Consider the following 57671-nt stretch of genomic DNA (forward strand, 5'->3'; position numbering starts at 1 on the left):
GGTGATCGGCGGGACCACCTTCACGCTGGCCCAGGTCCAGGCATTTGATGGCTCGCAGACAGTAAGCACCGGCGAAGGCACACTGACGCTGGATGGCTACACCGGTGATAGCTTTGGCGGCACCATCGATTACACCTACACGCTGGACGCCACGATCGACAACGACAGCAAGTCGGCGACTGGTAACGACGCCGTCACACTGGATCACTTCGATGACAGCCTCGCGATTCAGGTCAATGGCGTGGGTGGCACCACGGCCAGTGACAACCTGGTGATTCGTGCCATCGACGACGTGCCCGAGTTCACCAACATCGCAGATTCCAACAATGATGGCATCGTAGAGCTTTCAGCGCCCAACGTTAGTGCTACATACAGCCAGCAGTTTGCTGATTGGAACTATGGCGCCGATGGCCCGAGTGATAATCTAAACTTTGACATTGGCGTCACTGTTGGCAATGCCATTGTAACCACCTCGAGCTCAAGTCAGGTCGTGATCGATCTTAAGGACCCTGATGGAAACAGCGCCGGCGTGCTCACGCTCAATGCCAATGGTGATGATTCGCTGGTGGTCTCTGCTCGCGATCCTGACCTCACCACCGATAAGTTGCTCACTGGCGATGTCACGGTGGGGGGGCCGTCGTTAACCAAGACCATCAACAGTTCCATCTCCGATTTGGAGGTTACCGTCACGGCGAGCGATGGAGACAGCACGCTCGGCGAGAGCAAAGACGATGAGGTCAATCCCAGCAATCAGGGGTGGGGGGTTTCCGACAACCAGGTAGACCCTGGCGAGAGCCTGACCTTCAGCTTCAGTAACTCGGTCGATACGTTTGAGTTCAAAACCACCGGCTTCACCGGCGGGAACCAAGCAAATAACGTGGCTTCCCTCGCCATTACCGTCAACTATGACGACGGCAGCTTTGGCACTTTAACCACTAGCTCTATCAGCGGTCAGCTGACGGCGGTTCATGAACTGGCCGGTTTCGACAGCGGGAAAGGCATTAACAGCGTGACTGTCGAGAGTAACGAACCTTCCGGCGGCGATGGCTTCCGCCTGAACGACGTCACTGTCGGCCAGTTCGTCTCTCATGATCCAGATTCCTTGGACTATAGCTTCACCCTCGGCTCACTCGCAGTGCAGGACGGTGACGGTGATACTGCGGAGCAAGCATTTAGTGTTCACCTCGACGGTTCTGCTACCGGTAGTTTCAGTGTTTCCCCCATTGCCCTCGATCTCGATGGCGACGGCGCCGAATACCTCTCCCGCGACGCAGGTGTGGTGTTCACCGACGAGAACTCTGGTGAGTCGGTGAGCACGGCCTGGGTCGGTGCCGACGATGGCCTGCTGGTCATCGATGCCAACAACTCCGGTACTGTGGATGAATCCCGCGAATACGTCTTTACCGAGTGGTCCGATACGGCCGAGACCGACATGGAAGCGGTCAGAGAGGTCTTCGACACTAACAACAATGGTATGCTCGATGCTGGTGATGAAGCCTGGAGTCAGTTCGCGGTATGGCAGGATGCCAACTCGGATGGCAAGACCGATGAGGGTGAGCTGTCGTCTCTGTACCAACTGGGTGTGGAGAGCATCGCACTCGACTACGCTGCGGTAAGTGAAAGTCGGACCGATGCAGACGGCGATGTCTTGGTGCATGGTCAATCACAGGTGAACTGGATGGATGGCAGTGTGACCCTCGCCGAGGATACCAGCTTCGCGATCAGTGCCGGGGAGGTATTGTTGGAAGACGAAGAAGCGCTGTTCCAGGAGGATGGCTCCGATTCTCACACAACACCTGAGACTTCATTCTCAACCGTGCAGGTCGATGTTCCAGTCAATGGAACACAGCCCTTCGAGGATTTAGACACCTCGACTAACTCTATCGAGTGATGGTGAAGTTTTAAGGCACCTGCATTGCCCCCGCCCGGTACGCCCGGGCGGGGCATTTTGCGAAGCTGCCAGTACCAGTTTTTGGAGAGGCCCCATGTACATCAAGCGTGACAGTGACGGTCGCATCGAACTGGTCAGCCGGGAGGAGACGCCGGCGTGCAGCGAGTACCTGCCGGCGGACTCGCCGGAGCTGCTGGCCTTCCTGACGGAGGGCGAGGTAGGCAAGGGCGCGGCGCGCTTCCAGGCCTCGGACCTGGCCTTCGTGCGGGTGCTGGAGGACGTGATCGAGGTGCTGATGGACAAGGGGGTGATCAGCTTCACCGACCTGCCGGCACCGGCCCAGGAGAAGGTGATGGAGCGTCAGTCGTTGCGTCGCCGGCTCAATGGCCTGCAGCTGGTGTCCAGTAGCGACGAGGAGAGCGGGGTGATCTAGCCCAGGCAAGACGGGTAGTGCCCATGACGACACGGGCCGGCATTCTCCAGAGTGCCGGCCCGTTTCACGGTCAGCCCGTGGGCTTGTCGTGTTGACGAATCCCGGGGCCGGTGGCGCCATCCAGGCCCAGCTCGAAGAGCATCCGGGCCTCTTCGAGGTTCTCGACCCCCTCGCCGATGGCCAATATCCCCAGAGAATGGCAGAGCGTGGCCATGCCGCGCAGGATGGTCTGCTGCTCGGCGACCTTGTCGATGTCCTTGATCAGCGTCCTGTCGATCTTGAGGTAGGCGAGCCCCAGGTCCTGCAGGTCGGCGATTCGGTTGAATTCGGCGCCGACATGTTCCAGGCCGATCCGGCAGCCCAGCGGCTGCAGGGCGTGGCACAGGCTGCGGAAGCTGGCCAGGTCATGAATCGCCAGGGATTCGGGGATCTCCAGCCAGAGTCGCGCGGCGACGTCAGGCCGGGCCCTGAGGCGGGCCTGGAGCTCCATGACGAAGCGGGCATCCTGGATCGAGGCGGCCGACAGGTTGATGCCTAGCGGCTTGCCGCGCTGGGTGATGTCGCGCACGGCCTCGTCGATCACCGCCAGGTCGAGCCGGCTGTCGAGCTCGAGCCGCGAGATCCAGGGCATGAAGACCCCGGCGGGCTGCCACTCGCTGTTCAGGCGCAGCCGCGAGGGGCTTTCGAAGTGAAGGAGTTTGCCCTTGCCATCCAGCACCGGGTAGTGGGCCAGGTAGACCCCCTTGGTCATGGCTTCCTGGAGGGCGCGACGCCATTCGCCATGGCTGGTGAACAGGCTGCGGCGCTGGGGGCCCTCGGCGATGACCAGGCTCTGGTCACCGCGGGTCTCGGCGGCCGAAAGGGCGCCGTCCAGGCTCGCCAACAGCACGCTACGCTGGTCGTCCTGGGCATAGTCGATCAGTGCTGCCGGCAGGCCGAGTGGCACGGGGTTCTGCTGTCGTAGCTCTGCGAACCGCTTGCCGAGCTCATCACGCAATGTTTCCAGGTCATGGCTACCGGGCAGCAGCAGAGCGAAGTCGCTGCCGTTCAGGCGTCCCACGACCCCGCCACCGCGGACCTTGCCGAACTGGTCCAGGCTGCTGGCGAGCGCATGCAGCAGGGCATCGGTGTCGCCGTGGCCCAGTCGCTCGTTGACCTCGGCCAGCCGGGCCAGGCGCACCAAGGCCAGGGTACCGCTGGCTCGGCCATCCTGGCTCTCCAGAAGGATCTGCAGCTGGGCGAGGAAGGCCTCGCGCTTGAGCGCGCCGGTCACGCTGTCGTGCTGCAGGCGTCGGCGCAGCAGGTCGAGCTTCTGGCTCTCTTCGCCGAGCATGTCCCGTACGGCGGCGGAGAGCTGGTTCATGGCCACCACCACCTCGCGCAACTCGCGGGTGCGCGGGGCGGGAAGGGTGGTGAAGCGCCGTTCACCGATCTGCCGGGCCTGTTGGACGACATGACGCAACGGCCGGCGGATGGTTCGCACTATCCACCCGGCCAGCAGCAGGCTGAGGGCGGCGGCCAGGGCGAACCAGCCGACCAGTTCCAGGCTGCTGCGCCACAACGAGCGATAGGCGAAGCTGTGCTGGCTCTCGAGCGTAAGAGTGCCGAATTGTCGCCAGCCGTCCTGGACCACGGCCTGTCCTGGGGGGACCTCGAAGCGCACCAGATCGACGAACCAGGCCGGCACGTCCTCGATGGCCTCGCCGGCGCGGCGCTGCTCGATGATCTCGCCCAGTGGGTCGCGCAGCTCGACCCGCCGGTAGTGGCCGGTATCGAACTGGGCGGCTACCAGCAGTTCCAGGGTCACCGGGTCCTTGGGCATTTGGCTCATGGTCAGCGCCAGGGCATTGGCATTGTCCGCATTCTTGATGCGCACTTCCTGCTCGATGTAGGCCCGGCTGGAGCTGATACCGATGAACAGGCTGCCGCCGAAGGCGAGCAGCAGCAGTACCACGATGGTCAGCCAGAGCTGCTTGATGAGCGACATCTTGTTATCCCCCTTGAATGAATCCTTGCGCCTGCATGCGATCGATCGCGCGTCGCCAGCGCGAGAGGCGTGCTATTGGGTCGGCACGCGATCGGGTGGAGCCGCCGGCCCAGAGGCCGCTGCTGTTGAAGCTGAACAGCGGATCGAGATCGGTGCGCCGGGAGCCGCGGGTGATCGAGGACACCAGGTTGTCGAGCACTAGCGGGTCCGCCGCAGGGGTCTCGTAGTAGCCCAGCACCATGTGCGCCTGGGTGATGCCGCTGCGGCCGATGCGTGCGCGGACATAGATCATGCGCAACTCGTCGCCCGGTACCCCCAGCTCCTTGAGGGTGATGTACTTGGCGATGGAGAAATCCTCGCAGTCCCCCTGGCCGCGGCCCAGGGTCTCCAGCGGCGTGGCCCAGTAGTCTTCCTGGCCCCAGATGTCGATATCGTCGAGCCAGCGGACCCGCCGGTTGAAGAAGGCGTTGACCTCGCGCAGGCGGGTCTGCAGGTCGGCAGGACGCAGCCGTTCGACCAGCGCGAACCACGCCTCGAGGCTCGATAGCCCTTGCTGGCCATAGAGTCGCTGCATGCTTTGGCGCAGGCGCTCGGGCGAGAGGTTGGCCTCACCCGAGGAGGGATGCAGCCCCAGGCCGATGGCCAGCGACAGGCTGCCGAGCCCCGCCAGGAAACGGCGACGTCCGGGCGAATCGAGTGTCCGGGGGGGAGGCGGCATGCGGCGGGCCTGGCTGAGCGTTTGCTCAAGTCTAGGGGGCGTAGAGTCCTAATGCGAGGGGAGTGATCGGCGTGATGTCGAGCGGCTCAACCCTTGCCGGGCCCCAGCCAGATCCGCAGCCGGCCTACCCAGTTGAGGTCCTGGGCGGCGCGGCGCAGCTCACCGACCGCGCCCTCGAGGGTCTGGCCGTCGGGCAGCGCATTGATGTAGAGAGAGACATCCACCTGGTTGTCCAGGTAATGAAGGTCCAGCGCGACTCGGGCATGCCAGACCGGCAGCCCCTGCCAGGCGTCATCGAGGAGCTCCACCACGTCGCTGCGCAGCGGCAGGCCGGGGCGCAGGCTGTGCTCGAGCTCGCCCGAATCGTCCTCGGGGTCGATGTGGAAGGTGACGTCGGCGAGCTCCGGAAAGGCCTCGCGAAGGCGGCGACTCACTTCGTTGCCGATCTCGTGGGCCTCGGAGACGGTGACCCGCGGCGGCACCACGATGTGCAGGTCGAGGATCACATCGCTGCCCAGCTTGCGGGTCCGCAGGTCGTGCACTCCGTTGACATGGGGGACGCGCTCGGCGATGTCCCGCATGTGGTCGCGCTGCGCGCGGGGCAACGCCGTGTCGATGAGCTCCTGGCTGGACTCCCACAGCAGCCGCCCGCCGACCTGCCCGACCATCATGCCGACCACGATGGCGGCCACGGCATCCATCCAACCGACCCCGAACTGTGCGGCCACCAGGCCCACCAGCACCACCACGGTGGAGAGCGCATCGGAGCGCGAGTGCCAGGCGTTGGCCTCGAGCAGTCGTGAATTGACCCGCCTGGCCACCCGCAAGGTGTAGCGATAGATCCACTCCTTGGCGATCAGGCCCAGCACGGCGATGCCGATCGCCCACAGGCCTGGGGCGGGCACCGGTTCCCCGCCTACCAGCCGGGTGATGCTCGCCCAGGCGATGCCCCCGGCGACGAAGATCAGTACGCTGCCCAGCCACAAGGTGGCCAGGGTCTCGATGCGGCCGTGGCCGTAGGGGTGGTTGCTGTCGGGCTCCTGGCGGCCGTAGTGGGTGGCGGCGACGACGAACAGGTCCGTCAGGATGTCCGAGAAGGAGTGGATGCCGTCGGCCACCAGGGCCGCCGAGCCTACGGCGAAGCCGGCGAGCATCTTGGCCACGCCGACCACGAAGTCGATGACGGCGCCGATCAGCGTGACCTTGTGGGCCTCGCGGGTCTGGGCGGCGCGATCTGCAGTCGAGCTTTGTCGGTTTGTCGCCTGCGCACTCACGCCCGGGTACTCGTTCATCTTATCTCGCCTCTCAACGGTGGCGCCCCGCCTTGTTGAGCACCGGGTTGGCGTACTGGGTCAGCCACCAGTGGCGAAGTTCGTCGGGCACCTCCTGCAGGCGCGCCTGGAAGCGGGCGCGATCGGCGTCGCTGACCTCGCTCAGGTCGATCAGGTCCGGGGCCTCGCCAAGGGCCTCCAGGGCCAGGAAGTGGCTGGGAAAGAGGTGGTAGCCGGCGAGCACCTGGCAGTCGATCTCGGCGGCCACGGCTTCGGGGGTGTCGAACTGTGCCGTGAGCGGGGTGCCGAAGGTAAGCTGTACCCGCCCCTTGTGGCCGGTGATGCCGGCGACAATGGAGCTGATGTCCTCGAACTCGCTCTTCTCGTAGTTGCCGCTGGTCTGCATGGCGTGCAGTTCCCTGGCCTTCTGCAGGTCGCAGGGGTCGTACTCGTAGCTGATCGACACCGGCACCAGGCGCAATTCGGCAATGGCCTCGCCGATGCTCACCTGGCGTTCCCGGCCACGGCGGGCCATGGTCAGCATCTTGATGATTGCCGGGTCGGTGCGGTCGATGCCGTCCTTGGCGCGGCCCTCGCGCTGGGCCATCCAGATGGGATGGTTGTCCTCGAGGATGGAGTGGCGAATGTAGGCGGAAAGGTTCTGGTAGGCGGCCAGCATGGCACGCTTGCCGCGGGCGCTGCGCGGTACGATGAAGCTCTTGTTGAGGCGCATCAGGTCGTTGACGTAGGGCTTCTTGAGCAGGTTGTCGCCGATGGCGATGCGCACGGTGTCACGCCCGGCCAGGTAAAGCGCGTAGTTGACGAAGGCCGGGTCCAGCGAGATGTCGCGATGGTTGCCGATGAACAGGTAGGCACTGTTGGGGTCCAGCGCCTCGAGCCCCTCCACCCGGAAGATGTCGGTGGAGGTCCGGATCATGCGCTGCATGTAGCGGGCGATGCGCATCTGGAAGTCATGCACGCCGCTCACGCCGCGCACCTCGCGGCGGATGGCGAAGCTGGCCAGGACGCGCGAGAGACGCGGCATGAAGTGGCTGAGCCGCGGCAGTCGATAGCGGGTCAGGGCATCGAGCAGTTCGGCATCATGGGCCAGGCGCGCGAGGACCTCGGCCACCTCGTCGTCCTGGTAGGGACGGATCGCGGCCCAGGGATCGGATGCGGGGGTGTGGTGAGTCTCGGTCATGGGGTCCAGGCTTTGGTCGGAGGCGATCAGGCGCTGCGGGCGTCACCGGCGGTGCCGGCCTCGCCACCCAGCCACTCGATCAGGCGCTCGATGTTCTCGGCCAGCGCCTGGGTCATCAGGATGAAGTCGGTCTCCAGGCGCACCAGGGCGTCATCGCCATCGTCGGCCTGGGAGGCCTCGTCGATCAGGGCGTCGTCGAAGCGCAGCGACTTGATCGCCAGGTCGTCATGCAGCACAAAGCTTAGCCGTCCCTCGATCGACAGTGCCAGCTTGCTGGCCTGGCGGCCGCTCTCCAGCAGCTGTTGGATCTCGTCGCTGTCGAGGTCGACCTGGCGGGCACGCAGCACGCCGTCGTCGCCCTTGGCCTTGAGCTCCACCTGGTCGCCGAGCACCAGGTCGGCCGGGCGCGCGCCCGGATCGCCCAGCCAGCTGGTCATGGCCCGCATGGGCAGCGTCTGGCTGGCCAGCGGGGTCACCTTGAGGCTGCCCAGGGTCTCGCGCAGCAGGTCGAGGAGTTCCTCGGCGCGCTTGCGGGAGCTGGCATTGACGGCGATCAGCTGGCGGCGGCTGTCCCACCACAGGTCGACCTTCTGGCTGCGCACGAAGGCCCGGGGCAAAAGCTCCTCGTAGACCTCTTCCTTGATCGCCAGCTTCTCCTGGCGGCGCAGCTTGCGGCCCTCGTTAGCCTCGATGGCCTCGCTGCGCTCCTCGACCTCCTCGCGGACTACCGAGGCGGGCAGGATGCGTTCCTGGCGCAGGGCGGTCATCAGGCGCTGGCCCTGCAGCTCGTGCAGCAGCTGCGTCCCGGCCCGGCCGGCCGGTGCGGACCAGCCCAGGCGACGCGCCTCGCTGCCCCCCAGGGGGCGGAAGGCCTGCTCGTCCAGGGCGGTTTCCAGGCTGGCGGCATCCAGCTCAGGGGCGTCGTGCAGGCGGTAGAGGTGCAAGTGCTTGAACCACATGGAGCATTTCCCGAGAGAAAGGGGGCACATTATGGCCAAAGGGAGGCGCCGGTGCCAGTGCCGACATCACCTTCGTGCTGTTCGACCTGGCGGCCAGTCGAGCCATCGAGATCGGCGGCGAGATCCGCGAGGCCATGGCGGCACTGGTCCTGCCTTAGCCCCCTTGCACAGCTCCCTTTGCACCGTCCGGGATGGTATGATGCCAGGCTGATATTGCGCGCCATGTCACGGCCACGTGACGCGCCAACCTGTTGCAGTGCAAAGGATTCGACGACCCATGGGTGACATCGCCAGAGAGATTCTGCCAGTCAACATCGAGGACGAGCTCAAGCAGTCATACCTCGATTACGCGATGAGCGTGATCATCGGCCGTGCGCTGCCCGACGTGCGCGATGGTCTCAAGCCGGTGCATCGGCGTGTGCTATTCGCCATGCACGAGCTTAGTAACGACTGGAACAAGCCGTACAAGAAGTCCGCCCGTGTAGTGGGCGATGTCATCGGTAAGTACCACCCCCACGGCGACAGCGCCGTCTACGACACCATCGTGCGCATGGCCCAGGACTTCTCGATGCGCCACGTGCTGGTCGACGGCCAGGGCAACTTCGGCTCCATCGATGGCGACAACGCCGCCGCCATGCGTTACACCGAGGTGCGCATGGCCCGGCTGGCCCATGAGCTGCTGGCCGACCTGGAGAAGGATACCGTCGACTGGGTCGATAACTACGACGGTACCGAGCGCATTCCCGAGGTGCTGCCCACCAAGGTCCCCAACCTGCTGATCAATGGCTCCTCGGGCATCGCCGTGGGCATGGCGACCAACATCCCGCCCCACAACATGGGCGAGATCATCAACGCCTGCCTGGCGCTGATCGACGACTACACCCTTAGCGTCGACGACCTGATGGAGCATGTGCCCGGCCCGGATTTCCCCACCGCCGGCATCATCAACGGTCGCGCCGGCATCCTCGAGGCTTACCGCACCGGCCGCGGGCGCATCTATGTGCGTGCTTGCCACACCATCGAGCATGACGACAAGACCGGCCGTGACCACATCATCGTCAACGAGCTTCCCTACCAGGTGAACAAGGCGCGGCTGATCGAGAAGATCGCCGAGCTGGTCAAGGAAAAGAAGATCGAGGGCATCGCCGAGCTGCGCGACGAGTCCGACAAGGACGGCCTGCGGGTGGTGATCGAGGTCAAGCGCGGCGAGTCCGGCGAGGTGGTGGTCAACAACCTCTTCGCCCAGACCCAGCTACAGACCGTCTTCGGCATCAACATGGTGGCCATCGACAATGGCCAGCCGAAGATCCTCAATCTCAAGGAGATCCTCGAGGCCTTCATCCGCCACCGCCGCGAGGTGGTGACCCGTCGCACCCTCTTTGAGCTGAAGAAGGCCCGCGAGCGCGGCCACATCCTCGAGGGCTTGGCCGTCGCCATCTCCAATATCGACGAGGTGATCGAGCTGATCAAGGCGTCGCCGAACGCGTCCGAGGCCAAGGAGAAGCTGCTGGCGAAGTCCTGGCAGCCGGGGCAGGTCACCGGCATGCTCGAGCGTGCCGGGGCGACCTCCTGCAAGCCCGAGGACCTGGAGGAGGGCTTCGGCCTCAGCCAGGCCGGCAGCGAGTACCGCCTGTCGCCGGCCCAGGCCCAGGCCATCCTCGAGCTGCGCCTGCATCGCCTGACGGGGCTCGAGACCGAGAAGCTCCTCGACGAGTACCTGTCGATCCTCGAGAGGATCGCCGAGCTCACCGCCATCCTGGCCTCCGCCGAGCGGCTGCTCGAGGTGATCCGCGAGGAGCTGATCGGTGTGCGCGACCAGTTCGGCAACCCGCGCAAGACCGAGATCCAGGCCAGCCACCTCGACCTGCGCCTCGAGGACCTGATCGCCGAGGAGGACATGGTGGTCACCGTGTCGCGCACCGGCTACGCCAAGACCCAGCCGCTCTCCGACTACCAGGCCCAGCGCCGCGGTGGGCGCGGCAAGTCGGCCACGGCGATGAAGGACGAGGACGTCATCGAGCACCTGCTGGTGGCCTCGACCCACGACACCGTGCTGCTGTTCTCCAATCGCGGCAAGGTCTACTGGCTCAAGGTCTACGAGATGCCCGTCGCCAGCCGTGGCTCGCGGGGCAAGCCGCTGGTCAACCTGCTGCCGCTGGACGAGGGCGAGGCGATCAACGCCATTCTGCCGGTGCGCGATTACGACCCGCAGAGCTACATCTTCTTTGCGACCGAGCGCGGCACCGTCAAGCGCACCAGCCTCGAGCAGTTCTCGCGGCCACGCAGCGTGGGCCTGATCGCCATCGACCTCGAGGAGGGCGACCGCCTGGTGGGCGCCGCCATCACCACGGGCAGCGACCACGTCATGCTGCTCTCCTCCAACGGCAAGGCGATCCGCTTCGAGGAGTCCAACGTCCGCGCCATGGGCCGCACCGCTCGTGGCGTGCGCGGCATGCGCCTGCTCGGCGATGCCGAGGTGATCAGCCTGATTATCCCGCAGAGCCAGCAGATCGACGCCGAGGCCGACGTTGAGGCCGAGACCGAGGCCGAGGAGGGCGCGAGCGTCGAGGCCGGCAACGGCGGCCAGATCTACATCCTCACCGCCAGTGAGAACGGCTACGGCAAGCGCACCCGCCTCGAGGAGTTCCCGCTTCGCGGGCGCGGCGGCCAGGGCGTGATCGCCATGCAGACCAGCGAGCGCAACGGCGCCCTGGTGGCGGCCATGCAGGTCTACGCCACCGACGAGATGATGCTGATCACCGATCGCGGCACCCTGGTGCGCACCCGGGTCGACGAGGTCTCGATCACCTCGCGCAACACCCAGGGCGTGATGCTGATCCGCCTGGGCAACGACGAGAAGCTGGTCAAGACCGTGCGGATCGATGAGCTAGAGGAATCGGGGACAGACCCCCATTTCGAAGGTGAAGGTGAAGAAGGAGAGCGAGATGGGGAGTAATGGAAATGGGGGTCTGTCCCCCATTCGCCGTCACTACAACTTCTGTGCCGGCCCTGCCGCGCTGCCCGCTGCCGTGCTGGAGCGAGCCCGGGACGAACTGCTGGACTACCAGGGCCGCGGCCTCTCGGTAATGGAGATGAGCCATCGCGGCGAGGACTTCGTGGCCATCGCCGAGCAGGCCGAGGCCGATCTGCGCGAGCTGCTGGCCATTCCTGACAACTACCGCGTGCTCTTCACCCAGGGCGGGGCCAGCCTGCAGTTCGCCGCGCTGCCCTACAACCTGCTGGGGGCCGGCGGACGGGCCAACTTCCTGCACACCGGCATCTGGGGCAAGAAGGCGATCAGCGAGGCGCGCCACCTGTTCGGCGATGTCCATGTGGCCGCCAGCAGCGAGGAGAACGGCCATAGTGCCGTGCCGCGCCAGGAGGACACCGTCCTCTCCGCGGACGCCGCCTACCTGCACTACACCGCCAACGAGACCATCGGCGGGCTCGAATTCGACTATATTCCCGGCAGTGAAGGGGGAGGGCCGCGCCGGCCGGATGGCAGCGAGGTACCGCTGGTCTGCGACATGTCCTCGAGCCTGCTCTCCGGCCCGCTCGATGTCTCGAGGTTCGGGGTGATCTATGCCGGTGCCCAGAAGAACATCGGGCCGGCTGGCCTGGTGGTGGTGATCGTGCGCGACGACCTGCTGGACCAGGCCCGTAGTGACATGCCGACGCTGTTCGGCTACAAGGCGCTCGCCGAGGCGGGCTCGATGGTCAACACCCCGGCGACCTACAGCTGGTACCTGGCGGGACTGGTCTTCGACTGGCTGAAAAGCGATATCGGCGGCCTGGCGGCCATGGACGCCATCAATACGCGCAAGGCGGCCAGGCTCTATGCGGCCATCGACGGCAGCGGGCTCTATGCCAACCCGATCACGCTGCGCAACCGCTCGCGGATGAACGTGCCCTTCGTGCTGGCCGACCCGCGCCTGGACCGCCCCTTCCTGGACGAGGCCGAGGCAGCGGGGCTGCTCAACCTCAAGGGGCATCGCAGCGTGGGGGGCATGCGGGCCAGCCTCTACAACGCCGTGCCCGAGGCCGCCGTCGAGGCATTGATCGACTTCATGGCCGATTTCGAGAAACGCAGGGGATAACCCATGACTGAGCCTACCCTCAGCCTCGAGGCGCTCCGCCAGCGCATCGACGCCCTGGACAACGACATCCTGCGCCTGATCAGCGAGCGGGCGGCCTGTGCCCAGCAGGTGGCCGAGATCAAGGCCGAGCATGAGCCCGGCGCGGTCTTCTACCGGCCCGAACGCGAGGCCCAGGTGCTGCGCCGGATCATGGAGCTCAACACGGGCCCCCTGGACAGCGAAGAGATGGCGCGGCTGTTCCGCGAGATCATGTCGGCCTGCCTGGCCCTGGAGCAGCCGGTCAAGGTCGCCTACCTGGGGCCGGAGGGCACTTTCACCCAACAGGCCGCCATCAAGCACTTCGGCGAGAGCGCGATCAGCCTGCCGATGGCCGCCATCGACGAGGTGTTCCGCGAGGTGGAGGCCGGTGCCGTCAACTATGGCGTGGTGCCGGTGGAGAACTCCACCGAGGGGGTGATCAACCACACCCTCGACTCCTTCATGGACTCCGGGCTTCGCATCTGCGGCGAGGTGGTGCTGCGCATCCACCATCACCTGCTGGTGGCCGAGACGACCCGTCGCGACAAGGTCTCGCGGATCTATTCCCACCCCCAGTCCTTCGCCCAGTGCCGCAAGTGGCTCGACGCCCACTTTCCCCAGGCCGAGCGAGTGCCGGTCTCCTCCAATGCCGAGGCGGCGCGCCTGGTCAAGACCGAGTGGCACAGTGCGGCCATCGCCGGTGACATGGCCGCCAAGCTTTATGGGCTCGCCAAGCTGGCCGAGAAGATCGAGGACCGGCCGGACAACTCCACGCGCTTTCTGATCATCGGCAACCAGGACGTGCCCATCTCCGGCGAGGACAAGACCTCACTGGTGGTGGCGATGCGTAACCAGCCGGGGGCCCTGCACGACCTGCTAGAGCCCTTCCATCGCCACCAGATCGACATGACGCGCCTCGAGACCCGCCCGTCGCGCACCGGCGTATGGAACTACGTGTTCTTCATCGACTTCAAGGGGCATCGCGAGGAGCCGCGTGTCGCGGCCATGCTGGAGGAGGTCCAGCTGCGCGCCGCCGAGGTGAAGGTGCTGGGCTCCTATCCCGTCGGCGTGCTCTGAGGGATGGCGGGCATCGTGAAGCCGCCGCCCGATGAGCGGCGCATCCTGATCGTCGGCCTGGGGCTGATCGGCGGCTCTCTTGCCGCCGCGCTGCGCGCCGCCGGCTTCGGGGCGGCCAAAGAGAGCGCCGCCGGCTTTCGGGACACCATCCTCGCCTGCGACCCCGATGCGTCCGAGATCGCCCGCGGCGTGGAGATGGGCCTGATCGACCGCGGCGACACCGAACTCGAGGCGGTGGTCGAGGGCGCGTCGCTGGTGGTGCTGGCGGTGCCCGTACTGGCCATGGAGTCGGTGATGGCCCAGCTGGCCGGGTTGATCGATCGCGCCGCACCGGATGTCGTCGTCACCGATGTGGGCAGCACCAAGGCGGCGATCCGCGAGGCGGCCGTGGCCGCCTTCGGTCGCATGCCGGCCAACCTGGTGCTCGGCCACCCCATCGCCGGCTCGGAGAAGAGCGGGGTCGCCGCCGCCGATGCCGAGCTCTATGCGCGCCATAAGGTGATCCTCACCCCCGAATCCGCTACCGATCCGGCCGCGACGGCCAGGGTGCGCGTGCTCTGGGAAGCCACCGGGGCCGAGGTGCTGGAGATGAACGTGGCCCGCCACGACCAAGTGCTGGCGCGGACCAGTCACCTGCCGCACCTGCTGGCCTTCTCGCTGGTGGACACCCTGGCCCGCCAGGACGAGCGCCTGGAGATCTTTCGCTATGCCGCCGGCGGGTTTCGCGACTTCACTCGCATCGCCGGGAGCGACCCGGTGATGTGGCGCGACATCTTCATCGCCAACCGCGATGCCGTGCTCGCCTCGCTGGACGACTTCGAGGTCGGCGTGGCTCGGCTGCGGTGCGCGGTGGAGCGCGGTGACGGTGATGCCATGCTGGCCACCTTCGACCGGGCCAGTCACGCCCGACACTATTTCGAATCCCTGCTCAACCAAACCAGTTATCAGGCGGAGTACCAGATGCAACAACACGGTAAGCTGCGCTACCGGGTCAGCCCCGGCGGTGGCGTCACCGGGCGGATCCGCGTGCCCGGCGACAAGTCGATCTCCCACCGTTCCATCATGCTCGGGGCGCTGGCCGAGGGCGTCACCGAGGTGAAGGGCTTCCTCGAGGGCGAGGACAGCCTGGCCACCCTGCAGGCCTTCCGCGAGATGGGCGTGGCCATCGAGGGGCCTCACCAGGGGCGGGTCACCGTCCATGGCGTCGGCATGCACGGTCTCAAACCGCCCTCCGGGCCGCTCTATGTGGGCAATGCCGGCACCGCCATGCGCCTGTTCGCCGGGCTGCTGGCCGGCCAGGCCTTCGATACCGAGCTGACCGGCGATGTCTCGCTGACCAAGCGGCCCATGGGGCGGGTGGCCGATCCCTTGCGAGCGATGGGCGCCGAGATCGATACCGCCGAGGGCGGGCGTCCGCCGCTGCAACTCCACGGTGGCAAGGCGCTCAAGGGCATTACCTACGACATGCCCATGGCCAGCGCGCAGGTGAAGTCCTGCCTGCTGCTCGCCGGCCTCTACGCCGAGGGCGAGACCCGCGTGCGCGAGCCGGCGCCGACCCGTGACCACACCGAGCGCATGCTCCAGGGCTTCGGCTACGAGGTGCACCGCGAGGGCGACACCTGCTGGCTCCGGGGCGGCGGCAGGCTAACCGCGGCCCCCATCGACGTGCCCAGCGACATCTCGTCGGCGACCTTCTTTCTGGTGGCGGCGGCGATCACGCCTGGCGCCGACCTGGTACTTGAGCACGTCGGCATCAACCCGACCCGCATCGGCGTGATCAACATCCTCCAGCTGATGGGCGCCGACCTGCGCCTGGAGAACGAGCACGAGGTGGGCGGCGAGCCGGTGGCCGACCTGCATATCCGTTATGCCCCGCTGAAGGGCATCGAGATTCCCGTGGCGCAGGTGCCGCTGGCCATCGACGAGTTCCCGGCGCTGTTCATCGCCGCGGCCAATGCCGAGGGCACGACCCGGCTTCGGGGTGCCGAGGAGCTGCGCGTCAAGGAGTCCGATCGGCTGCAGGCCATGGCGAACGGCCTGGCCGTCCTCGGCGTCGAGCATGTGCTGCTCGAGGATGGCATCGATATCGTCGGCCGTCATGAAGGAGAGGGCGGCGAGGGGGCCAGCTACGGCGGCGGCCGCATCGACAGCCTGGGGGATCATCGCATCGCCATGGCCTTCACCATCGCCGCGCTGCGAGCAAGCGAGGAGATCGTCATCGACGACTGTGCCAACGTGGCCACCTCCTTCCCCGGCTTCATCGACCTGGCGCGCCGGGTCGGGCTGACCCTCGAGGAACAGCAGGAGGCGTCATGAGTGATCCGGCACCGGTACTGACCATTGATGGCCCGGGCGGGGCAGGCAAGGGCACCATCAGCCGCCTGGTTGCTGAACGCCTGGGCTGGCGCCTGCTGGACAGCGGGGCGCTGTATCGCCTGACCGCGCTGGCTGCGGTGAAGCACGAGGTGCCCCTGGATGACGAGGCCAGCTTGGCCGAAGTGGCGCGCGACCTCGACGTGGTGTTCCTCGCCGACAATGATGCCACTACCGTGCTGCTGGAGGGGCAGGACGCCACGACCACGATCCGCACCGAGCAGGTGGGCGATGCCGCCTCGCGGGTCGCCGCGCTGCCCGCGGTGCGCGAGGCGCTGCTGCAGCGTCAGCGCGACTTCCGGCAGGCCCCGGGCCTGGTGGCCGACGGCCGCGACATGGGGTCCGTGGTGTTCACCGATGCGCCGCTGAAGATCTTCCTCACCGCCTCGGCCTCCGAACGGGCGAGACGGCGCCACCTCCAGTTGCGGGAGGCCGGGGTGGATGCTAGTCTATCGAGTCTTCTAAAGGAGATTCAGGCGCGCGATGCCCGCGACATGCAGCGCAGCGTGGCCCCGCTCAAGCCGGCCATCGATGCCATCACGCTTGACACCACGCGCCTGACGATACCGGAAGTGGTGGATCGGCTGACGGAGCTGCTGACCGAACGCGGTCTGGCACCCGCCACCTGAACTCCCTTGCGGCGCCTCCGGCAGGATGTGATGACGTGGTCCGGCACTTCTTGGTTTGATAAAGCAGCGCCGTGAGCTGGGCCAGGTCGAACCAGCGCTAACATCCCCGGGGGTTTGGTAAATAAGGCCCGCACTCGCTGGTGGTGCGGAGAAGGCGGCAACGCCGTACTCAACGTTGATCACGTAGGAACATCATGAGCGAAAGCTTTGCTGAACTGTTTGAACAGTCTCTCCAGGACATCAACATGGAGCCGGGCGCCATCGTCGCGGCTACCATCGTCGACATCGACGGCGACTGGGTCACCGTCAATGCCGGACTGAAGTCAGAAGGTCAGATCCCCGCGGCTCAGTTCCGCGACGAGAATGGCGAGCTGAACATCGCCATCGGTGATGAGGTGCACGTCGCCCTGGAAGCCGTCGAGGACGGGTTCGGCGAGACACGCCTGTCCCGCGAGAAGGCCAAGCGCGCCGAAGCGTGGAAAGTGCTGGAAGCCGCCTTCGAGAAGGAAGAGATCGTCAAGGGCGTGATCAACGGCAAAGTCAAGGGTGGCTTCACCGTCGACGTCGACTCCATCCGTGCCTTCCTGCCGGGTTCCCTGGTGGATGTCCGCCCCGTGCGCGACACCACCCACCTCGAGAACAAGGAACTCGACTTCAAGGTCATCAAGCTCGACGCCAAGCGCAACAACGTGGTTGTGTCCCGTCGCGCCGTGCTCGAGGCCGAGAACAGCGCCGAGCGTGAAGCCCTCCTGGCGACCCTGCAGGAAGGCCAGCAGATCATCGGTATCGTCAAGAACCTCACCGACTACGGTGCCTTCGTCGACCTGGGTGGCGTCGATGGCCTGCTGCACATCACCGACATGGCCTGGAAGCGCATCAAGCATCCCAGCGAGATCGTGGCCGTGGGTGACGAGATCACTGTCAAGGTGCTCAAGTTCGACCGCGAGCGCAACCGGGTCTCCTTGGGCCTGAAGCAGCTGGGCGAGGATCCGTGGGTCAACATCAAGGATCGTTACCCGGAAGGTACCAAGGTCCACGCTACCGTGACCAACCTCACCGACTACGGCTGCTTTGCCGAGCTGGAAGAGGGCGTCGAGGGCCTGGTCCACGTCTCCGAAATGGACTGGACCAACAAGAACATCCATCCGTCCAAGGTCGTGCAGGTCGGCGACGATGTGGACGTCATGGTGCTGGACATCGATGAGGAGCGTCGTCGTATCTCCCTGGGTATCAAGCAGTGCACCACCAATCCCTGGGAAGACTTCAACGCGCGCTACAACAAGGGTGACCGCGTCACCGGCACCATCAAGTCGATCACCGACTTCGGCATCTTCATCGGCCTGGAAGGCGGTATCGACGGACTGGTGCACCTGTCCGACATCTCCTGGACCGACACCGGCGAGGAAGCCGTTCGCCAGTTCAAGAAGGGCGACGAGGCGGAAGCTGTCATCCTCTCCATCGATCCGGAGCGTGAGCGCATCTCACTGGGCATCAAGCAGCTCGATACCGATCCGGTGTCCGAGTTCCTGGCCGTCAACGACAAGGGCACCATCGTCACCGGTCGCGTGGTCGAGGTCGATGCCAAGGAAGCCCAGGTCGAGCTGGCCACCGATGTCGTCGCCGTGCTGAAGGCCTCCGAGATCAGCGCCGACCGCGTCGAGGATGCCCGCAACGTGCTGAACGAGGGCGACAGCGTCGAGGCCCGCATCATCGGTGTCGATCGCAAGAATCGCCAGATCGCCCTGTCCATCAAGGCCAAGGACCAGGACGACACTCGCCAGAACCTCAAGAAGCTGCGTGAGGATTCTCCCGAGAGTAGTGGTGCAACTACCATCGGGGATCTCATCAAGCAGCAGATGGGTCAGGACTGATAGCGGCAGGGGCTCCGGTCCCTTATCGCTTGGCTTGGCAAGACAAGGCGCCGCCCCTCGGGCGGCGCCTTTGTCATGGGCCGATGTTTTTCATGGCTCGAGACAACTCTCGGCGAATGAATTGATATTGTTGAGTGCCCCACTGGTTTTTCGGGACGAGTTATTTGCAACGTGTGCCGCTAAACCTCACGGGTGTTGTTTGCCGAACTTCGGATCCATGTTCATACTGTTGCCAAGGAAGTTTTAAAAGGCAATAATGCCGCTGCATCCTGTCATCCCCGAGAAGGAACTATTTATATGTCATCACTGCTCAGCAACTACATGCAGATGGAGCAGCAGCTCAAGCAGCTCCAGTCAGATATGGACAAGCTGCAGAACGACGACCGCCTCAAGGCCGAACTCGAGTTCAAGGAAAAGCTCGAAGCGCTGATGCGCGAGTTCGACAAGAGTGCCGCCGACGTCATCGCCCTGCTCGATCCGACGCCGGCCGCGGTGTCTCGAAGCAGTGCCGCCGCCCCGGCGACCGGCGGTGTCCGCCGCAAGCGCAAGTTGAAGATTTACAAGAACCCCAATACCGGGGAAGTCGTGGAAACCCGCGGCGGCAACCAGAAGACCCTCAAGGCCTGGAAGGATGAGCACGGCTCCGATACCGTCGAGTCCTGGCTGGTGCGTGTCGAGGAGTGAGTCTCGACACCAATGGAATCGAATGAAACCACACAGTCCCCGACAGCCCATGGACGAACGAGAGAAGTTGCGCAAGTTCCGCGAACTCGATGAAGCCTTCGCCGATGCACTGCGCGAACTCGAGCGTCCCGACAGCGAACTCGATATTCCCACCGGGCCGCCGGTCCGTTCACTGGCGCGCGTGGAACAGGAGGCCGGAGCCGAGCCGCAGGACGAGCAGGCCCTCCAGCGCGCCTTCGAACAGCGCCTCAAAGACCTGATGGCCGAGTACGCCCAGCCGGCCGCGAGTGTCAGCCGCCTACTGCGGACCCTCAGGTCCCTCGAGCGGATCGCCTGACTCCCCGCCTGCCCTGTACCCTCGGCGTCCGCCACCGGTAGCGCCCGTCATCTGTATCGATAGGCGCGCAGGCTCGGCAGGAAGGCCGTGTCCTCCAGCCGTTCGTCGCGGCGCCGAGCCCGGGTGCGGGTGGCCGGCGGGTGAGAAGGGGGCAAGTTGTGATCGGGCAGTCGGCCGTCGGGGCTGGGCACGAACAACGGCAGGGCGATGTTCATGGCGCGCCGGCTCCGGCCATCCTCGAGCGGTTCGCGATAGAAGAGGTTGGCGCGCATCAGCGGGGCCTGGTTCTGCACCTGGGCCAGCGGCTCGCCATCGGGGATGCCGGCCAGGCGGCGCAGCTGGATGCGCACGTGGGGGGCCTCGCTGTCCAGGGCCCGCAGCTTCTGCTCGGCTTCGCGCACCGTCAGCCGCTTGATCGAGCGCCCGCTGGCATACCAGGCCAGCCGTACGCGGGCCACAGGGGCTTCGGCCAGGGGGATCGCCCGCCAGCACTGCTTGAGGTGCAGCCTGGCGAGCCCCGTGCCGCGCAGGTGGTCATGCAGTGCAGGATGCCGGAAGGGCAGCACTGCCTTGATCTCCGGGATCAGCGTCGGGACTTCGCTGCGGATCTCCGCCAGCAGCGCGGCGAAGGCCTTCTTGGTGGCATTCACCCGGGCGACCGCCTCCATCACCGTCTCGTCGGCGGCCACCAGGCCCACATGGCTGCGGGTCGCGCGGCCGTCCTGGCCATCCTGGTACCAGACGTCGAGCAGCGCATGGCGCAGCCAGGCGGCATCGGCCGAGTCGTGCGCGAAGGACCAGGCCGCGGCGCCCGAGGCCTGCCAGGTCGCCACCAGGGCGTCGCTCTCTTCTAACAGATGATCGAAGAGGGCCTCCAACTCGGCCAGCAGGCGGTATTCCGGGCGCTGCCCCTCACCGCTCACGACGGTTCGCCGTCCCGGTCCGCGCGCGCCAGCAGGGCGTCGAGGTCGGTCTCGTCCATGGCGGGTTCGCCGGCGATGCGATGGGACTCGTCGGCCCAGGCGCCCAGGTCGAGCAGGCGGCAGCGCTTGCTGCAGAAGGGGCGGTAGGGGTTGGCCTCGTGCCACAGCACCTTCTTGCGGCACTGCGGGCAGGCGACTTCCAGGGGGCGCGTGGTGTCTTGCGAGTTCATGGGATGTCGTCTTCGGCAGGGTGTCGGGGAAGGATGACGAATCAGGGCCCGGGAGGCAAACCGACGGCGGCTCGATACTGACGGTCGAGTTCTGTCACCTGCGCGTCCAGGCCTGCCGCGTCGGCGGAGTTGTCGATCACGTCATCGGCGCGCGCCAGGCGCTCCTCCCGTGACATCTGGGCCGCGATGATGGCCCGGGCCTGGGCCTCGTCCACCCCGTCGCGCGCCGCCGTGCGCGCAATCTGGGTCTCCTTGGGGACATCGATGACCAGGCAGCGGTCGACCATTGCGTCCTGGCCGGACTCGAACAGCAGCGGGGAGACCAGCAGCACATAGGGAGCCCCCTGGGCCTGGAGCCGCTCGAGGTAAGCCTCCAGGCGCCGGTGTATCCGCGGGTGGGTGATCCGCTCCAGCTGCCGCCGTGCCTCGGCATCGGCGAAGACGATCTCGCGCAGTGCCCGCCTGTCCAGGCCGCCGTCGGACGCAAGGACCTCGCGCCCGAAGTGCTCGGCGATCTCGGCGAGGGCCGGCTCCCCCGGGGCCACGATCTCCCGGGCGACCTCGTCGGCATCCACCCAGGGGATGCCCCGCGCGGCGAAGGCCCGCGCCACCGTGGACTTGCCCGAGGCGATGCCGCCCGTCACGCCGATGATCATCCTCGTCTCCCTCGTTGGTGCATGGTTCGCGTCATGGTGATCTCAATACAGCAGTCCGGTATAGAGCGCCATCAGCGGCTCGCCGGCCAGCAGGGCGATCCAGCCGGCCATCACCAGCCAGGGACCGAAGGGCAGCGGGGCACCGCGCAGGCGGGGGATGGCCAGCTGGATGAGGATGCCCACCACCGCCCCCGCCCCGGCGGAGAGGATCAGCACCAGCGGCAGGTATTGCCAGCCCAGCCAGGCGCCCAGGGCGGCCAGCAGCTTGAAGTCGCCGTAGCCCATGCCCTCCTTGCCGGTGACCAGCTTGAACAGCCAGTAGAAGCTCCACAGCACGAGGTAGCCGGCCATGGCACCGATGACGGCCGAGGGCAGCAGCAACGGCTGGAAGAGCAGCTGGTAGAGCAGCCCTGTCCACAGCAGGGGCAGGGTGAGCAGGTCCGGGAGCAGCTGGGTGCGCAGGTCGATCACCGCCATGGCCAGCAGGGCCAGGCAGGCGCCGAGGATGAACAGCGCCTCCAGGGTCGGCCCGAAGAGCGCCAGCACCGCCACGGCCAGCACGCCTCCGGCGAACTCCACCAGGGGGTACTGGGGACTGATGCGCGTCTGGCAGCTGGCACAGCGCCCGCGGCGCTTGAACCAGCCCAGCAGCGGGATGTTGTCGTGCCAGGCGATGGGGGCCTCGCAGCGCGGGCACAGCGAGCGGGGGGTCACCAGGTTGAAGGGCGGTGCCTCTTCCGGTTCCAGTTCCAGGGCCTCGCGGGCCTCGGCGCGCCAGCCGCGCATCAGCATTACCGGCAGTCGGGTGATCACCACATTGAGGAAGCTGCCCAGGCACAGACCCAGGACGACTGCCAGGGGACAGAGCAGGAAGGGGGGGAGGTCGGCGAGCAAGGGGTGACTCCTGTCCAGTCGGTTCCGGTCCTCTATTGTATCGGGGGATGGCGTCGATTGCCTGGATACTGGCGTGTCGCTCGCGGGCTGTCCTGCGCTGCGGCTTTGGTCTAGAATCGGTTGCCTTTCATCTTCCAGGGGCACGCTCATGACCCAGATGCTCGGACCGGTGATGCTGGATCTGGAGGGCCTCAGTCTGACCCCCGAGGAGCAGGAACTGCTGGTGCGTCCCGAGGTCGGGGGCGTGATCCTGTTCGCCCGCAATATCGCCTCGGCCGACCAGGTCCGCACCCTGTGCAATGAGGTTCGTCGCATACGCCCCGACCTGCTGCTGGCGGTCGACCAGGAAGGGGGGCGGGTCCAGCGACTGCGCGAGGGCGTCACCCGCCTGCCGGCCATGGGCCGCCTGGGGCGTGACTTCGCCCTGCAGCCCGAGGTGACGGTGCGTCTCTGCCAGGATGCCGGCTGGCTGCTGGGCATGGAGCTGGCGGCCTGCGGCCTCGACCTCTCCTTCGCGCCGGTGCTGGATGTGGACGGGGGCAGTTCCAGCGTGATCGGCGATCGCAGCTTTTCCGCGGACCCCCGGGCGGTGGCCCGCCTCGGGCGTGCCTTCCTCGATGGCCTGCACGAGGCGGGCATGGTGGCCGTGGGCAAGCACTTTCCGGGCCATGGTGGCGTGGCGGCCGACTCCCATCATGAGCTGCCAGTGGATGGGCGCCCCCTGGAGGCGCTGCGCCGCCACGACCTCCTGCCCTTCGCCGAGCTGGCGTCCCGGCTCGATGCGGTGATGCCCGCGCATGTCGTCTATTCCGACTTCGACCCGCGTCCGGCGGGCTTCTCCCCGGCCTGGCTGGGCATGCTGCGCCAGAGCCTGGGTTTCAAGGGCGTGATCTTCTCCGACGACCTGAGCATGGCCGGTGCGGCCGCTGCCGGCACGCCCGCGGAGCGGGCCCGGCTGGCGCTGGCCGCGGGGTGCGACATGCTGCTGGTCTGCAACGACCGCAGCGCGGCCCGCGAGGTGCTGGACGCCTGCCAGGGTCGCCAGGTGCGTCGCGCCACGCGGCTGCGCTACGCCAGGGCGCGTCCCGACCTCAAGGCGCTGGGGGCCCTGTCGCGCTGGCGTCGCGTCCATGCGCGGCTCGAGGCAATGGCCGCCGGCTGAACCGACCTTCCTTCCTCCGATTCCCATCAAGAGCCGACCGACGATGTCCCGACTCGATGCCGATTCCCTGCCGTCCCTGACCGATATGCGCGATGTCATGGACAATGCCGACTGCCTGATCTCCCAGCCCGAGGTCGAGCGTGCGCTGGACCGCATGGCCGACGAGATCACCCGCGACCTGGGTGACCGCCTGCCGGTCTTCTACTGCGTGATGAACGGCGGGCTGATCACCACCGGGCACCTGCTGACCCGGCTCGGGTTCCCGCTGGAGGTCGACTACCTCCATGCCACCCGCTATCGGGGGGGCCTGCGGGGTGGCGAGCTGTTCTGGCGGGTCTCCCCGGAGGTGCCCATGGCCGGTCGTCACGTGGTGATCGTCGATGACATCCTCGACGAGGGCGCCACCCTGGCCGCGATTCTCGACTACTGCCGGCAGGCGGGGGCGGCAAGCATCTCCACCGCGGTGCTGGTCGACAAGCAGCACGACCGCAAGGCGGTGCCCGGCCTCAGGGCCGACTACTGCAGCCTGGAAGTCGCCGACCGCTATGTCTTCGGTTTCGGCATGGACTACAAGGGCTACTGGCGCAATGCCCCGGGCATCTACGCGCCCAGGGGGCTCTGAGCGCCAAGCCGCCAAGCCGCCAAGCCATAAGAAAACCCCGCGGGCCTTTGGGGCTGCGGGGTGTTCTCTTCCAGCTTCAAGCTTACGGCTTACAGCTCCCGGGCGCAGCCCGGGTCACAGCCCCAGCTCGTGGGTGGCTTCCTCGCGCATCTTGAACTTCTGGATCTTGCCGGTGACGGTCATCGGGAAGTCGTCGACGAACTTCACGTAGCGTGGCACCTTGTAGTGGGCGATCTGGCCCTTGCAGAAGGCCTTGAGTTCCTCCTCGCTGAGCGACTCGCCCTCGGTCAGCTTGATCCAGGCCATCACCTCCTCGCCGTACTTCTCGTCGGGGACGCCGATCACCTGCACGTCCGAGATGGCCGGGTGGGTGTAGAGAAAGTCTTCGACCTCGCGCGGATAGATGTTCTCGCCGCCGCGAATGATCATGTCCTTGATGCGCCCGACGATCGCCACATAGCCCTCTTCATCCATGGTGGCGAGGTCGCCAGTGTGCATCCAGCCGGCCTCGTCGATGGCCTTGTCGGTCGCCTCCGGGTTATTCCAGTAGCCGAGCATCACGCTGTAGCCGCGGGTGCACAGCTCGCCGGTCTCGCCGCGGGGCACTGCGGCGCCGGTATCGGGGCTGACCAGCTTGACCTCCAGGTGGGGATGGATGGTGCCCACCGTGGTGACGCGTTTTTCCAGCGGGGCGTCGGTCTGGGTCTGGATGCTCACCGGGCTGGTCTCGGTCATGCCGTAGCTGATGGTGACGTCCTGCATGTTCATGCGGTCGATGACATTGCGCATCACCTCGATGGGGCAGATGGAGCCGGCCATGATGCCGGTGCGGAGGCTGGAGAGATCAAAGCTCTCGAACTCCGGATGCTCCAGCTCGGCGATGAACATGGTCGGCACTCCGTAGAGCGTGGTGGCCTTCTCCTCGGAGACGGCGCGCAGCGTCTGCTCGGGGTCGAAGCCGTCGCCCGGGTAGATCATGGTAGCGCCGTGGGTCACGCAGCCCAGGTTGCCCATCACCATGCCGAAGCAGTGGTAGAGCGGGACCGGGATCACCATGCGGTCGGCTTCGCTGAGGTCTATGGTGCGGCCCACGAAGAAGCCATTGTTGAGGATGTTGTGGTGGGAGAGGGTGGCCCCCTTGGGTGCCCCCGTGGTCCCCGAGGTGTACTGGATGTTGATCGGGTCGTCGAACTGCAGGCTGGCCTGGACATCGGCCAGGTGCTCGGCGGAGACCTCGTCGGCATGGGCCAGCATCTGCGGCCAGGTCAGCATGCCGGTCAGGGCGCGGTCGGCATCGAGGCAGATTACCCGCTTGAGCTCGGGCAGGCGCTGGCAGGAGAAGGTGCCTGGGGCGCCGTCACGCAGCTCCGGGGCCAGCTCGGCCAGGGTGGCAACATAGTCGGAGGCCTTGAAGGCGCCCTGCAGGATCAGTGTCGAAGCGCCCGACTGCTTGAGGGCGTATTCGAGCTCATGGGTGCGATAGCTGGGATTGATGTTGACCAGGATGGCGCCGATCTTCGCCGTGGCAAACTGGGTGATGGTCCATTCGGCACAGTTGGGCGACCAGATGGCGACCCGGTCACCCTTGTCCACTCCCAGGGCGAGCAGGGCGCGAGCCGCCTCGTCCACGGCCTGCTGAAGTGCCTTCCAGCTGTAACGCAGCCCCTGGTGGCGGCTGATCAGGGCGTCGCGCTCGGCGAAGCGTGACACGGTGTCGTCGAAACAGTCACCGATGGTCTGGCCCTTGAGGGGAGTATCACTGATGCCGCTGACGTAGCTGATCGATTGATGTTGGCGTGTCATGGTGTTTCTCGTCTTGTTGTTGCCTGTGGCGGTGTGCGTGAAACGGGTGATGATGTCGTGGTTCGCTTAGGCGGCGCCGGGTCGCCTGTTCGATGCTCAGGCCTCGTGGCCGAGGCCGCGCAGCACCTCCCGGGCACGGTGGTCCACGTCGTCGAGCTCCATGCGCATCAGGCGGATGTCCTCCAGCTGCCGCTCGAGGTTGGCGCGCTTGTCGGCCAGTATCTCCAGCAGTCGCCACAGTTGGCGCGCGTTGCCGTCGGGCATGGCGTCGTACATCATCACCACTTCGCGGATCTCGGCCAGCGAGAATCCCAGCCGCTTGCCGCGTAGGGTGAGCTTCAGGCGCACCCGGTCCTTCTCGCGGTAGATACGCTTCTGTCCCTCGCGGCGGGGCGCCAGCAGCCCCTCCTGCTCGTAGAAGCGGATGGTGCGTGGCGTGACCTCGAACATCCTCGCCAGCTCGCCGATGCTGTAGTGTCGGTGCTGGCGGGGCAGGGCTTCCTGGCTGGCCTCATGGGCCGGGGCAGTTGACTGTGTCATGACGTCGATCCTGTGGCCGGGTGGTGAACCGGCGGTTTCCCACCTCGTCTGGCAACACTAGACGAGGTTTACGTTAACGTAAAGTGCTTGTTCGACCATGGGGTGATATGGGATAAACCTAGCAAGTGCTAGGTTGGTGTCCAGCCGTACGGGCGAGACGGTGATGCTGCCGGGGTGTCCTCGAGAACTGCCCGGGGCTGCAGCGGCCCGGACAACAACCACAAAGACGTCACCCATCCATTGCTGAACGAGAGGGATTCCCCATGGACTTCTCCCTGACCGATGATCAGAAGGCGCTGACTGCGGCCGCCGCTGATTTCTCCCGGGCCGAACTGGCCGACCACGCCGCACGTTGGGATGCCGAGTCACATTTCCCGGTGGACGTGATCCGTCGCGCCGGCGAGGCCGGTTTCCTGGGGATCTATATCCCCGAGGAGCGGGGAGGTCTCGGGCTTTCCCGCCTGGATGCCTCGCTGATCTTCGAGCAGCTCTCTCAAGGCTGCATCTCCACGACCGCCTATCTTACCATCCACAACATGGTGGCCTGGATGGTCGCCAGTTGGGGCGACGATGCGCTGCGCGAGACCTGGGTGGATCGCCTGGTCAGCGGGGAATGCCTGGGCTGCTACTGCCTCACCGAGCCCGGTGCCGGCTCCGATGCCGCCAGCCTTCGCACCCGGGCGGTGCGTGACGGTGATGACTATGTGATCAGCGGTTCCAAGATGTTTATCTCCGGTGCCGGCGCCAACGACGTGCTGGTGGTGATGGCCCGCACCGGCGCACCCGACAGCGGAGCAGCCGGCATTTCGGCAATCCTGGTGCCGGCCGATGCCGCGGGCATCGAGTATGGCAAGAACGAGGAGAAGATGGGCTGGAAGAGCCAGCCGACGCGCCTGGTCAGCTTCGACGGGGTGAAGGTACCGGTTACCAACCGGCTGGGTGCTGAGGGCGAGGGCTTCAAGTTGGCCATGAAGGGGCTGGACGGTGGACGCCTGAACATTGCCAGCTGCTCCCTGGGGGCGGCCCAGCAGGCATTGACCCTGGCCCGTGACTACATGAGTGATCGCAAGCAGTTCGGCCGCGAGCTCTCGAGCTTCCAGGCGCTGCAGTTCAAGCTCGCCGACATGGCCAGCGAGTTGACCGCTGCGCGGCTGATGGTGCGTCATGCCGCCTGGCGGCTAGACCAGGGCGATCCCGAGGCTACGGCCCACTGCGCCATGGCCAAGCGCTTCGCCACCGACATGGGCTTCACGGTCTGCAACGAGGCATTGCAGATCCATGGAGGGTACGGTTACCTCAGGGAATTTCCCCTGGAGCGCATGGTGCGTGATACCCGGGTGCATCAGATCCTCGAGGGCACCAACGAGATCATGCGCCTGATCGTCGCCCGTCGCCTGCTGGCCGACGGCGTCATCGAATCGTTGCAATAGGAGACCCCAGATGTCGGATCTTGCAGTGCTCTTCGACGAGCTGCCCACCCGCGATGGCGGCCGCATCGGCGTAGCCACCCTCAACGCCGCGAAGTCGCTCAACGCCCTGTCGCTGGAGATGATCCGCCAGCTCGAGGCCAAGCTCGAGGCCTGGGCGGTGGACCGCAACGTGGTGGCGGTGTGGCTCGAGGGCAGTGGCGAAAAGGCCTTCTGTGCCGGTGGTGACGTGGTGGCCCTCTACCGCTCGCTGACCGAGGAGGGCGATAATCGCGGTGCCGGCCGCGACGGTATCTTCGCCGAGACCTACTTTACCGCGGAGTATCGCCTCGACTACCGCATCCACACCTACCCCAAGCCGCTGATGGTGTGGGGCGACGGCATCGTCATGGGCGGTGGCCTGGGGCTGATGGCCGGCGGCTTCCAGCGCCTGGCCACTGAGACCACGCGCATCGCCATGCCGGAGATCACCATCGGCCTCTATCCCGACATCGGTGCCAGCTGGTTCCTGGGCCGCATGCCCCCCGGGGTGGGGGCCTACCTGGGCCTGACCGGGGCCCAGCTCAATGCCCGTGACGCCCTGGACCTGGGGCTGGCCGACCGCCTTATCCCGCGCGAGCGCCGCGAGGCGCTGCTCGGCGCCCTGGAAGAGGCCGACTACGGCGATCGCAGCCTGCCGGCGCTGCGTGCCGGGGTGCAGGCGGTGCTCGATGACCACGAGGACCGCCGCACCGTGCCGGCCGGCCAGGTGTGGCCGCATCTCGACCATATCCAGGCGCTGGTGGGCCGGGTGGATGCCGCCACGGCCGTCAAGCGTATCCTGCGCGACACCACCGACGACGGCTGGCTCGCCGCCAACCGCGCGCGTCTCGAGGCCGGCTGCCCGATGAGTGCCCAGCTGGTGTGGCGCATGATCGAGCGTCACGCCCACACCAGCCTCGCCGACGCTTTCCGTGACGAACTCGGCCTGTCGGTGCAGTGTTGTCGCCAGGGGGACTTCGTGGAGGGGGTGCGCGCGCTGCTGGTCGACAAGGACAAGGCGCCACGCTGGCAGCATGCCAGCGTCGCTGGGGTGGCCCAGGCCGATATCCAGGCCCTGATGACCCCGCTCTGGTCCAGCGAGTCACATCCTCTGCGCGACCTCGGCGTCGGTCATCGGATCGGATGAGGAACGCAAGTCGTCCCTGAATAACTCACAATGCATCAGGAGTCATGCCAATGAATATCGCCTTTATCGGCCTCGGCAACATGGGTGCGCCCATGGCCATCAACCTGGTCAAGGCCGGCCATGACGTCACCGTCTTCGACCTGGTCGAAAGCGCCATCCAGTCACTGGAAGCCGAGGGCGCGCGGCGCGCCGCCAGCGCCGAGGCGGCCGCCACCGGCGCCGACGTGGTCGTCTCCATGCTGCCGGCCGGGGCGCACGTCAAGGGGCTCTATCTGGGCCGCGACGGCGCGCCGGGGCTACTCGATGCCCTCGACGGCAAGCCGCTGCTCGTCGACTCCTCGACCATCGCGCCGGACGATGCCCGCCTGGTGGGGGCCGCCGCCGCCGAACGCGGCTTCACCTATCTGGATGCCCCGGTCTCCGGCGGGGTGGGCGGTGCCAAGGCCGGCAGCCTGACCTTCATCGTCGGCGGCGAGGCGGCCGGTTTCGACCAGGCGAAGCCGCTGCTCGAGGCCATGGGCAAGAACATCTTCCACGCCGGCGAGGCGGGCGCCGGCCAGGTGGCCAAGATCTGCAACAACATGCTGCTGGGCATCCTGATGTCGGGCACCGCCGAGGCCCTGGCGCTGGGCGTGAAGAACGGCATGGACCCGGCCGTGCTCTCCGAGATCATGAAGCAGAGCAGCGGCGGCAACTGGGCGCTCAACGGCTACAACCCCTGGCCCGGGGTGATGGAGGGCGCCGCCGCCTCCCGGGACTACCAGGGCGGCTTCCTGACCGACCTGATGGCCAAGGATCTGGGGCTGGCCTGGGAGCTGGCGCTGGGCTCGAAGTCCACCGTGCCGATGGGCTCCCAGGCTCGCAATCTCTTCGCGCTGCATAGCGCCCAGGGCAGCGGCCAGCTCGACTTCTCCAGCATCCAGACGCTGTACCGGGCGGGCGAGGATACGTAAGTACCGAGCGGCCAAGCGGCCAAGCAGCCAAGCGGCCAAGCGGCCAAGCGGCCAAGCAGCCAAGCGGCCAAGAAAAACCTCCAGCAGATTACTCTGCTGGAGGTTGTCCTTTATACGTCGAGACCTTGCATGAGCGCACCCGCTTTCCCGTCCTTCTCCCTTGCATTCCGACCCCGCCACGCCCGGGCCATGCGACTCTCGGTTGTCAGGCGCTTCGCGCTGATCGCCTGGCGGCAGATCCGCGCCGAGCTGGCACGCCAGGGCGTGCTGAACGCCAAGATCAGGGACGGTGGGCTTGGCAGATGACGCTCATTGGTCTACATTTAGTGAAAATGTAGAAATTGGCAGCACGCCAACCGAGGACACCCCATGAGCCAGATCACTCCCGTCACCTGGGACGACCCCTTCCGCCTCGTCGACCAGCTCTCCGAAGACGAGCGCATGGTCCTGCAGACCGCCCACGACTATTGCCAGGAGAAACTGCTGCCGCGGGTGCTGGAAGCCAACCGCCACGAGCGCTTCGACCGCGAGATCATGAACGAGATGGGCGAGCTGGGGCTGCTCGGCGCGACCATCAACGGCTACGGCTGCGCCGGGCTGAACTATGTCAGCTATGGCCTGATCGCCCGTGAGGTGGAGCGCGTCGACTCCGGCTACCGCAGTGCCATGAGCGTGCAGTCGAGCCTGGTGATGTACCCCATACACGCCTTCGGCAGCGAGGCCCAGCGCGAGAAGTACCTGTCGAAACTGGCCAGCGGCGAGTGGGTGGGGGCGTTCGGCCTCACCGAGCCCGACCACGGCTCCGATCCTGGCGGCATGAGCACCCGTGCCACCCACACCGACGGCGGCTGGCGGCTCAACGGCACCAAGACCTGGATCACCAACTCGCCCATCGCCGATGTCTTCGTGGTCTGGGCCCGGGACGACGAGGGGGTGGTCAACGGCTTCATCCTCGAGAAGGGCATGAAGGGGCTCTCGGCCCCCAAGATCGAGGGCAAGTTCAGCCTGCGCGCCTCCATCACCGGCCAGATCGCCATGCAGGACGTGGAGGTCTCGGACGATCAGCGCCTACCCGGCGTCACCGGCCTGAAGGGGCCGTTCTCCTGCCTCAACCGCGCCCGCTTCGGCATCGCCTGGGGCACCATGGGGGCCGCCGAGGCCTGCTGGCATGCGGCCCGCGACTATACCCTGGAGCGCAAGCAGTTCGGTCGCCCGCTGGCCGCCAACCAGCTGATTCAGAAGAAGCTCGCCGACATGCAGACCGAGATCACCCTGGGCCTGCAGGCCGCGCTGCGCGTCGGCCGCATGATCGACGACGGCCAGCTGGTGCCGGAGGCGATCTCGCTGATCAAGCGCAACAACTGCGGCAAGGCCTTGGACATCGCTCGTATGGCCCGTGACATGCACGGCGGCAACGGCATCAGCGACGAGTACCACGTGATCCGCCACATGATGAACCTCGAGGCGGTGAATACCTACGAGGGCACCCATGACGTCCACGCCCTGATCCTCGGGCGCGCCCAGACCGGCATCCAGGCCTTTACCGACTGATCGGCCAGAACGATACACGCTGACAATAACGAGGGGTGCGGGGAACAAGTCGAGGGATGTGGGGCTTGTTGCCGGATCAGCCCCGAGCGAGCAAGGAGCTCAAGATGAGCGGACCGCTGGACGGCATCACGGTGCTCGATATGTCGCGGGTGCTGGCCGGCCCCTGGGCCGGCCAGCTGCTCGCCGACCTCGGGGCCCGAGTAATCAAGGTCGAACACTCCTCGCGTGGCGATGACACCCGTGGCTGGGGGCCGCCCTGGCTGGCTGAGCAGAACATTGCCGAACGGGTGGCGGCCTACTTCCTGTGCGCCAACCGCGGCAAGCAGTCGCTGGCCGTGGATATCGCCACCGAGGGCGGTCAGGACCTGGTCAGGGCACTGGCGAAGGGCGCCGATATCCTGCTCGAGAACTTCAAGGTTGGCGGCCTGGCCAAGTACGGGCTCGACTACCCCAGCCTGCGGGCGATCAATCCGCGCCTGATCGGCTGTTCGATCACCGGCTTCGGCCAGGATGGCCCCTATGCTCACCGGGCCGGCTACGACTTCATGATCCAGGCCATGGGCGGCTTGATGAGCCTCTCCGGCGAGCCCGATGGCATGCCCATGAAGACCGGCGTGGCCATCACCGACGTGATGACCGGTCTCTATGCCACGGTGGGCGTGCTGGCCGCCCTGCAGGAGCGTGCACGCACCGGTCGAGGACAGCACATCGACCTGGCGCTGCTCGATGTTCAGGTGGCCACCCTGGCCAACCAGGCGCTCAACGCCCTGGTCGAAGGCCGTTCACCCGAGCGTCATGGCAACGCCCATCCCAATATCGTGCCCTATCAGGCCTTTGCCTGCGCCGATGGCCATCTGGTACTCACCGTGGGCAACGATGCCCAGTTCGCGCGCTTGGCCGACATGCTGGGCCATCCCGAGTGGGCCGAGGATCCCGCCTACGCAAGCAATGCTGCCCGGGTCGGCAACCGGGAGGTGCTGGTCTCACTGATCCAGAAGATTCTGCTCGAGCGCGACCGCGATGACTGGCTGGCCGAGATGGAGGCGCGCGGACTCCCCGCCGGCCCCATCAACACCCTGACCGAGGTCTTCGACGACCCCCAGGTGCGCCATCGCGGCCTGCACCGGACGCTGCGCCGTGGCGATCTCGAGGTGCCCCAGGTCGCCAACCCGCTGCGCTTCGACGGGCAGCCCGCCAGCAGCGAGCTGGCGCCACCTCGGCTCGGCCAGGACAGCGATGCGATATTCGCCGAGATGGGGCTGACGCCCGAGGATATTGCCAAGCTCAGACGGGCAGGCGTGGTCAGGTAAGAAACCAACTGGCGGCGCCGGGGACAGGTCGTAGCGGAGGTCCTACGCCAGGGATGGCGTCGGTAGCGCCCACGGATGGGTTCACAGCGCCTCCGCGTAGACCTGTTGCCGGTTAAGCCGCATGCTGGTCACTGGCTCCTATCTGGGCGAAAACCGCCGTGTCAGTCCCGTCTCGGCGATCATCCGGGTGGATATCTCCTCTACGGAGAAGCGGGTGGTGTCGATATAGGGGATGTGCATCTGGCGATATAGCCCCTCGGCCTGCTCGACCTCCTGGGCGCACTGGTCCATGGAACTGTAGCGGCTGTTGGGCCGGCGCTCATGGCGGATCGCCGCCAGTCGTCGCGGGTCGATGGTCAGCCCGAACAGCTTGTGGCGATGCGGGACCAGCGCCTTCGGCAGCTTCAGGGTGCCGTTCTCGTCCTGGTCGTCCTCGGTGAGCGGGTAGTTGGCGGCGCGGATGCCGAACTGCAGGGCCAGGTAGAGCGAAGTGGGGGTCTTGCCGCAGCGCGAGACCCCGACGAGGATGATGTCGGCCTGGTCGTACTGGTGGGTGCGGGCCCCGTCGTCGTTGTCCAGGGCGAAGTGCACCGAGTGGATGCGGTCCATGTAGACATCGTCGCGGCCAATGGCATGGGTGCGACCCACGCTGTAGGAGGAGTGGGCCTCCAGCTCCTCCTCCAGCGGCTTGAGGAAGGTCGAGAAGATGTCGACCTTGAAGCCCGGGGCCTGGCGTATCACCTCGCGGATCTGCTCGTCGACCACGGTGTCGATGATGATCGGCTGCTCGCCGTCGCGCACCGCCGTGGCCTCGATGATCGCCACCAGGGTCCGGGCCTTCTCGAGGGAGTCGATATAGGGCTTGGTGAACATGCGGATCTCGACGCTCTCGAACTGGGCGAGGAGGCTGCGTCCCAGGCTCTCGGCGGTGATGCCGGTGCCGTCGGAGATGAAGAAAGCGGTACGCGTCATGGCGGGTCGCTGTGGTCCGGTGTGGAGGTGTGGCCTATTGTCAGTGCTGGTCGGGGCCGGGACAAGGGTCAGGCGGCGGCGCGGCGGGGCCTGTCACTACAGGAAACGGGCTCATGGCCCCGCTGTTGTAAAAATCCTCCAGTGACTTCGATGTTAGACCAATGGCGAATATGGAAGGTCGCTGGTAGAGTCGCCAGCATCCCATCATGCCCTGGTCCCTCGAGTGAGGCCCGCGCGCTAGACCCTCGAGTCAGTCCCGCGAGCGAGGCCCACCGGCGTGATGCACTCGTCGACGATTTTTCTGGGAGGTCTCATGGACGATTACATTCAGTGGTTCGATCAGTTGGGCATGGGGGACGTTGAACGGGTCGGTGGCAAGAATGCCTCCCTCGGCGAGATGATCTCCAACCTGTCCGGCGTGGGTGTCACCGTCCCCGGCGGATTCGCCACCACGGCCCACGCCTACCGCGAATTCCTCTCCCACGAAGGGCTCAACGAGCGCATCAACCGCCGGCTTGCCACCCTGGACGTCGACGACGTGGCCGAGCTGGCGAGGGCCGGTGCCGAGATCCGCCAGTGGGTGATCGACACCCCGCTGCCGCCGACCTTCGAGCGCTACCTGCGCGAGAGCTACACGACGCTCTCGGCGATGCATTCCAACCTCAAGGCCGCGGTGCGCAGCTCCGCCACCGCCGAGGACCTGCCGGATGCCTCCTTCGCCGGCCAGCAGGAGACCTTCCTCAACATCGAGGGCTTCGACAACATCAAGCGCGCCGTGCACGAGGTGTTCGCCTCGCTGTTCAATGACCGCGCCATCTCCTATCGCGTGCATCGCGGCTATGCCCACGAGAACGTCGCGCTCTCCGCCGGCATCCAGAAGATGGTCCGTTCCGAGACCGGCGCCTCGGGCGTGATGTTCACCCTGGACACCGAATCCGGCTATCGCGACGCCGTCTTCGTCACCGCCTCCTGGGGCCTGGGCGAGACGGTGGTGCAGGGCGCCGTGAACCCCGACGAGTTCTACGTGCACAAGCCGACCCTGGCGGCGGGCCGCCCGGCGGTGTTGCGTCGCAACCTCGGCTCCAAGCTGATCAAGATGATCTACACCGACGACACCAGCGCCGGCAAGTCGGTGGAAACCGTGGACGTACCGCTGGCCGACCGCGGGCGCTTCTGCATCAATGACGAGCAGATCATGGACCTGGCCCGCCAGGCGGTGACCATCGAGCAGCACTACGGCCGTCCCATGGACATCGAGTGGGCGCTGGACGGCGACGACGGCAAGCTCTACATCGTCCAGGCGCGTCCCGAGACCGTGGTCTCCCAGCAGGAGGGCGGCAAGCTCGAGCGCTTCCAGCTCAAGGAGAAGGGGCGCACCCTGGTGGCCGGCCGGGCCATCGGCCAGCGCATCGGCCGCGGTGCGGTCAAGGTGGTGTTCTCCCCGGATGACATGCAGAAGGTCAACCCCGGCGATGTGCTGGTCACCGACATGACCGACCCGGACTGGGAGCCGATCATGAAGCGCGCCTCGGCCATCGTGACCAACCGGGGCGGCCGCACCTGCCACGCGGCGATCATCGCCCGCGAGCTGGGCATTCCCGCCGTGGTCGGCTGCGGCGATGCCACCGCGGCGCTGGCCGACGGGCGCGACGTCACCGTCTCCTGTGCCGAAGGGGACACCGGGCACGTCTACGAGGGCCTGCTGGAGTTCGATCGCCGCGTGACCAGCGTCGATGCCATGCCCGAGATCCCCTTCAAGATCATGATGAACGTCGGCAACCCGGATCGTGCCTTCAGCTTCGCCAGCCTGCCCAATGCCGGGGTCGGCCTGGCCCGCCTGGAGTTCATCATCAACCGCATGATCGGGGTGCACCCCAAGGCACTGCTCGAGTACGACACCCTGCCCGCCGACCTGCAGCAGACCATCGACCTGCGTACCGCCGGCTACCGCGACCCGGTGGCGTTCTACGTCGACAAGCTGGTCGAGGGCATTTCCACCCTGGCGGCTGCCTTCTACCCGCAGCGGGTCATCGTGCGCCTGTCGGACTTCAAGTCCAACGAGTACGAAAACCTGATCGGCGGCAAGCTCTACGAGCCGGGCGAGGAGAACCCCATGCTCGGCTTCCGCGGCGCCTCGCGCTACATCTCGGAGTCGTTCCGCCCCTGCTTCGAGCTGGAGTGCCGGGCGCTCAAGCGGGTCCGCGAGGTGATGGGGATGGACAACGTCGAGATCATGGTGCCCTTCGTGCGCACCACCGAGGAGGCCCGTGAGGTCGTCGACCTGCTGGCCGCCAACGGCCTGGCCCGCGGCGAGAAGGGCCTCAAGGTCATCATGATGTGCGAGCTGCCGGCCAACGCCCTGCTCGCCGAGGAGTTCCTGGAGTACTTCGATGGCTTCTCCATCGGCTCCAACGACCTGACCCAGCTGACCCTGGGCCTGGACCGCGACTCCGGCATCGTCGCCCACCTGTTCGACGAGCGAAACCCGGCCGTGAAGAAGCTGCTGGCCATGGCCATCCAGGCCTGTCACGCCCAGGGCAAGTACATCGGCATTTGTGGCCAGGGCCCCTCGGACTATCCGGACCTGGCCAAGTGGCTAATGGAGCAGGGCATCGACTCCGTGTCGCTCAATCCCGATGCGGTCCTCGAGACCTGGTTCATGCTGGCCGGCGAGACCCTGGGCTGACCCGGCGCCTGGCGGTCCTTGATCGACGATACCCGGGCTTGCCCGGGTGTCTTGCTTTGTGCACGGCCCTTGCACGATGTCGGTCTAGACTGAGCGTATATGCCCCGACGAGGAGGTCTGCATGAAGACCCGTTTCCCGCTTTATCCCTTGGTGGTGGCCGGTGCCCTCGGCCTGGCTCTCGCCGCGTCCCCGCTGCTGGCGCAGCCTGGCAACGGTCAGGGCAATGCTCAAGGGGCGGCTCCCTGGAAGGAAAAAGGCCAGCAGCAGCGTGGCCAGAAGGGCCAGGGCCAGAATGCCCAGGAGTCGCGTGGCCAGGGCCAGGCTCAAGGCGAGCGCGACCGCCAGGAGTCCCGTGACCGGGGGCGTGACGAGTACCGCGACCGGGATCGACGCGATCGGCAACGAGAGGAATACCGCGACCGGGAGCGTGACGAGTACCGCGATCGGCAACGAGAGGAATATCGCGACCGGGACTGGGACCGCGAAGAGTATCGCGACCGGCAACGCTATCGCGACGAGGCCAGGCGGCCGTTGATCGACGAGCGCGAGGTTCGCGAGATCTTCCGCAGTCGGCGCGAGGTCATCCGTCATGACGACCGTGACAGCCTGCCGCCCGGCATCCGCATGAACCTGGCGCGCGGCAAGCCCCTGCCTCCCGGCATTGCCAGGAAGTTCGACGAGCGCGTGCGGCGTGATCTGCCCGATTACGAGGGCTATGAATGGCGCCGTGTGGGGACCGACGCCGTACTGGTCGACCTCACCAACGACATCATCTACGAGGTGATCCACGATATCCTGCGTTGATCGCCACCGGCGGGCACGCCGTTGCCCGCCGTCCCTCCTGCGCTCCCTCTCCTTGATCTCTATCAGGCACGACCCTTCGCCTTGTCGCATACTGCCGGTGTCTGCAAAGGAGAACTGCTATGGTGGAACCCCTTGGGGTGGCACAGGTGTACCGGACGTGTCCGACTGATGTCTTCGCTTTCGAGGTCACCAGTGAGCTCGAGTCGCTGGACCTGCTGGTTGGCCACGAGCGCGCGCGGGACGCGTTGAGTTTCGGCACCGCGATCCGCAGTGACGGCTTCAACCTCTTCGTGCTGGGCCAGCCCGGGCACGACCGGCACAGCCTGGTGGGCAGCTTCCTCTCCGAGAAGGCCCGAGCCGCCTCGCCTCCCAGCGACTGGTGCTACCGCTACAACTTCGACGATCCGGCCGTGCCGCTGGCCCTCTCGCTGCCGCCCGGCCTGGGGCGTCAGCTGCGCACCGACCTGGAGGCGCTGGTCGAGGAGTTGCGCAGCGCCATCCCTGCCGTGTTCGAGAGCGAGGAGTACCAGAACCGCCTCCACGAGCTCAAGCAGGCCATGGGCGAGCGCCAGCGCGACGCCGTGGAGGCCGTGCGACGCGAGGCCCGCGAGCACGATATCCTGCTGCTCTCCACCCCCAACGGCTTCACCTTCGCGCCGGCCGACGGCGACAAGATGATGGCGCCGGAGGCCTTCGAGAAGCTGCCGAAGGACGATCGCGAGCGCATCGAGGCCACGGTCGAGATCCTGCAGCGCAAGCTGACCCAGGCGATCCGCCAGATGCCACGCCTGGCCAAGGCACTGCGCGACCAGGCCAACGCCCTCAACGCGGAGATGCTCGAGTCGGCCATCGGCGCCCCGCTGGATGAGCTCAAGGAGCGCTATGCCGAACACGAGGGCGTCCTGACCCACCTCGACGCCATCCGCGAGGCGATCCTGTTCAATGTCGACTCCTTTATCGCCGATGAGCCCGACATCCCGGCGGAGGCGGTGTTCAGCCGCTTCCAGGTCAACCTGATCGTGGACAACGCCGAGGCACAGGGGGCACCGGTGATCTACCAGGACCTGCCCACCCACCAGCACCTGGTGGGGCGCATCGAGCACCATGTTCACAACGGCACCCTGCTGACCGACTTCTCGCTGATTCGGCCAGGTGCCCTGCATCGCGCCAATGGCGGCTATCTGGTGCTGGACGTGCGTGGCGTGCTCACCCAGCCGGGGGCCTGGGAGACCCTCAAGCGAATACTGAAGGCCGGCGAGATCCGCACCGAGTCGCTGGAGCAGGCCTATGGGCTGATCAGCACGGTGACCCTCGAGCCGGAGCCGATCCCGCTGGACGTCAAGATCGTGCTGCTGGGCGAGCGCCTGCTCTACTACCTGCTCTGCGAGCATGACCCCGAGTTCCTGGAGCTGTTCAAGGTCCAGGCCGACCTCGAGGACGAGCTCGACCGTGACCCCGAGCACGAGGCCTTCTATGCCCGCTTGGTGGCGACCCTGGCCCGCGAGGCGGCCCTGCGTCCGCTGGACCGCAGCGGCGTGGCCGCGGTGATCGAGCGGGCCAGCCGCCTGGCCGACGACCAGCGCAAGCTGACCGCGCGTCACCGCGATCTTCATGACCTGGTGCTGGAAGCCGACCACTGGGCCGGCGAGGAAGCGGCCACGGTGATCGCCCGGCGCCATGTCGAGAAGGCGGTCAGCCAGCAGCTGTGGCGGGCGGGGCGCATCCGCGAGCGCAGCCACGAGATGATCACTCGCGGCACCCTGATGGTCGCCACCGAGGGTCGCGTGGTTGGCCAGGTCAACGGCCTCTCCGTGCTGCAGCTGGGCGAATATGCCTTCGGTCAGCCGTCGCGCATCACCGCCACGGCGCGGCCGGGCAACGGCCAGGTGGTGGACATCGAGCGCGAGGCGCGCATGGGGGGGCGTATCCACTCCAAGGCGGTGATGATCCTGTCGCGCTACCTGGCCACGCGCTATGCGGGGGAGGAGCCACTCTCGCTCTCCGCGAGCCTGGCCTTCGAACAGTCCTACGGCGGGATCGAGGGCGACAGTGCCTCGGTGGCCGAGGTGTGTGCCCTGGTCTCGGCCATTGCCCGGGTACCGCTCGACCAGGCCTTCGCCGTGACCGGCTCCATCGACCAGCATGGTCGGGTCCAGGCGGTGGGCGGCGTGAACGAGAAGATCGAAGGGTTCTTCGATGTCTGCGCCGCCCGCGGGGATCTCGAGGGCCAGGCGGTGATCCTGCCGGTGACCAATATCGAGCACCTGATGCTCAAGGCCGAGGTCCGCGACGCCATCAAGCAGGGGCGCTTCCGGGTCTTTGCGGTGTCACGGGTGGACGAGGCACTGGAGCTGCTCACCGGCCTGCCCATCGGTGCCCCCGACGCCCAGGGGCATTTCCCCGAGGGCAGCCTGGATGCCCGCGTGACCGAGCGGCTGGCCCATTTCCGTGAGGTGGTGAAGCACGCGCGCCAGGAGGAGCGGGGTGGCGATGATGATGAGCACGAGGAGCACGAGGAGCCGGATGATGAACGTTGACGTGTCTCGACCAGACCCCAGGGAACAGACTACGGATGAGCCGGTCCCGGTGATGCGGGTGCTGGCACTGCTCGATGCGTCCCGCCACAGCCTGGCGGCACTGGCCGCCGCCGTGGATTTCGCGATGATGCGCCACGCCGAGCTGGTGGCGCTTTATGTCGAGGACCAGGACCTGCTGGGCAGCGCCGGCTTTCCCTTTGCCCGGGAGATCGGCGCCGTCTCGGGGCGGGTGCGCCGGTTGTCGAGGACCGACCTCGAGGCTGGCATGGCCCGACAGACCCGGCGCGTGACCGAGGCCCTGGAGGCCGCGGTGGCCGGCCGGGAGCTGCGACACCAGTTGCGGGTCAGTCGCGGCCAGGTGGTCAGCGAGGCATTGTCGCTGGCCGGCCCGGGGGACCTGCTGGTGCTCGGCAAGGCCGGGCTCTCGGGCCACTGGGGCGTGCGGCTGGGCTCCACCAGCCGCGCCCTGATCCTGGAGGCGCCCTGCACGGTGGTCATCTGGGATGAGCGGCTGTCGCTTTCCCGCGGCCCCTTGCGCACCCTGGACGGTCCCGGGGCGGGCGGCGAGTTCCCGCCGGTTCCCGAGGCGCTGACTCGACTGTTCGATGGCAGGGAGACCCTGCAGGTGGCCGATGCCCGGCAACTGGAGCAGCAGTTGGCGCGCGCGGACAACGGTGCCCTGTTGCTCCATCGCCCCCAGCTCGCCCGCCTGGCCGACCAGGATGCCGACCTGCTGGCCCGCTTGCCGATCCCGGTCATCGTGGTGCCTTGAGGGACCAAGCGATTCTGGACCACAGGACGGCGAGAATTTGGCAAGATAGCGCCTCCAACGAGCCGAAGGGGGATCTGCCGGGATGGCATACTTGCTGGTGATGGGGGGCCTGGCGCTCTCCGTCTGCTTTACCCTGGGCTGGGGCCTGGTCCGTGCCACGCGCTGGCTGGTGGGGCGCCTGCCGGGCGCGGGTCGCAAGCCGTCGCGGCGCCCCCCGCGGCGTGCGCCCAGCAGGCCCGGGGCCGCACCGCAGTCCAGGGCCGCACCGCAGTCCAGGGCGCGGAAGGCCGCACCGGCCAAGGCACCGCCGGAACCCTGGCGCCTGACCCGCTGGCTGGCCCGACGGCGTTCGCCGCTACCGCTGGGCATGCTGGCGTTGCTGCTCTATGCGGGCAGCCGCCTGGCCGAATATGGCATGGCCTTCCGGCCGCAGGCCGCTCCCGGCGAGTTCCACGGCCTGGTCAGTTCCCTGGGCTGGGTCGCCGCCGCACTGCTGACCCTCGCCAGCATGAACCTGCTGGCCCTGTGGCGCTGTCGCCGGTAAGGGTGGCGACGACCGGGCCGGACTCACCTATGCTGTCAAGACCCCGAATCGAGACAAGGCGTCCTGATCATGGCTATCCCCACCGCCTGGCGTCGCTCGGCGTCCCTGTTGCTGCTCCTCTCCCCGCTGCTGCTGTCCCCGGCGGCCCTGGGCGAGGTGGACTTCCAGTACCAGCGCCCGGACATCACCCCGGAGACCGGGTCCGGGAGCGAGGAGAAGCCTGGCTGGGCCACCCAGACGTTCGCCGTGGCCGCGGCCAACCCCCTGGCCACCGATGCCGGCTACCAGATCCTCAAGGCGGGGGGCTCGGCCATCGATGCCGCCATCGCGGTGCAGATGGTGCTCACCCTGGTCGAGCCCCAGTCCAGCGGTATCGGCGGCGGTTCCTTCCTGATGTACCACGACGGCGAGGAGGTCAAGGCCTACGACGGCCGCGAGACCGCGCCGTCCTCGGTGGAGGAGGGACTCTTCCTGGACGGGGACGGCGAGCCCCTGGCGTTCATGAAGGCCGTGGCCAGCGGTCGCTCGGTCGGCGTGCCCGGTACCCTGCGCATGCTGGAGATGGCCCACAAGGCGCATGGTCGCCTGCCCTGGGCCGAGCTCTTCGAGCCGGCCATCACCCTGGCCGACGAGGGATTTCCCGTCAGCCCCAGGCTGCATCGGAGCCTGGCCGACACCGACGCCCTGCGTGACGACGCCCTGGCATCGGCCTTCTACTTCACCGAGGCGGGGGAGCCGCTGCCGGAAGGGCACAGGCTCAAGAACCCGGCCCTGGCCGTGATCCTCGAGCGGATCGCCGAGGATGACAGCTCGGCGCTGCACACCGGGGCGATCGCGGCGGACATCGTGTCGCGGGTGCAGAACCATCCCGGCATTACTGGCAGCCTGAGCCTCGAGGACTTGGCCACCTACTCCGCGAAGGAGCGCGAACCGCTGTGCACCGACTGGCAGGCGTACCGGGTATGTGGCTTTCCGCCTCCCTCCTCGGGCCACCTGACCGTGATGCAGATCCTCGGCACCCTGGAGCAGCTCCCTCCGCTGGAGGCGGGGCTGGAGGACGACCTGCCCGGCGTCGACTGGCTGCACCGCTTCCTGGAGGCCTCGCGGCTGGCCTTCGCTGACCGCGGACGCTACATCGCCGACCCGGACTTCGTCGATGCGCCCGGCGGGGACTGGTCGCTGATGCTCGCCCCCGACTACCTGGAAGAGCGTGCTGACCTGATCGAGGACGGGCAGAGCATGGGCAGTGGCGGTGCCAGCCCGGGCAACCCCGGCGCCCTGGCCACCGCTTGGGCGGTGCAGCCGACGCAGCCGGAATACGGCACCAGCCACATGAGCATCGTCGACGCACACGGCAACGCCCTGGCCATGACCAGTTCCATCGAGCAGGCCTTCGGCGCACGCATCCTCTCCGACGGGGGCACCGGCATGCCAGGGGGCTTCCTGCTTAACAACGAGCTGACCGACTTCTCCTTTACCCCCGCGGATGAGGAGGGGACCCCCATCGCCAACCGGGTGGAGCCCGGCAAGCGCCCACGCTCGAGCATGAGCCCGACGCTGGTCTTCGACCGGGACAGTGGCGAGCTGGTGGCGAGCCTCGGTTCGCCGGGGGGCGCGGCCATCATCCACTACACCGCCCGTTCGCTGGTGGCGATGCTCGACTGGGGCCTTGACGCCCAGCGCTCGCTGGACCTGCCCCATGCCATCACCTTGGGCGGGCCGGTCTACCTGGAGGCGGGACGCTTCCCGCCGGCCACCCGGGAGGCGCTGCGCGAGCGGGGGCACGAGGTGGAGGAGCGCGAGCTCACCAGCGGCCTGCAGGCGATCCAGCGCACCGAGGAGGGCTTCTTCGGTGGCGCCGACCCGCGCCGTGAAGGGGTGGTGATGGGAGACTAGTTCATCAGCCAGTTGCGTAGCTTGACCAGCAGCAGGGCGCCGTCGCCCAGGCGGCGGCGCTCGGCGATCAGCGCGGCGAGCATGGCCGGCCGGTCGGTGATGATGCCGTCCACCCCCAGGTCGATCAACTGGGACATCCGGGTGCGATCGTTGATGGTCCAGGCATGCAGCTCGTAGCCGTAGTGTCCCGCGAGGCGGACCTCCTCCTCGTCGATGCGGTTGTGGCGAAGGGCCAGGGCATCGAAGCCCCGGCGCTCCAGGGTGCCCGACATCACCAGCTGGGCCAGCAGGGTGGTGCGCAGGCGGGGCGCGCGTAGCGTGACCTCGCGCAGCAGCCAGGGCGACGTGGCGGCCACGCGCATCTCGCCCATAATGTCGGGATCGCCACAGGCCAGGGCGGTCACCCGATCCTCGGCGCGGTGCCGGCACGCGCGGCGCAGCTCCCTCTCCCTCGCCAGGGTGTCGATGACCGCATCGGCAAGCTCGAGTTCGCGGCCGGGATCGGGCTTGAGCTCGATCATCAGGGTGGCGCGTCCACGCACCGCCGCCAGGACCTCGTCCAGCCCCGGGATTCGCTCGCCGATGAAGGGGTCACCGAACCAGCTGCCCACATCCACCTCGGCGAGGTCCGCTCGCGGCAGGGCCCCGACACTGCGGTCGTCGCCGGCCAGTCGCCTGAGACTCTCGTCATGGTAGAGGACCACCTCGCCGTCGGCGGTGAGGCGCGCGTCGATCTCGATGCCATCGGCCCGGTCCCGGATCGCCTGTTCCACCGCGGCCAGGGTGTTCTCCGGCGCCTTTAGCGAGCTGCCGCGGTGGGCGATGATGGTGACCTCGTCGCGGATCTCGAAACGGTTGACGATCAGCCACGCCTGGCCAATGGCGAACAGCACGACGGCGAGCTCGACGGCCCAGGCCAGGCGCCCGGGATGGGTGCCGGGTGGCGGGGGTTTGGGCTTCGGCTCGCGATGGGCCAGGCGCAGGTAGAGGCAGGTGGCCTGCAGGGCGTTGGCGGCGATGCCGCCGAAGGTGATGGCCAGGGCGATCAGCAGGTAGGCGGTGAGGTAGGCGAGCATGGCCGGGATCAGCACCGCATTGCGCTCGGGCAGCCACCACAGCAGCGGCGTGACGAACCGGTCGAACAGCGCCGTGGCCAGCAGCGGCAGCATGACGATGCCCAGCAGCAGCAGGACCACCGCCGCGGCGATATGGCGCCCGCGGCCTCGGGTCAGCTGCATGCTGCGCGCCAGGGCCGCCGGCGGCGAGAGCCCCTCCAGGGTCAGCACCGGCAGGGCCAGGTGCCAGCGGACATAGAGGCTGCCGGCGATCAGGACCCACGCCAGCACCGGCACCAGGCCGCTGCCGAGGAAGGCCCAGAAGGCGGGCGGGCGCACGCTCTGCACGAAGTAGGGGTCCAGTCCCCCCAGGAAGAACCCATGGAGCCAGGCGAGGCTCAGGGCCAGCGGGACCAGCAGCAGCAGCTGGCCCCCCACCTGCAGCACCACCAGGCCGCTGAGGGCCGGCAGCCGGCGCAGCGTGGCCCACAGGGCCTCGAAGGCCAGTCGGACATGGTGGTCCCGGGGACGCACCGCCACCAGGATCATGCCGGCTTGCTGCAGGTAGAGCACCAGGAAGGTCAGGCCCACGGCGGCCAGTAGCCAGAGCAGTCCCTCGGGGCTCATCAGCAGGGCGATCAGCTCGTTGTTGGTGATCACCGGGCGGCCGAACTGGGCGATCAGGCCCGAGAGGGTCCAGCCCACGGCCGGCAGCAGCAGGCTCGAGGCCAGCAGCGTGAAGAAGAGTTGATAGGCGATCAGCGGACGCAGATGCTCGCGCAGGGTACGCAGCGCGTCGCTGCTCAGTCGTGACAGGGGCAGCATGGACTCGCGCATGACGGGAATCTGACGTCAGGATGACACCGCTTGCCCGTCACGGGCAAGTGCCTGTTACCGCGGGCCTCGTCGCGGTTCAGCGCTCCAGGTCCAGCTGCTCGTCGGCGACCAGGATGCCGTTGTTGTCGGCATAGAGCCACTGGCCGGGCGTCAGGGTGACACCGGCAAAGCTGACCGGGATGTCGCGCTGTCCCTCGCCGCGCTTCTCGCTCTTGCGCGGATGGGCGCCCAGGGCCTGGATGCCGAGCTCCGACTCGGCCAGCACGTCGACGTCACGCACGCAGCCGTACATCACCACGCCGGCCCAGCCGTGGCCGGCGGCCTGTTCGGCCAGCATGTCGCCCAGCATGGCGCAGCGGGTGGAGCCGCCGGCATCGACGACCAGCACGGCGCCATCGCCGGGCTCGGCCACCGCCTGCTTGACCAGGGAATTGTCCTCGAAGCACTTGACGGTGCGGATCGGGCCGGCGAAGGCCTCATGGCCGCCGACGTTGACGAAGATCGGGTCGAGCACCTGGACCTCGGGGTAGGCATCGCAGATGTCCGGGGTGACGATATGGCTCACGGTGAGGCTCCTCGTGACGTGGGAGATCCCCATCATGATGCCATGGCCCGGGCAGAACGGAAGCCCCCTTTTGGTGGGACAGGCCGGTCGAAAGGGCGGGATCAAAAAAAGCGCCCCGGATGGGGCGCTTCGTTCATCGGCTCCGGCCGCCGCGGACGGCGGCCTTCGATGTTGCGAGCATCGGAGTCGAACCCAAGGTTATCAGAAAATAGGGGGATCAGGCTTCCTGCGCGACCGGAATCACGTTGGACGCGGCGTTCTGATACTCCTCGATCTCATGGAAGTTCATGTAGCGGTAGATCTCGCCGGCCATGGCGTCGAACTCGCCCATGTAGCGGCGATACTCGTCGACGCTGGGCAGGCGGCCTTCCACGGCGGCCACGGCCGCCAGCTCCGCGGAGGCGAGGTAGACGTTGGCGCCGTCGCCCAGGCGGTTCGGGAAGTTACGGGTCGAGGTGGAGACCACGGTACTCTTGGCGGCGACGCGGGCCTGGTTGCCCATGCACAGCGAGCAGCCGGGCATCTCCATGCGTGCCCCGGCGCGGCCGTAGATACCGTAGTAGCCTTCCGCGGTCAGCTGGTGCTGGTCCATCTTGGTCGGCGGGGCCAGCCACAGGCGGGTCTTCAGGCTGCCTGCCGGCTGCTTCTCGAGCAGCTTGCCCGCGGCGCGGAAGTGGCCGATGTTGGTCATGCACGAGCCGATGAACACCTCGTCGATCTTCTCGCCGGCCACGTCAGACAGCAGGCGGGCGTCGTCCGGATCGTTCGGGGCGCACAGCACCGGCTCCTTGAGCTCCTCGAGATCGATCTCGATGACCTCGGCGTACTCGGCATCGTTATCGGCGCGCATCAGGCTCGGGTCGGCCAGCCACTCCTCCATGCCCTGGATGCGGCGCTCGATGGTACGGCGGTCGCCGTAGCCGTTGGCGATCATCCACTTGAGCAGGGTGATGTTGGACGTCAGGTACTCGCTCACGCTGTCGTCGGACAGCGTGATGGTGCAGCCCGCGGCGGAGCGCTCGGCGGAGGCGTCGGAGAGCTCGAAGGCCTGCTCGACGGTGAGATCCTCGAGGCCTTCGATCTCCAGCACGCGGCCGGAGAAGGCGTTCTTCTTGCCGGACTTCTCGACGGTCAGCAGGCCCTGCTGGATGGCGTAGTAGGGGATGGCGTGGACCAGGTCACGCAGGGTGACGCCGGGCTGGCGCTCGCCCTTGAAGCGCACCAGCACCGATTCCGGCATGTCCAGCGGCATCACGCCGGTGGCGGCGGCGAAGGCGACCAGGCCGGAGCCCGCCGGGAAGGAGATGCCCAGCGGGAAGCGGGTGTGGGAGTCGCCGCCGGTGCCCACGGTGTCGGGCAGCAGCATGCGGTTGAGCCAGCTGTGGATGATGCCGTCGCCCGGGCGCAGCGAGACGCCGCCGCGGTTCATGATGAAGTCGGGCAGGGTGTGGTGGGTGTCCACGTCGACCGGCTTGGGGTAGGCGGCGGTGTGGCAGAAGGACTGCATCACCAGGTCGGCCTGGAAGCCGAGGCAGGCGAGGTCCTTGAGCTCGTCGCGGGTCATCGGGCCGGTGGTGTCCTGGGAGCCCACGGTGGCCATCTTCGGCTCGCAATACATGCCCGGGCGCACGCCGTCCAGGCCGCAGGCCTTGCCGACCATCTTCTGGGCCAGGGTGAAGCCCTTGCCGGTGTCGGTGGGCTGCTCGGGCAGGCGGAAGACGTCGGAGGCGGGCAGGCCCAGGGACTCGCGCGCCTTGGTGGTCAGGCCGCGGCCGATGATCAGCGGGATGCGGCCGCCGGCACGTACTTCGTCGAGGATCAGCTGGGTCTTGAGCTCGAAGGTGGTGAGCACCTCGTCGGTGCCGTGCTTGCACACCTTGCCCGTATAGGGGTAGACGTCGATGACGTCGCCCATCTCGAGCTTCTCGACATCCATCTCCACCGGCAGGGCGCCGGAATCTTCCATGGTGTTGAAGAAGATCGGCGCGATCTTGCCGCCGAAGCAGAAGCCACCGGCGCGCTTGTTGGGCACGTTGGGGATGTCGTCACCGAAGAACCACAGCACGGAGTTGGTGGCGGACTTGCGCGAGGAGCCGGTGCCGACCACGTCGCCCACGTAGGCGACCGGGAAGCCCTTGGCCTTGACGTCCTCGATCTGCTTGAGCGGGCCGGTAGTGCCGGGCACCTCGGGCTCGATGCCGTCGCGCTCGTTCTTGAGCATGGCATTGGCGTGCAGCGGGATGTCGGGGCGTGACCAGGCGTCCGGGGCGGGGGAGAGGTCGTCGGTATTGGTCTCGCCGGGCACCTTGAAGACGCTGAGGGTGATCTTCTCTTCCAGGGCGGGCCTGGAGAGGAACCACTCGGCGTCGGCCCAGGACTGGATGACGTCCTTGGCCACGGCGTTGCCGGCCTTGGCGCGCTCTTCCACGTCGTGGAAGGCGTCGAACATCAGCAGGGTGTGCTTGAGCTGCTCGCCCACTTCCTTGGCGAGCTGTGCGTCGTCGAGCAGCTCGACCAGGGAGACGATGTTGTAGCCGCCCTGCATGGTGCCCAGCAGCTTCACCGCGTGGATCTTGTCGATCAGCGGCGACTCGGCCTCGCCCTTGGCGATGGCGGTCAGGAAACCGGCCTTGACGTAGGCGGCTTCGTCGACGCCGGGCGGCACGCGATGGGTGAGCAGGTCGAGGATGGCCTCTTCCTCGCCGGCTGGCGGGTTCTTCAGCAGCTCGACCAGTGCGGCGACCTGCTCGGCGTTCAGCGGCTTCGGCGGCACGCCATCGGCGGCACGCTCCTCGACATGTTGGCGATAGGCTTCAAGCACGTTGGGGCCCTCATCGGTGGTGGTGGCCGAAGCCGGCAGACCTTGTGGCGCATCGATAAGTCGAGCGTCGACGAAAGGCACGCTTCGGCGCGGGAAACGTCTGGCAGACCCTTCCTGTTTACCAGGGTGTCAGCGGTGCCGCGATCATAGAGGAAACTGTCGACAATGTTAAGTTGGGCCCGCAGTAGCGGCCTTGAACTTTGGTCGGCGGCAACTTCGGGATGCCAGCCCGGCGTTCCCCGCGTTACCATGACGTTCTGTCAACGCACCTTAACGTCAACGGGAGGGGACATGGGGGAGCGCATCACCTCGCCGTGCGTCGGTCTCTGCTCGACCACCCTGGGCGACCGGGTGTGCCGTGGCTGTCAGCGCGTCGACAGCGAGATCCGCGACTGGCCGGCCCTGTCCGGCGAGCAGCGACAGCGGTGCATGGTCGAGCTGGACCGGCTGCGGGCCGAGGTCGCCGCGCGCTTCCTGGAGGTCGTCGACCCCGCGAGCCTGGAGGCGCAGCTGCAGCGCCACCGTATCCGCTTTCGCGAGGATCAGCCGGCGCTCTCCCGCGCCGTGGAGTTGCTGCGGGTGGGCCGCGGCCGCATCCGGGAGCTCGCGCGCTACGGGCTGGTCAGTCGCGACGACGAGGACGCCGCCACGCTCCATGAACGCATCACCACCGAGCTGCTGGCCGCCGCCGAACGGCGACAGGCGCTGCTCCCCGACCCCCTTGACCCGCCGACACTGGAACCCTGATACCCCGATGCCGACCCTCGAGATGACCGACTGCCGGGACCTGCTGCCCGCCGAGCTGCTTTCCTTCCTGCCCTGTGCCACCCCGGATGCCTGGGTGGACTGGGCCCTGGCCAACCCCGAGCTGTTGCTGATCGACCATGCCCAGTGCGAGAAGAAGGCGGCCTCCACGGCCATGAGCCTGCTCTATCGCTACCTGGACCAGCCGCTGCTGCTGACCAAGATGAGCCAGCTCGCTCGGGAGGAGTTGCTGCACTTCGAGCAGGTCGTCAAGCTGATGGAGGCGCGAGGCATTGTCTATCGTCCTATCAGTGCCTCACGCTATGCCGAGGGGCTGCGCCGCCACGTGCGCGGCGAGGAGCCTGAACGGCTGATCGATATCCTGATCATCGGGGCACTGATCGAGGCGCGCAGCTGCGAGCGCTTTGCCCGCCTGATTCCGCGTCTGGATGATGAACTTGCCAAGTTCTATCGCAGTCTGGTTAAGTCGGAAGGCCGTCATTTCGAGGATTATCTGATGTTGGCGCGCCGCCTGGCCCCGGCGCCCATCGATGCGCGTATCGCCTTCTTCTCCGATCGCGAGGCCGAACTGGTCACCATGCCGGACACGGCCTTTCGTTTTCACAGCGGCGTGCCGGCCTGAGGCCATCACTTCCGCCACGCAGGAATGATCACCATGCGGAATGCTGCCGACGACGTACACGACAATGACCGGGACCACCTGGCACTCTTCGGCCACTTTTCCCTGAGTCTGGGCGACGATATCCTGACCCAGTTCAGTTACGACAAGGTCAAGGCACTACTGGTCTATCTGCTGCTCCACGACCAGCCGGTCAGCCGCGCCACCCTGGCCGAACTGCTGTGGCCCGATCAGGGCCTGTCGTCGGGGCGCACCAATCTGCGCCATGCCCTGCACTGCCTGCGTCAGTCGCTGGGCGACGAGGCCGAGCGAGTGCTGTCGGTGTCCCGCCAGACCATTGCCTTCCGACTGCCGGAGCGCTGGCGCTTCGACATGCATCGGCTGCAGGCGCTGCTCGAGGGCCCCGTCGACGTGGCCACGCTCGAGGCGGTGCTGGCCTGCTACCGCGGCGATCTCGCCGAGGAGCTGCACCTTTCCAGCTGTGCCGAGTACCAGCGCTGGCTGGTACAGGTGCGCAACGAGTGGCGCCAACGGGTGATCCGCTTCGCCGAGAGTGTCCTGGAGCGTCAGGAGGCACTGCCGGATAGCGTGCTGGAGTCACTGGTCAGCCGCTTTTCCGGCTACGGGCCCTTTCATGAACGCCTGGTGCGCCAGCTGGCCGAACAGGGCCAGCTGGCCGCCGCCCATGAGCAGTACAACGCCTACCTGCAGCTGCTGGCGCTCTCCGGTCAGCAGCCCGAGCCCTCCTTCCTGCAGCTGGCCCGCTACTGGTCCGATGTCCAGGCCGAGGTGCGCGCCCTCGGCCCCAGCGGTGCCTTCTCGCGCACCCTGGCCATGGATAGCCCCCCCCTGCGCGAGGGCGAGATCGAGCAGCGCCAGCTCTCGGTGATGGCCATTCGCCTGCGGCTCAAGGCCGACCTGTCGGCGCGCGCCGATGCCCGCGCCTGCCTGGCGTTGCAGGTCGAACTGATGCGCTGGCTCGAGCAGCAGTGTCACCACCTCGGCGGCTTCTGGCTGCCCGGGGCGACCGGCGGCCTGGGCCTGGCCTGCTTCGGCACCCATGGCCCGGCGCACCAGTTGGCTGAACTGGTGGCGCTCTACGAGCACTGTCGGTGCGTGCTGCCCGAGGAGTCCCAGCGCCACTGGAGTGGCGAGGGCGAGCCACCGCGCATCGAGCTGGCCGCCGGCCTGGACAGTGGCCGGGTGGTCTACCTACCCGAGCGCCATCTGGTCGATCCGCTCGGCCAGGTAACCCAGGGCTCCCTCGACCTGATGAGCGCCGCCGAGGGCAGCGAGCTGGTCATCTCCCAGGACGCCAGCCAGCACATGCCGCCGGCCCTCGACCTTCAGCCGCGGCTCTCTACGCGGCTGGTGGCCAGCGACGGCCGGGTGCGCCTGAGGGCGCTCGTGCTCGGCACCAACGAGGGCGGGCGCGAGGCGCCTCCGCCCAGCCTGGTGGGACGCGAGGGCTCCCTGCGCACGCTGCGCGATGCCCTGGCCCGGGCCGGCATCGGCCTGCGGCAGAGCGTGCTGGTGCGAGGGCCCTCGGGGCTCGGCAAGTCGGCGCTGCTGGTGGGCTTTCGCCAGCTCGAGCAGAGCCGCGAGGCGGCGATCTGCTGGCAGCCTACCACCCGACTCTCCGTCCAGGAGCCCTATGGGGTGGCGCGCCAGCTGCTGCGCTGGCACCTGGGGGGGCGCATCGATGCCGAGGCGCTATCGCGACTGCTGGCCGGCGATGAGGCCCTGGCCCCCGATACCGACCATCGCCTGTTGCTGGAGGAGGCGCTCGGCGTGCGCGAGCCCCGCGAGATGGCGGTGCTCGCCCAGAGCGGGGAGGCCGTCGAGCTGGTCGTGGGGCTGGTTCATCGCCTGATCCGCGAGCTGTCCCACGAGCGCACCCTGGTGCTGATGATCGATGACCTGCAGTGGCTCGACGAGCCCTCCTTCAAGGTGCTGGCAGGGCTTCAGGCGCGGCTGCCGATCAATAGCCCCTTCCTGCTGGTGGCCAGCCACCATGGTCGCGAGGCGCTGCCGGCGAAGTTGCACTGGGACCAGCAGATCTCCCTGGGGCGGCTGGATGCCATGCAGTCCTCCCGGCTGCTCTCCCAGCTGGCGCGCCGCTACCGGATCCACTTGAGCCCGCGGCTGCGCGGCCAGATCATCGAGCGCTGCGATGGCGTCCCGCTGTACCTCCAGGAGATCTGCCGCCGGGTGGACATGGATCGCCGCGAAGGGCGCAGCGTGCAGCTCGACGAGCTGCCACGCGGCCTGCTGGGGCTGCTGGCCAGCCGCATCGACCAGCTCGACACCGACCGCGAGGTGGCCCATGTGGCGGCGGTGCTCGGGCGCCGCTTCCGCCTCGACTTCCTGGCCGAGTGCAGCGGCTGGGAGATGAGCCGCCTGGCAACGGCGCTGGAGCAGATGCGCCGGCTGGAGATCATCGAGCCGGTCGAGGGCGAGGAGGGTGAGCGTGAATACCAGTTCACCCACCAGCTGCTGCAGGAAGCCGCCTATCTCTCCTGTCCCCGGGACGTGCGGGTGAGCATCCATCGTCAGGTGGTCAGCCTGATCGAGGAGCACTTCCCCATCTGGATCAGCCGCCATCCCGGCGATTTCGCCACCCACCTGCGGCGCAGCGGCCACTATGCCCGCGGCGCCCGCTACTTCGAGCTGGCCGCTCGCGAGGCCCTCAAGGTCAGCGCCAACCGCACGGCGCTGAAGATGGCCGACTTCGGCCTGGCCAGCCTGCGCCATGTCGAGGGTCAGGCCGAGCGCGAGATCAGCCTGCTCACCGTGCGTGGCCAGGCCGCCTTCGCCCTGGAGGGGCATGGCTCACCCACCGCCCACGAGAGCTTCGTGCGGGCCCGGGAGCTGCTCGCTCAGGAGGAGGCCGGCCTGGACGACGGCGCGGACCTGGAGCAGGCCTTCCTGGTCCAGTGGGGGCTCTGGGTGGGCTGCAGCCAGCGCCATGCCCATGCCGATGCCTTCTCGCTGGCCTCGCGCCTGGCCGGCCTCGCCGGCCGCCTCGAGGATCCTCGCTACCGGCGCCTGGCCGACTTCGCTCGGGCCAGCTGCGAGTATTGGGCCGGGCGCATCTCCCAGGCCTATGACCATCTGGAGGAGATCGACCCGCTCAATGTCCCGATGATGATCGAGTGGCTGCCGTTCTCCGACCATCCTCAGGTCGCGGCCGCCTGCTTCCAGGGCTGGACGCTCTGCCTGCGTGGTGACTACCAACGTGCCGAGCGGCAGGTGGAATCGGCCATCCGGCTGGCCGAGCGGATCGGCCATCCCGGGAGCCTGGCCATGGCGCTGATGTATGCCGCGGCCCTCTATCGCCAGCTGGGGCATGTGCACCTGGCCACCATGCGGGCCGAGCGGGCCTTCGAGCTGACCGGCACCCCCGACCTGCACCTCTGGCAGGTGGCCGCGCGCAGCGTGCTGGGCTGGCAGCGGGCGCTGGCCGGCGACCGCGACGGCCTGGCCCAGATCGAGTCGGCCCAGGAGGAGCTGGCCGAGGTCACCGGGCGGGACCCCTACCAGCGACCGGCCCTGTGGTACGTGGATGCCTGCCTGGCCCTGGGGGAGCTTTCCCGGGCCGAGGACTACCTCGACCAGTGCCTGATGATCGCCCGCGAGCGCACCACCCTGTTCGTCCCGGAGCTGGCCGTGCACCTGGCGCGCGTTCGGCAGCGCCTGGGACACTCCCGCGAGGAGGTCAAGAGTCTCGCCGAGCAGGCCCTGGTGCAGGCCCGGGAGGACGGCAACCTCCACCAGCAATTAGCGGCGCTCGAGTTCTGGTTGACCCTGATCGATCCTCAGGACGAGGCGCTCCGGGCGGAGTTCCGCACCCTGCTGAGCGAGGTGAGCCACAGCGATGCGCCGGTCCTGATGCGCTGGCGCAGCCTGCTCGACCGGCGCCTGCCCCATGCCGCTGACCTCTCCTCCTGAATCTTCGATACGCGGCCTGCAGCGAACAACGGCGCCTCAAGGGGCGCCGTTGTGGTGGGGAGGGCGGGGCTCAGGTGGCCAGTTCCAGGGCCTCGATGCGCCTGAGCGCCTCGTCACGTCGCTCGCCGCACAGCTCGGGGTCGTAGTTGAAGCGCGCGCACACCGCCGGCCGGCGCGGGTCGCCGAACAGCCGGCAGAGGTTGGCATCATCGAGCTGCACGCAGCGCACGCCCGCCGGCTTGCCGTCAGGCATGCCGGGAATCGGCGAGCTGATCGAGGGTGCAATGCAGCAGGCGCCGCAACCCGGACGGCACCCGCTGGCGGGGTCCGCGGGCGTGCCGGTCATGGCCGAGCCTCGGCGATGGCGCCCTTGTCGATGCCCTCGAAGGCCTGGACCCGCGTGGCCTGGCCGCTCTCCCGGGCGATGGCCCCGGCCAGCCAGGCGGCGATATGTTCCACCGTGGTCGGCGTCGGCAGCACCGCGCAGCGGCTGCGCGGGAGCCGGATGAAGAAGTGGCCCTGCTCGGCGCGGTAACGGCAGGTCAGCAGGTCGCGGAAACCGGGCTCGTCGTCGACGACGACATCCGCCGCGTCCACCAGGTAGCGGTCGGCCAGCCAGGCGGCCCAGTGCTGCTCGAGGGCCGGCATGCGTCGCCCCTGCTGCCACACCTGCAGGCGCGAGCGATGGCCATGGGCGATGCGCTGGCAGTTGCCGGCATGCTGCTTCAGGCCATGGCTGTAGCTGTAGGCGGCCCCCTCGATGGCCTCCTCGCGCAGGCGCAGGCGGATGTCGGTGACCCGCGGCGGCGGGCGGCGCATCAGCTCCGCGGCCAGGTGGTCGGCGAGTCGCTCCGGGGTGATCTCGCGCCAGGGCAGCAGGGTCAGGGCTTGGCGCGGGGCACGTACCTCCAGCGGGTAGGACCGCTCGCTGCGCACGCAGAGCCCTTCCCGGCAATCGTGGAGCGTCACCCCCGGTGCTCCGGTGGGCACCAGCAGGGTGTGGTCGAGGCCGCCATCGAGCCGCGACTTGATCCACGGCTTCACCTCGCCGAAGTCGAACAGCATGCCGTCCTCGCCGAGCTCGCCGTCGAGTTCGACATCGACCTGCCAGCTGGCGCCGACCAGGCCCCGCTGCGGGCACCAGAGCGAGACGTCGAGGTGGGTAAGGCGGTTGATGAAGAGCGTCATCAGTCGATCCCCGCGATCTTGTGGGCCTGCAGCGACAGTCGCCACTGCGGGTTGGCCAGGCAATAGGCCACGCTCTGCGTCATGGCGTCGCCCCGAAGGCCCGTGGGGGCCACGTCCATGGGCTGCAGGAAGAAGTGGGTGAAAGCCAGCCGGGTGAAGCGCTCGGGCGGGGCGTCGGCCTGGGGATGGACCAGCTTCAGCTCGTCGCCCCCGGTGATGGCCAGCGGATTCTCACCCTTGGGGCTGACGCAGAGCCAGTCGATGCCGGCAGGGGCGGGCAGGGTGCCGTTGGTCTCGACCGCGACCGCGAAGCCGCGGGCGTGCATCTCGCGGATCAGCGGCTCGTCGAGCTGCAGCAGTGGCTCGCCGCCGGTGAAGACCACATAGGGCGTGGCGGTCCTCACACCCTGCCCCTCCTGGTCCGGCCACAGCGCGGCCAGGTGCTCGGCCAGCGTCTCGGCCGTCGAGAAGCGGCCGCCGTTCCGACCATCGGTGCCGATGAAGTCGGTATCGCAGAAGCGACAGGCCGCCGCGGCGCGATCCTGCTCGCGGCCGGACCAGAGGTTGCAGCCCGAGAACCGGCAGAAGACGCTGGCGCGACCCGCCTGGCCGCCCTCGCCCTGCAGGGTGTAGAAGGCCTCCTTGAGGTGGTACATCAGCGCTCTCCGGCGGGCGAGTCAAGTGAAACGGCAGGGGGAGCGGGCTGCTGCGGGGCGGCGGTATCGGGCCACGGTAAATAGCCGACGGGATCCCTGGCGTCGTTGGCAGCAAACGCCGCCAGGCGCTCGCAACAGCTGCCGCAGCGCCCGCAGGCCAGCTCGCCGCCCTGGTAGCAGGTCCAGGTGTCGGCGTAGTCGAGCCCCATGGCCAGCCCCTCGGCGAGGATCTCCGCCTTGCTGGCGCGCAGGTAGGGCGTATGGATCTCGACGGCCTCGAAGTTGGCGATGCCGGCCACCGCATTCATCGCCTCGACGAACGCCGGGCGGCAGTCAGGGTAGAGCACGTGGTCGCCGCCGTGGGCGCCGTAGTCGACCCGTCCGGCGCCGATGTTCACCGCCTTGGCGATGGCCAGCGACAGCAGGATCATGTTGCGGTTCGGCACCACGGTGGCCGCGAGGTTATCTGCCGCGTAGTCGCCCTCGGGCATGTCGCGGCGGGCGTCGGTGAGTGCCGAGTTGTCGATCAGGCCATGGATGGCGCGGATGTCGACCACCTGATGGGGCACGCCGAGTTCGCGGCAGACGCGACCGGCCACCTCGAGCTCGCGGCGATGGCGCTGGCCGTAGTCGAAGGAGAGGGCGTGGACCTCGCGCCCCTCGCGCAGGGCGCGGTGCAGCACGGTGTAGGAGTCCATGCCGCCGGAGTAGATCACCACGGTGGCAGGCTCGGAAGAGTGGGTCATATCGGAAACTCTGGTCGGAGAATTTGTCGGGCCGCTTGCGCGGCGATCCGGGGTCCGGTCCGGAAACGGCCACAGTCTACGTGACCTGCCGGCCCCGGGGAACTCCAGCCTCCGGCGTTCGGCGTTCGGCGTTCGGCGTTCGGCGTTCGGCGTTCGGCGCTGTTATACTGCGCGCCCTTCACACCCTGCGCCGTCGCGCGCCATCGTCCTGACAACGGTGACCTCCTATGCAAGCCCCCGAACTGCTCTCCCCCGCGGGAACGTTCAAGAACATGCGCTACGCCTTCGCCTATGGCGCGGATGCGGTCTATGCCGGCCAGCCGCGCTATTCGCTGCGCGTGCGCAACAACGATTTCAAGATCGACAACCTGCACAGGGGCATCGCCTATGCCCATGAGCGGGGCAAGCAGTTCTATGTGGCGTCGAACATTGCGCCACACAACAGCAAGCTAAAGACCTACCTGCGCGACATGGAGTCGGTGATCGAGGCCGGCCCGGATGCGCTGATCATGTCCGACCCAGGTCTGATCATGATGATCCGCGAGCGCTGGCCGAATCAGCCGATCCATCTCTCGGTGCAGTCCAATGTGGTCAATTGGGCGGCGGCACGTTTCTGGCAGCAGCAGGGCATCAGCCGCATCATCCTGTCGCGTGAGCTGTCGCTCGCGGAGATCGCCGAGATCCGTGCCGAGTGCCCGGATCTGGAGATCGAGACCTTCGTCCACGGCGCGCTGTGCATCGCCTACTCCGGGCGCTGCCTGCTCTCCGGCTACTTCAACCACCGCGACCCCAATCAGGGCACCTGTACCAACGCCTGCCGCTGGAAGTACAACACCGTGGCCGCCGCCCACGACGAGACTGGCGACCTGGTGCCGGCCAACTCGGCCCGCGCCCATGCCGGCAGCGGCGTCTGGACCCCGGGGGACGGGGGGCAGCAGGGCGGGCTGATCGCCTCCGGCGGCGGCAGTGCCCAGGTGGTCGAGGCGACGGCGAGCACCGCCACCGCCGGCGGCGTGGAGGGCCAGGACGAGCTTTCGGCGCTGATCGAGGACCGCAGCCGGCCGGGTGAGCTGATGCCGGTGTTCGAAGACGAGCACGGCACCTACATCATGAACTCCAAGGATCTGCGCGCCGTGCAGCACGTGCCGCGCCTCACCGAGATGGGCGTCACCTCGCTGAAGATCGAGGGGCGCACCAAGTCGCCCTACTACGTGGCGCGCACCGCCCAGGTCTACCGCCGGGCCATTGACGATGCCGTGGCCGGCCGCCCCTTCGACATGCGGCTCATGGACGAGCTCGATAACCTCGCCAACCGCGGCTACACCGAGGGCTTCTATCGCCGCCACGTCCACGACCAGTACCAGAACTACGAGCAGGGCAACTCGGTGGGCGTGCACCAGCAGTTCGTCGGCGAGGTCACCGCCTACGACCCGGATCGCGGCGCGCTGGAGATCGACGTCAAGAACCGCTT

General features: G+C 67.4%; 47 protein-coding genes (1 of these 47 running past the window's edge). 28 read left to right on the top strand and 19 right to left on the bottom strand.

Going from position 1 to position 57671, the window contains the following annotated elements; all coding sequences use genetic code 11:
• The coding region (locus OP498_RS00005) for a hypothetical protein (protein WP_280551543.1) at window positions 1–1891 on the top strand (1891 nt) is incomplete at its 5' end.
• Between the two features lie 94 nt (window positions 1892–1985).
• Window positions 1986–2324 (top strand): tryptophan synthase subunit beta like protein, encoded by a 339-nt coding sequence (locus OP498_RS00010; protein ID WP_280551545.1) that lies wholly within the window; start codon window positions 1986–1988, stop codon window positions 2322–2324.
• A 70-nt stretch (window positions 2325–2394) separates the two neighbouring features.
• Here the strand turns inward: OP498_RS00010 and OP498_RS00015 are convergent, their stop codons facing one another.
• From OP498_RS00015 to OP498_RS00035, 5 genes are all read right to left on the bottom strand, one after another.
• Window positions 2395–4311 (bottom strand): EAL domain-containing protein, encoded by a 1917-nt coding sequence (locus tag OP498_RS00015; protein ID WP_280548344.1) that lies wholly within the window; start codon window positions 4309–4311, stop codon window positions 2395–2397.
• Between the two features lie 4 nt (window positions 4312–4315).
• Entirely contained in the window at window positions 4316–5029 is a 714-nt protein-coding gene (locus OP498_RS00020; protein WP_280551547.1) for a transglutaminase-like cysteine peptidase, read from the bottom strand.
• Window positions 5030–5115: 86 nt separating this feature from the next.
• A complete protein-coding gene (locus OP498_RS00025) occupies window positions 5116–6321 on the bottom strand; it encodes a cation diffusion facilitator family transporter (protein ID WP_280548340.1) in 1206 nt (401 codons plus the stop codon).
• A 13-nt stretch (window positions 6322–6334) separates the two neighbouring features.
• Complete coding sequence (locus tag OP498_RS00030; protein ID WP_280548338.1) at window positions 6335–7501, bottom strand: 1-acyl-sn-glycerol-3-phosphate acyltransferase; 1167 nt, start codon at window positions 7499–7501, stop codon at window positions 6335–6337.
• A 26-nt stretch (window positions 7502–7527) separates the two neighbouring features.
• The gene (locus tag OP498_RS00035; protein WP_280548336.1) at window positions 7528–8460 is read right to left on the bottom strand and encodes a recombination-associated protein RdgC; all 933 of its coding nucleotides are present in this window, start codon (window positions 8458–8460) and stop codon (window positions 7528–7530) included.
• 277 nt (window positions 8461–8737) lie between these two features.
• Here OP498_RS00035 and gyrA point away from each other — a divergent pair, with 277 nt between their 5' ends.
• The 8 genes from gyrA (at window position 8738) to OP498_RS00075 (ending at window position 19546) form a co-directional block, all read left to right on the top strand.
• A complete protein-coding gene (gene gyrA / locus OP498_RS00040; protein ID WP_280551549.1) occupies window positions 8738–11416 on the top strand; it encodes a DNA gyrase subunit A in 2679 nt (892 codons plus the stop codon).
• A 22-nt stretch (window positions 11417–11438) separates the two neighbouring features.
• Complete coding sequence (gene serC / locus OP498_RS00045) at window positions 11439–12557, top strand: 3-phosphoserine/phosphohydroxythreonine transaminase (protein WP_280551865.1); 1119 nt, start codon at window positions 11439–11441, stop codon at window positions 12555–12557.
• Between the two features lie 3 nt (window positions 12558–12560).
• Window positions 12561–13652 carry a prephenate dehydratase gene (gene pheA / locus OP498_RS00050; RefSeq protein WP_280551551.1) on the top strand — a complete coding sequence of 364 codons (1092 nt, stop codon included), beginning with the start codon at window positions 12561–12563 and terminating at the stop codon, window positions 13650–13652.
• Window positions 13653–13667: 15 nt separating this feature from the next.
• Entirely contained in the window at window positions 13668–15968 is a 2301-nt protein-coding gene (locus OP498_RS00055; protein ID WP_280551553.1) for a bifunctional prephenate dehydrogenase/3-phosphoshikimate 1-carboxyvinyltransferase, read from the top strand.
• The gene (gene cmk, locus OP498_RS00060; protein WP_280551555.1) at window positions 15965–16654 is read left to right on the top strand and encodes a (d)CMP kinase; all 690 of its coding nucleotides are present in this window, start codon (window positions 15965–15967) and stop codon (window positions 16652–16654) included. Before OP498_RS00055 ends, cmk begins: the two co-directional genes overlap by 4 nt.
• A gap of 194 nt (window positions 16655–16848) precedes the next feature.
• Window positions 16849–18525: a 30S ribosomal protein S1 gene (rpsA, locus tag OP498_RS00065; RefSeq protein ID WP_280548328.1), complete on the top strand. Its 1677-nt coding sequence runs from the start codon at window positions 16849–16851 to the stop codon at window positions 18523–18525.
• A gap of 297 nt (window positions 18526–18822) precedes the next feature.
• Window positions 18823–19209 carry a histone-like nucleoid-structuring protein, MvaT/MvaU family gene (locus OP498_RS00070; RefSeq protein ID WP_280548325.1) on the top strand — a complete coding sequence of 129 codons (387 nt, stop codon included), beginning with the start codon at window positions 18823–18825 and terminating at the stop codon, window positions 19207–19209.
• A 49-nt stretch (window positions 19210–19258) separates the two neighbouring features.
• Window positions 19259–19546, top strand: a complete 288-nt coding sequence (locus OP498_RS00075; protein WP_280548323.1) for a hypothetical protein — start codon at window positions 19259–19261, stop codon at window positions 19544–19546.
• 47 nt (window positions 19547–19593) lie between these two features.
• On the opposite strand, the gene OP498_RS00080 is transcribed toward OP498_RS00075, so the two are convergent.
• Genes OP498_RS00080 through OP498_RS00095 form a run of 4 tightly spaced genes read right to left on the bottom strand, consistent with a single transcriptional unit; the run spans window position 19594 to window position 22249 of the window.
• Entirely contained in the window at window positions 19594–20469 is an 876-nt protein-coding gene (locus OP498_RS00080) for a DNA replication terminus site-binding protein (RefSeq protein WP_280548321.1), read from the bottom strand.
• Window positions 20466–20699, bottom strand: a complete 234-nt coding sequence (gene yacG / locus OP498_RS00085; RefSeq protein WP_280548320.1) for a DNA gyrase inhibitor YacG — start codon at window positions 20697–20699, stop codon at window positions 20466–20468. The genes OP498_RS00080 and yacG overlap by 4 nt, the downstream gene beginning before the upstream one ends.
• A 41-nt stretch (window positions 20700–20740) precedes the next feature.
• Window positions 20741–21355 carry a dephospho-CoA kinase gene (gene coaE / locus OP498_RS00090; RefSeq protein ID WP_280548318.1) on the bottom strand — a complete coding sequence of 205 codons (615 nt, stop codon included), beginning with the start codon at window positions 21353–21355 and terminating at the stop codon, window positions 20741–20743.
• A 42-nt stretch (window positions 21356–21397) separates the two neighbouring features.
• On the bottom strand, window positions 21398–22249 hold the full coding sequence (locus tag OP498_RS00095; RefSeq protein WP_280548316.1) for an A24 family peptidase: 852 nt from the start codon (window positions 22247–22249) through the stop codon (window positions 21398–21400).
• Window positions 22250–22397: 148 nt separating this feature from the next.
• Between OP498_RS00095 and nagZ the strand changes: the two genes are divergently transcribed.
• Complete coding sequence (nagZ, locus tag OP498_RS00100) at window positions 22398–23411, top strand: beta-N-acetylhexosaminidase (RefSeq protein ID WP_280548314.1); 1014 nt, start codon at window positions 22398–22400, stop codon at window positions 23409–23411.
• A gap of 43 nt (window positions 23412–23454) precedes the next feature.
• Entirely contained in the window at window positions 23455–24033 is a 579-nt protein-coding gene (locus tag OP498_RS00105; RefSeq protein WP_280548312.1) for a hypoxanthine-guanine phosphoribosyltransferase, read from the top strand.
• A gap of 114 nt (window positions 24034–24147) precedes the next feature.
• On the opposite strand, the gene OP498_RS00110 is transcribed toward OP498_RS00105, so the two are convergent.
• Complete coding sequence (locus OP498_RS00110) at window positions 24148–25836, bottom strand: AMP-binding protein (protein WP_280551557.1); 1689 nt, start codon at window positions 25834–25836, stop codon at window positions 24148–24150.
• A 96-nt stretch (window positions 25837–25932) separates the two neighbouring features.
• Entirely contained in the window at window positions 25933–26376 is a 444-nt protein-coding gene (locus OP498_RS00115) for a MerR family DNA-binding transcriptional regulator (protein WP_280548308.1), read from the bottom strand.
• Between the two features lie 263 nt (window positions 26377–26639).
• Between OP498_RS00115 and OP498_RS00120 the strand changes: the two genes are divergently transcribed.
• The 6 genes from OP498_RS00120 (at window position 26640) to OP498_RS00145 (ending at window position 32785) form a co-directional block, all read left to right on the top strand.
• On the top strand, window positions 26640–27806 hold the full coding sequence (locus OP498_RS00120) for an acyl-CoA dehydrogenase family protein (RefSeq protein WP_280551559.1): 1167 nt from the start codon (window positions 26640–26642) through the stop codon (window positions 27804–27806).
• Between the two features lie 10 nt (window positions 27807–27816).
• On the top strand, window positions 27817–28971 hold the full coding sequence (locus tag OP498_RS00125) for an enoyl-CoA hydratase/isomerase family protein (protein ID WP_280551561.1): 1155 nt from the start codon (window positions 27817–27819) through the stop codon (window positions 28969–28971).
• Window positions 28972–29021: 50 nt separating this feature from the next.
• Window positions 29022–29924 (top strand): 3-hydroxyisobutyrate dehydrogenase, encoded by a 903-nt coding sequence (gene mmsB / locus OP498_RS00130; protein ID WP_280551563.1) that lies wholly within the window; start codon window positions 29022–29024, stop codon window positions 29922–29924.
• Window positions 29925–30053: 129 nt separating this feature from the next.
• A complete protein-coding gene (locus OP498_RS00135; protein WP_280548300.1) occupies window positions 30054–30230 on the top strand; it encodes a hypothetical protein in 177 nt (58 codons plus the stop codon).
• 63 nt (window positions 30231–30293) lie between these two features.
• The gene (locus OP498_RS00140) at window positions 30294–31475 is read left to right on the top strand and encodes an acyl-CoA dehydrogenase (RefSeq protein ID WP_280551565.1); all 1182 of its coding nucleotides are present in this window, start codon (window positions 30294–30296) and stop codon (window positions 31473–31475) included.
• A gap of 104 nt (window positions 31476–31579) precedes the next feature.
• Window positions 31580–32785 (top strand): CaiB/BaiF CoA-transferase family protein, encoded by a 1206-nt coding sequence (locus tag OP498_RS00145; protein ID WP_280551567.1) that lies wholly within the window; start codon window positions 31580–31582, stop codon window positions 32783–32785.
• Between the two features lie 138 nt (window positions 32786–32923).
• On the opposite strand, the gene OP498_RS00150 is transcribed toward OP498_RS00145, so the two are convergent.
• Window positions 32924–33757, bottom strand: coding sequence for a pyruvate, water dikinase regulatory protein (locus tag OP498_RS00150; protein ID WP_280548294.1), 834 nt, complete (start codon window positions 33755–33757; stop codon window positions 32924–32926).
• A 313-nt stretch (window positions 33758–34070) separates the two neighbouring features.
• On the opposite strand from OP498_RS00150, the gene ppsA reads away from it, so the two are divergent.
• The 6 genes from ppsA to OP498_RS00180 all read left to right on the top strand — a co-directional run bounded on the left by ppsA (window position 34071) and on the right by OP498_RS00180 (window position 42997).
• The gene (gene ppsA / locus OP498_RS00155) at window positions 34071–36443 is read left to right on the top strand and encodes a phosphoenolpyruvate synthase (protein WP_280551569.1); all 2373 of its coding nucleotides are present in this window, start codon (window positions 34071–34073) and stop codon (window positions 36441–36443) included.
• Between the two features lie 121 nt (window positions 36444–36564).
• Window positions 36565–37248 carry an anti-virulence regulator CigR family protein gene (locus tag OP498_RS00160; RefSeq protein WP_280551571.1) on the top strand — a complete coding sequence of 228 codons (684 nt, stop codon included), beginning with the start codon at window positions 36565–36567 and terminating at the stop codon, window positions 37246–37248.
• Between the two features lie 119 nt (window positions 37249–37367).
• Window positions 37368–39785, top strand: coding sequence for an ATP-binding protein (locus OP498_RS00165; protein WP_280551573.1), 2418 nt, complete (start codon window positions 37368–37370; stop codon window positions 39783–39785).
• Window positions 39775–40557, top strand: a complete 783-nt coding sequence (locus OP498_RS00170; RefSeq protein ID WP_280551575.1) for a universal stress protein — start codon at window positions 39775–39777, stop codon at window positions 40555–40557. Before OP498_RS00165 ends, OP498_RS00170 begins: the two co-directional genes overlap by 11 nt.
• Window positions 40558–40639: 82 nt before the next feature.
• A complete protein-coding gene (locus OP498_RS00175; protein ID WP_280551577.1) occupies window positions 40640–41101 on the top strand; it encodes a hypothetical protein in 462 nt (153 codons plus the stop codon).
• A gap of 69 nt (window positions 41102–41170) precedes the next feature.
• Entirely contained in the window at window positions 41171–42997 is a 1827-nt protein-coding gene (locus OP498_RS00180; RefSeq protein ID WP_280551578.1) for a gamma-glutamyltransferase family protein, read from the top strand.
• Here OP498_RS00180 and OP498_RS00185 read toward each other — a convergent pair.
• The 3 genes from OP498_RS00185 to acnB all read right to left on the bottom strand — a co-directional run bounded on the left by OP498_RS00185 (window position 42994) and on the right by acnB (window position 48275).
• A complete protein-coding gene (locus OP498_RS00185; protein WP_280551579.1) occupies window positions 42994–44889 on the bottom strand; it encodes a glycerophosphodiester phosphodiesterase family protein in 1896 nt (631 codons plus the stop codon). The two genes, OP498_RS00180 and OP498_RS00185, sit on opposite strands and share 4 nt — an antisense overlap.
• 76 nt (window positions 44890–44965) lie before the next feature.
• Window positions 44966–45487, bottom strand: coding sequence for a ribonuclease E activity regulator RraA (gene rraA / locus OP498_RS00190; protein WP_280548351.1), 522 nt, complete (start codon window positions 45485–45487; stop codon window positions 44966–44968).
• Between the two features lie 184 nt (window positions 45488–45671).
• The gene (acnB, locus tag OP498_RS00195; RefSeq protein WP_280551581.1) at window positions 45672–48275 is read right to left on the bottom strand and encodes a bifunctional aconitate hydratase 2/2-methylisocitrate dehydratase; all 2604 of its coding nucleotides are present in this window, start codon (window positions 48273–48275) and stop codon (window positions 45672–45674) included.
• Between the two features lie 291 nt (window positions 48276–48566).
• Between acnB and OP498_RS00200 the strand changes: the two genes are divergently transcribed.
• Genes OP498_RS00200 through OP498_RS00210 form a run of 3 tightly spaced genes read left to right on the top strand, consistent with a single transcriptional unit; the run spans window position 48567 to window position 53610 of the window.
• Complete coding sequence (locus OP498_RS00200; protein ID WP_280551583.1) at window positions 48567–49022, top strand: DUF1289 domain-containing protein; 456 nt, start codon at window positions 48567–48569, stop codon at window positions 49020–49022.
• A gap of 7 nt (window positions 49023–49029) precedes the next feature.
• On the top strand, window positions 49030–49662 hold the full coding sequence (locus OP498_RS00205; protein ID WP_280551585.1) for a tRNA-(ms[2]io[6]A)-hydroxylase: 633 nt from the start codon (window positions 49030–49032) through the stop codon (window positions 49660–49662).
• A 33-nt stretch (window positions 49663–49695) separates the two neighbouring features.
• The gene (locus tag OP498_RS00210; RefSeq protein WP_280551587.1) at window positions 49696–53610 is read left to right on the top strand and encodes an AAA family ATPase; all 3915 of its coding nucleotides are present in this window, start codon (window positions 49696–49698) and stop codon (window positions 53608–53610) included.
• A gap of 70 nt (window positions 53611–53680) precedes the next feature.
• Here OP498_RS00210 and OP498_RS00215 read toward each other — a convergent pair whose 3' ends face one another.
• From OP498_RS00215 to queC, 4 genes are read right to left on the bottom strand one after another with little or no spacing between them, the layout of a single operon-like run.
• Window positions 53681–53956, bottom strand: coding sequence for a YkgJ family cysteine cluster protein (locus tag OP498_RS00215; RefSeq protein WP_280551589.1), 276 nt, complete (start codon window positions 53954–53956; stop codon window positions 53681–53683).
• The gene (locus tag OP498_RS00220) at window positions 53953–54798 is read right to left on the bottom strand and encodes a 6-carboxytetrahydropterin synthase (protein WP_280551590.1); all 846 of its coding nucleotides are present in this window, start codon (window positions 54796–54798) and stop codon (window positions 53953–53955) included. Before OP498_RS00220 ends, OP498_RS00215 begins: the two co-directional genes overlap by 4 nt.
• Entirely contained in the window at window positions 54798–55454 is a 657-nt protein-coding gene (gene queE, locus OP498_RS00225; protein ID WP_280548271.1) for a 7-carboxy-7-deazaguanine synthase, read from the bottom strand. The genes OP498_RS00220 and queE overlap by 1 nt, the downstream gene beginning before the upstream one ends.
• On the bottom strand, window positions 55454–56200 hold the full coding sequence (queC, locus tag OP498_RS00230) for a 7-cyano-7-deazaguanine synthase QueC (protein ID WP_280551592.1): 747 nt from the start codon (window positions 56198–56200) through the stop codon (window positions 55454–55456). Before queC ends, queE begins: the two co-directional genes overlap by 1 nt.
• A gap of 227 nt (window positions 56201–56427) precedes the next feature.
• Between queC and yegQ the strand changes: the two genes are divergently transcribed.
• Window positions 56428–57671, top strand: the 5' portion of a protein-coding gene (gene yegQ / locus OP498_RS00235; RefSeq protein ID WP_280551594.1) for a tRNA 5-hydroxyuridine modification protein YegQ. It continues 193 nt past the right edge of the window; only the first 1244 of its 1437 coding nucleotides appear in the window; it begins with the start codon at window positions 56428–56430; its stop codon lies beyond the right edge, outside the window.

The sequence above is a fragment of the Halomonas sp. 25-S5 genome (assembly GCF_029889845.1).
Classification (GTDB): Bacteria; Pseudomonadota; Gammaproteobacteria; order Pseudomonadales; family Halomonadaceae; genus Halomonas.

Coding starts and splice junctions, on each gene's coding strand:
- OP498_RS00010 (WP_280551545.1), top strand. CDS start 1,986: ATGTACATCAAGCGTGACAGTGACGGTCGCATCGAACTGGTCAGCCGG.
- OP498_RS00015 (WP_280548344.1), bottom strand. CDS start 4,311: ATGTCGCTCATCAAGCAGCTCTGGCTGACCATCGTGGTACTGCTGCTG.
- OP498_RS00020 (WP_280551547.1), bottom strand. CDS start 5,029: ATGCCGCCTCCCCCCCGGACACTCGATTCGCCCGGACGTCGCCGTTTC.
- OP498_RS00025 (WP_280548340.1), bottom strand. CDS start 6,321: ATGAACGAGTACCCGGGCGTGAGTGCGCAGGCGACAAACCGACAAAGC.
- OP498_RS00030 (WP_280548338.1), bottom strand. CDS start 7,501: ATGACCGAGACTCACCACACCCCCGCATCCGATCCCTGGGCCGCGATC.
- OP498_RS00035 (WP_280548336.1), bottom strand. CDS start 8,460: ATGTGGTTCAAGCACTTGCACCTCTACCGCCTGCACGACGCCCCTGAG.
- gyrA (WP_280551549.1), top strand. CDS start 8,738: ATGGGTGACATCGCCAGAGAGATTCTGCCAGTCAACATCGAGGACGAG.
- pheA (WP_280551551.1), top strand. CDS start 12,561: ATGACTGAGCCTACCCTCAGCCTCGAGGCGCTCCGCCAGCGCATCGAC.
- cmk (WP_280551555.1), top strand. CDS start 15,965: ATGAGTGATCCGGCACCGGTACTGACCATTGATGGCCCGGGCGGGGCA.
- rpsA (WP_280548328.1), top strand. CDS start 16,849: ATGAGCGAAAGCTTTGCTGAACTGTTTGAACAGTCTCTCCAGGACATC.
- OP498_RS00070 (WP_280548325.1), top strand. CDS start 18,823: ATGTCATCACTGCTCAGCAACTACATGCAGATGGAGCAGCAGCTCAAG.
- OP498_RS00075 (WP_280548323.1), top strand. CDS start 19,259: ATGGACGAACGAGAGAAGTTGCGCAAGTTCCGCGAACTCGATGAAGCC.
- yacG (WP_280548320.1), bottom strand. CDS start 20,699: ATGAACTCGCAAGACACCACGCGCCCCCTGGAAGTCGCCTGCCCGCAG.
- coaE (WP_280548318.1), bottom strand. CDS start 21,355: ATGATCATCGGCGTGACGGGCGGCATCGCCTCGGGCAAGTCCACGGTG.
- nagZ (WP_280548314.1), top strand. CDS start 22,398: ATGACCCAGATGCTCGGACCGGTGATGCTGGATCTGGAGGGCCTCAGT.
- OP498_RS00105 (WP_280548312.1), top strand. CDS start 23,455: ATGTCCCGACTCGATGCCGATTCCCTGCCGTCCCTGACCGATATGCGC.
- OP498_RS00110 (WP_280551557.1), bottom strand. CDS start 25,836: ATGACACGCCAACATCAATCGATCAGCTACGTCAGCGGCATCAGTGAT.
- OP498_RS00115 (WP_280548308.1), bottom strand. CDS start 26,376: ATGACACAGTCAACTGCCCCGGCCCATGAGGCCAGCCAGGAAGCCCTG.
- OP498_RS00120 (WP_280551559.1), top strand. CDS start 26,640: ATGGACTTCTCCCTGACCGATGATCAGAAGGCGCTGACTGCGGCCGCC.
- OP498_RS00125 (WP_280551561.1), top strand. CDS start 27,817: ATGTCGGATCTTGCAGTGCTCTTCGACGAGCTGCCCACCCGCGATGGC.
- mmsB (WP_280551563.1), top strand. CDS start 29,022: ATGAATATCGCCTTTATCGGCCTCGGCAACATGGGTGCGCCCATGGCC.
- OP498_RS00135 (WP_280548300.1), top strand. CDS start 30,054: ATGAGCGCACCCGCTTTCCCGTCCTTCTCCCTTGCATTCCGACCCCGC.
- OP498_RS00140 (WP_280551565.1), top strand. CDS start 30,294: ATGAGCCAGATCACTCCCGTCACCTGGGACGACCCCTTCCGCCTCGTC.
- OP498_RS00145 (WP_280551567.1), top strand. CDS start 31,580: ATGAGCGGACCGCTGGACGGCATCACGGTGCTCGATATGTCGCGGGTG.
- OP498_RS00150 (WP_280548294.1), bottom strand. CDS start 33,757: ATGACGCGTACCGCTTTCTTCATCTCCGACGGCACCGGCATCACCGCC.
- ppsA (WP_280551569.1), top strand. CDS start 34,071: ATGGACGATTACATTCAGTGGTTCGATCAGTTGGGCATGGGGGACGTT.
- OP498_RS00160 (WP_280551571.1), top strand. CDS start 36,565: ATGAAGACCCGTTTCCCGCTTTATCCCTTGGTGGTGGCCGGTGCCCTC.
- OP498_RS00165 (WP_280551573.1), top strand. CDS start 37,368: ATGGTGGAACCCCTTGGGGTGGCACAGGTGTACCGGACGTGTCCGACT.
- OP498_RS00170 (WP_280551575.1), top strand. CDS start 39,775: ATGAACGTTGACGTGTCTCGACCAGACCCCAGGGAACAGACTACGGAT.
- OP498_RS00175 (WP_280551577.1), top strand. CDS start 40,640: ATGGCATACTTGCTGGTGATGGGGGGCCTGGCGCTCTCCGTCTGCTTT.
- OP498_RS00180 (WP_280551578.1), top strand. CDS start 41,171: ATGGCTATCCCCACCGCCTGGCGTCGCTCGGCGTCCCTGTTGCTGCTC.
- OP498_RS00185 (WP_280551579.1), bottom strand. CDS start 44,889: ATGCGCGAGTCCATGCTGCCCCTGTCACGACTGAGCAGCGACGCGCTG.
- rraA (WP_280548351.1), bottom strand. CDS start 45,487: ATGGGGATCTCCCACGTCACGAGGAGCCTCACCGTGAGCCATATCGTC.
- OP498_RS00200 (WP_280551583.1), top strand. CDS start 48,567: ATGGGGGAGCGCATCACCTCGCCGTGCGTCGGTCTCTGCTCGACCACC.
- OP498_RS00205 (WP_280551585.1), top strand. CDS start 49,030: ATGCCGACCCTCGAGATGACCGACTGCCGGGACCTGCTGCCCGCCGAG.
- OP498_RS00210 (WP_280551587.1), top strand. CDS start 49,696: ATGCGGAATGCTGCCGACGACGTACACGACAATGACCGGGACCACCTG.
- OP498_RS00215 (WP_280551589.1), bottom strand. CDS start 53,956: ATGACCGGCACGCCCGCGGACCCCGCCAGCGGGTGCCGTCCGGGTTGC.
- OP498_RS00220 (WP_280551590.1), bottom strand. CDS start 54,798: ATGACGCTCTTCATCAACCGCCTTACCCACCTCGACGTCTCGCTCTGG.
- queE (WP_280548271.1), bottom strand. CDS start 55,454: ATGTACCACCTCAAGGAGGCCTTCTACACCCTGCAGGGCGAGGGCGGC.
- queC (WP_280551592.1), bottom strand. CDS start 56,200: ATGACCCACTCTTCCGAGCCTGCCACCGTGGTGATCTACTCCGGCGGC.